Origin of the sequence: Enterobacter sp. 2VL, assembly GCF_005503595.1 — a bacterium.
Taxonomy (GTDB): domain Bacteria; phylum Pseudomonadota; class Gammaproteobacteria; order Enterobacterales; family Enterobacteriaceae; genus Enterobacter; species Enterobacter cancerogenus.
This window is the reverse complement of record NZ_SCNE01000003.1, coordinates 519,045-560,177: the sequence shown is the minus strand read 5'-3', so window position 1 is coordinate 560,177 and position 41,133 is coordinate 519,045. Positions and strand designations below refer to the sequence as shown.

Below are 41,133 nucleotides of genomic sequence, written 5' to 3'. Positions count from 1 at the left end.
TTTAGCGCGGTGGTCCCACCTGACCCCATGCCGAACTCAGAAGTGAAACGCCGTAGCGCCGATGGTAGTGTGGGGTCTCCCCATGTGAGAGTAGGGAACTGCCAGGCATCAAACAAGTGAAGAGGCCATCCGGAAGGATGGCCTTTTTGCGTTTTTGTATCCCAAAAACCTCAACACCTTTTCTTCATTGCCGTCTAAAATTGTTAAAAAGACTTTAACAATGGTGCCGCTTTGACCCGTCCATTTGATTATCAGCAAGATTTTGCCAACATTAATTTTCGCGAACGTCCCGAACTGTACCAGGTTGGCCGGGGTGAACAGGGCGTTTTGATGGTCGAGCCTTATAAAAGCGAAATCCTTCCTCACTGGCGCTACAAAAATGCTGAAGTGGCGGCGCGTTCTGCAAAAGAGATATATGCCCTGTTTGAAGAATACCGCCAGCAGAACGACTTTGTTGGCATGGATATGGCTCGAAAATTCATTCAGATGGGCTATACGCGCGCCCGTCGATATGCCAACCATAAAGGCGGTAAAAAGTACGATGAGGAGCGTCAGGTCAAACCCCTCGAGCACGATCCGGTAAAAGCTGAAGCCGCTGCGGTATTCAAAGCGTGGTGGGATAAGATCCGTGAGGACGACGATTATTTGCAGAGGAAAAAAGCGCATCAACGTAAGTGGGGATAATTACTACGTTCGCTAATAATTCAATATCTGATCAACTTCACAAAACGTAATGAAACATATTGGAAACATTTCTTTTACCTAACGGTTCGTTTTAAATCCGGTTTTACTGTGGGTGGGCACTGGCCCGCAATGTGAGACAGGGGATTTAAAATGACAGAAACCGTAGCAAGTACAGATACGGAAAACACAAACTTAACGGCGAAAGATACCCGCCGTCGGGTTTGGGCAATTGTTGGGGCTTCATCGGGGAACCTGGTAGAGTGGTTCGATTTTTACGTTTATTCATTTTGCTCTCTCTACTTCGCGCATATCTTTTTTCCATCCGGTAATACCACCACACAGCTTCTGCAAACCGCAGGCGTCTTTGCCGCCGGGTTTTTGATGCGTCCAATTGGCGGGTGGTTGTTCGGCCGTATTGCCGACAGGAAAGGGCGTAAAACCTCAATGCTCATATCGGTCTGCATGATGTGCGTGGGTTCGCTGGTCATTGCCTGCCTGCCCGGTTATGACGTAATCGGCACCTGGGCACCCGCGTTGCTCCTGCTGGCACGTTTGTTCCAGGGACTTTCTGTTGGCGGCGAGTACGGCACCAGCGCGACATACATGAGTGAAGTCGCTGTTGAAGGGCGCAAAGGGTTCTATGCTTCATTCCAGTATGTCACGCTAATCGGCGGGCAACTGCTTGCTCTGCTCGTTGTGGTGATGCTTCAACATATTCTCAGCGATGCAGATCTACGCGCCTGGGGCTGGCGCATCCCGTTTGCGATGGGGGCCGCTCTGGCGGTTGTGGCTCTCTGGCTGCGCCGCCAGTTGGATGAAACCTCTCAACAAGAGGTCAGGGCATTGAAAGAGGCCGGCTCCCTCAAAGGGCTGTGGCGTAACCGTAAAGCCTTTTTAATGGTGCTCGGTTTTACCGCCGCGGGGTCGTTGAGCTTCTACACCTTCACCACCTATATGCAAAAGTATCTGGTCAATACCTCCGGCATGCACGCTAACGTGGCAAGTGTGGTCATGACAGTCGCCCTGCTGGTCTTTATGCTTATTCAGCCTGCTATCGGTGCGCTATCCGATAAGATAGGCCGCCGAACCTCAATGCTCATTTTTGGCAGTTTACTGACGCTCGGTACCGTCCCGCTATTAAGCGCGCTGCAGCATACCTCCTCACCTTATGCTGCTTTTGGACTGATCATGATTGCACTGGTCATCGTCAGTTTTTACACGTCAATCAGCGGGATATTGAAAGCAGAGATGTTCCCCGCCCAGGTCAGGGCGCTCGGGGTAGGGCTGTCGTATGCGGTGGCTAACGCGCTATTTGGTGGGTCAGCGGAGTACGTCGCGCTGTCGCTTAAATCGTGGGGCAGTGAGACAACGTTCTTCTGGTATGTCACCGTAATGGGAGCGTTAGCCTTTATCGTCTCCCTGATGCTGCATCGCAAGGGTAAGGGTATTCGCCTTTAATAATGGGCCATCTGCCATACCGCGTAGCCGGTTGTTGCACCGGCTACGTCCCAGGCAAAATCTTTCCAGCTCCAGCCGGTTCCCGCCGGACGACAGTCCCAAAGCTCTTTAGATGCGCCAAGGCTGACGGAGAACATCAATCCGATGGCTGCACTGCGATCCCGGCTGTAACCCTGGTGCTGCGCGACTTCATTACCCGCAGCGGACAACATCGCAGAAGCAATAAAGTGTTGAGCTTTGTCCTGGCCTGTCCAGCTGTCGTTCGCCATATGGCTACATCCGGTCAGGCAAAGGGAGATAAGCAGGAGAAGGATACGCATCAACAGGCTCCATAAAAAAGCCCTGTCGATGACAGGGCCGGAATATTACAGAATACGGCTGATAAGGCGGTCGATACGGATCCGACGTAAGCGACGAATCAGCTTGCGAACTTTTACCGGGTAATCCGCAATGCTCTGCAGATCGCGGTAATGGCGCACAACGGTCGTATGCGTGCGGATCAGTTCCAGCTCGCGTTCACGCTTCGCCGCCAGTTCGTGCTGCGGATCGTGGATCAGAATGGCGTTTTCCAGATCCAGCCGCCAGGCGCGAGGGTTGAGGTTGTTGCCGGTCAGCAGCATCCACTCATCGTCCACCCACATGCCTTTGAGATGATAGCTATTGTCTTCATCTTTCCACAGGCGCACAACCAGTTGGTCTGTGTTTACATAGTACTGTAAACGGCTCAGGAAGCGACGCAGGTTGATCTCATAGAGATAAGGCAGTGCGCCGATGATCTTGAAGGGCTGATCTTCCGGAATAAAGAAGTCGTTAGCCGTTTTATCCCCAACGATAATTTCCACTTTCTTGCCATCACGCAGCAGCTGAATGATATTCCGCACCAGCACGGCAGGCAGGTTAAAGTAGGGCGTGCAGATCGTAAGCTTTTGCTCTGCACACGGCATCAGATGGAAGATAGTCTTGTTCAGCAGGCTGGATTTGCCCAAACCGACCAGTGGCGTAACGGAGAGCTCTTCGTTATTGGCGTCACCCTGGAAGTGATAGACCGCGTCGCGCAGCTCCTGGCGGAAGGAACGCACGTCGTTTTTAATTTCCGGGCTTTTAGGGCGCTGCGGATCATCAAGACGGTTTACGCCGCGGCCATGCACAAGGTATTTATCAACCCAGTTGAACATGATGTCCGCCATCTGCGGATTGCGGATAAGATGATAGCGGTCGTAACGGTACTTATCGAGCTGATGAAGATAGACATCATTCAGACTGGCGCCGCTGTACAGCACGCTGTCATCAATGATAAATCCTTTGAAATGCAGCACGCCCAGCGCTTCGCGGGTATTCACCGGCACGCCGTAAACAGGCACATCGACGCCAGGATTTTCCTGCGCCGTGCGGCAGTACCAGTCAGCATTGGTGTTTGACGCCGCAGCGCCAATGCGCCCGCGCTGGCCACGATGCCAGTCGACGAGTACGCGAACGTCCAGTTCCGGACGCTGACGTTTCGCTTCATAGAGCGCGTTCAGAATAGCGCGCCCACCTTCATCTTGTTCCAGATACAGTGCCACGATACAGATACGTCGCGTCGCACTGGCAATCTTTTCCAGAAGCGTCTCCCGAAAATCAGCGGGAGCATAAAAGAATTCGACATCATCAACTGACTGAGAAATCTTCGGTAGTTGAGCAAGGTGTTGTTGATGTTTATTACGCTTAAATTTTGACAACATCACAGTGCGTTTCTTCTCTGTTCATTGAAGGGTTGTATGTATCATGCAAACAACATAAGCGGGCAATGATACCACCAGTACCGTCCAAAGTGGGCAACATTTCCAGTAGCTTACTCTTGTTTACCCACGGATATTAGGCTGAGCGAAAGGGAAACAATGCCTTCATCCAGCTGGATATCAACATCAAAACCGAGTTTGCGCGCGAGTGTCACCATGCCGCGATTGTTTGGCATAGTAATGCCGTTCAGGCGTAACAATCCATGATCGCGCGTATAGCTGATAAGCTTTTCAAGCAGCCGTCTTCCCAGTCCCAGCCCCTTCAGATCGGAACGCACCAGGACGGCAAACTCTGCATCCACATTGTCCGGATCAGAGATCGCACGCGTGACGCCGAGGATCTCATCCCCGCTGTCAGTCCGGCGAACCGCCACAAACGCCATTTCTCGATCGTAGTCGATCTGCGTCATATTGGCTAAATCATCGTGGGTAAATTCATTGATTTCGCTAAAGTAGCGATAGTAAAGATCCTCTTTGGTCACCTGCGAAATGAAGACCCGCAACTGGGGTTCATCTTCCGGCAGGATAGGGCGAAACAGCGCCCGTTCTCCATTCTTCATCTCGACCCACTCTTCAAGATGCAGAGGATAAGGGCGAATGGCGAGGCGGCTTTCACTGTCTCCGTCAAAAGGCGCAATATCCAGCGTGACGTCAAGCGCGGTAAATTCATTTCCGGAGGCGAGCAGGGGATGAATATCCAGCCGCTGGATCTCCGCACAATCAACGATCAGGTTAGAGACCTGCACCAGAAACTGGCTTAAACCGGCAATATCAAGCGGGCGCAGGGCGCTTCGGCCACGGATTTTTTTACTCTTAATCGCCTGAATGATCAGGTAGCGCGCCAGGTTCATGTTGAGCGGCGGCAGTGCCACCACGGCCTGTTCCTCCGGTCGCCATTCAACGCCACCCTCACCCAGCATGATGAGCGGGCCAAAGACCGGGTCGTGCTCGACCACAACCCGCAGTTCCTGCGCGCCCGCCCGGTTAGCCATGCTTTGGACCAGCAGGCCGTGGATCCGTGCCTGAGGCCAGGCCATTTTGACGCGATCGAAAATAGCATCCGCCGCCTGCTGCACTTCTGCCGCAGTTCGCAGATACAGCATTACCCCCTGAACATCTGACTTATGCGGAATATCGGGCGAGCGAAGCTTGAGGGCAACCGGATAGCCGAGTTGCTCGGCAATATGGACCGCCTCGGCGCTGTCGCTGGCAATCCAGGTGGGGAGCGTCTGAATACCGTAACTGCCAAGAATAGGCTGCACTTCGTGGGTATCCAGGGACGTTGCGCCTTCCGCGATAGCCTGGTGCAGCAGTCGATGGACATCCACCGCGTTAGCCGTCAGATTGCCAGGCAGGGCGGGCGTTTCACGGAGCTGCTTCTGATTACGGCGATATTCAACCATATGCATAAACGCGGTAATGGTGCCTTCCGGAGTACGGTACGTGGGTAATCCGGCCTCGCTGAACAACCGTCGCGCCTCCTGAGACGAAAATTCGCCGCACCAGTTTGTCAGTAGCGTGACGTATTTTCCGCGAGGATGACGTTTTACCGCCTCAATGAGTGCTCGCGCGCTGTCGCTACCTGGCGCTGCCGCACTGGGAGAGTGGATAATCATCAGGGCGTCAAAGTCCTGGCTATCCAGCAGAATGGAAAGTGCGGTGATGTATCGCTCGCTGCTGGCATCGTCGCGTAAATCGAGTGGATTGCCCGGGGTAACGCTGGCCGGCAGAGCGTCTCGCAGGCGCTTAAGCGTCTCGTCTCCGAGCGTCGCCAGCTTTCCATTGCGCAGCCATAGTTCATCCAGCGCCAGCGCCGCGGGAGCTGCGCCGTTACTGACGATCATCAGTTTCTCACCGCGCAGCGGACGCATGTGGCTTAAGGTCTCAACGGCGGAAAAGAGCTCATGGGTATCCTGTACACGCAACAACCCAGCACGCTGGATCGCCGCGTCCCAGGCGGGATCCATGCCCGAATGGGAATGAAGTAACCGTTGTGCGGCGGGGCTGCGTCCGCTTTTGATCACCAGAATCGGTTTGTTACGTGACGCGCTTCGGGCCGCTGAGACAAAACGACGGGCATCGCTGAGATGTTCAAGGTAGAGCAGAATTGCGCTGGTTTTGCTGTCACGCGCCAGGAAGTCCAGCAGCTCGTCAACGTCAATATCGAGGCTGTCACCCAACGCAATAAAGTAAGAAAACCCCATTTCCCGCTGCTGCGCCCAGTCCAGAATCGTGTTCGATACGGCAGCAGACTGCGAAATAAACGCCAGTTTACCTTTGCGAATCGGCACCGGCGAGAAGCTGGCGTTCAGACCCTGCCAGGGGGCAAGGAGGCCCAGACTGTTCGGGCCAAGGATCCGCATCTGAAAGCGTCCGGCACAGGCCAGTAGCTCGGCCTGCTGTTCAGGAGGAGACGAGAGAATAATGCAGGTTTTACACCCCTTTTGCCCAAGCGACTCCAGTAATTCCAGATTACGCTTAGCATGGGTACAGAGGACGGCGAGGTCGGGTATGAATGGCAGACTGGGCACATCGGGCCACGCCAGCACGCCCAGAACCGCCTTATAAGCGGGCGTGACGGGCAGAACAGGGCCACTGAAACCACCGGCCAGGAGATTGCGCATCATCAGATAACCTGCGCGATCCGGTTTCATCGAGGCGCCAATAACGGCAATGGACTTTGGACGTAATAGCGCTTCTAACCCTCGCTGGCTCATGCAACTCTCCTGTGAATGCAAGCGACCTGATGATTTTAAACGCTTTCTGACTCTGCTGCTGTGACGCTGCCCTTATGAATGGTTTTTCCCGCCAGATAGCGTTCGCGAAAACAGGAGAAATGGTTGCCCAGCGCGGTGGCGGCAGCGGTATCCCCGGCCAAATCCAGCAGCGCGATGGCCACTTCTGCGGTGCAGTATTGCCCGTCAGCGTGCGCTTCCCGCAGGCGATAGGCCGAGACGCGTGATAAATCAACGGAGATCACCGGTAAGGCATCCAGATACGGGCTTTTACGAAACATTTTTCGGGCTTCGGTCCAGGTGCCATCCAGCATGATAAACAGCGGCGGTTTGCCTGACGGCGGTGCAGAGAGAACTTCACGCTGTTCTCCGGCATAGGAGGCCGGAAAAACCACCATCGGCTGATAGTCAGGATGGGTGACCAGGTCCAGCAGTGCCTGTGGCGGCTCCGTTCGCGACCATTGGAACGCGGCGGTATCGGGCAGGATATCGGCGATCAGACGCCCGGTATTGCTGGGCTTCATGGGTTCGGTATCGAACATCATCAGGCAAAAGCGGCTTTCGGCGGGGCAGGGAGCCAGCGTGTCGCACAGGCAGACCTTGAGCGGAAGCAGGCAGCGCTGGCAGCGGCGAATGCGATTGCCTCGGGCAAGAAAAGGGCGAGTGGCGCGGGCGAGTCGTTCGGCGCGCAGTTGCAGGACAGCGTTATCAGTCATGGGCGAAACACAGGAAAAACGCTATTTTCGCAGAGGAGGGAGCGGGGCACAAGATGTGCCCCCGGGGAATGTTAGAGTGACTCGTTCAACCAGCTTTCAAAAGGTGCTTTAGGAACCGCACCGTTCAGCATGTCAATCACTTCACCATTTTTAAAGATCATGATGGTAGGGATGCTGCGAATGCGAAAACGGGCGCTTAACTCACGTTCCGCTTCGGTGTTCACCTTCACAAAACGCATTTTACCGCTACGTTCCTCCGCCACGTCTTCAAATACCGGCGCGAAGTTACGGCACGGACCACACCACGGTGCCCAAAAATCGACAACCACAGGGAGATCGTCCTTGAGGAGTTTGTCCAGCGTAGCACCCGTCGCGTTAATGACATCGCCATCAAACAGTTCGTGACCACAGCGTCCGCATTTAGCGGCATCGTCAATACGATCGTCCGGAATGCGATTCAGGGCCTGACAGTTGGCACATACGGTATTCATAACTAACCTCTGATACAGCGGCAGAATGCCGAGAATGTTTCTTATATGTTACATATTATCAATGAGCCTGTTTGAAACGACAATGCGTTTTATTCAATGAGAACAATAGTCACAGGCTTTTGTACGAAATTATGGCTATGAGCTTGCACATCGGGTAATCTGCGCGCTTCGCGCAGCGCTGGTGGAGAAAAGCATGAACGACGAAATGAAAAACAAAAGCGGCAAGGTCAAAGTGATGTATGTCCGCAGTGATGATGACTCAGATAAACGCACCCAAAATCCGCGTACCGGAAAAGGGGGCGGGCGTCCGGCGTCTTCTCGTGCAGACGGTGGCCGTCGCCCCGCCCGCGATGACAGAAATAACCGCGGCGATGACCGCAAACGTGACGATCGCAAACGCGATGACCGTCCACGCAGCGATCGTCCACGTAATGACCGCCCTCGCGACGATCGTCCGCGTGATGAATATTCGCGTGATAATGCCTCACCGTGGCGTACCGTGTCGCGCGCGCCTGGCGAAGAGACGCCAGAGAAAGCCGATCACGGCGGGATCAGCGGCAAAAGCTTTATCGATCCGGAAGTTCTGCGCCGCCAGCGTGCAGAAGAGACCCGCGTCTATGGCGAAAACGCCTGTCAGGCCCTGTTCCAGAGCCGCCCTGAGTGCATCGTCCGCGCCTGGTTCATCCAGAGCGTGACCCCACGCTTCAAAGAAGCGTTACGCTGGATGGCGGCAAACCGTAAGGCCTACCATGTGGTGGATGATGCCGAGCTGACGAAAGCATCCGGTACGGAACACCACGGTGGCGTCTGCTTCCTGATCAAAAAACGTAACGGTACTACCGTGCAGCAGTGGGTTAGCCAGGCTGAAGCGGATGACTGCGTGCTGGCGCTGGAAGATGTGGGCAACCCGCACAATCTGGGCGCGATGATGCGCAGCTGCGCGCACTTCGGCGTGAAGGGTGTCCTGCTGCAGGATGCTGCCCTGCTGGAATCCGGCGCGGCGATCCGTACCGCTGAAGGCGGAGCGGAACATGTTCAGCCGATCACCGGCGACAGCGTTCTGGACGCAATTGAGCAGTTCCGCAAAGCGGGCTACTCCATCGTGACCACTTCCAGCCATGCCGCTACGCCGCTGTTTAAAGCAACGCTGCCGCGTAAAATGGTGCTGGTGTTAGGTCAGGAGCGTGATGGCCTGTCTGATGCAGCGCTGTCCAGCGCCGATCTCAGTGTCTCCATCGACGGTACGGGTAATGTTGAAAGCCTCAACGTGTCCGTCGCGACCGGCGTATTGCTGGCCGAATGGTGGCGTCAGAATAAGGCATAAGCCTCTAATGTGCCGGGCCTGACCCGGCACATTCAATGTTTATTCACCCTCAGCCGGCAACACAGGCATCCAGTCAATCGGCGTTTCGCCACGTTTCTCCAGCCATTCATTCGCCAGAACAAAGTGATTACTGCCAAAGAAACCGCGATGGGCAGAGAGCGGTGACGGGTGCGGCGCTTTAAGAACGTGATGACGCTGCCTGTCGATGATCGCCCCTTTCTTCTGCGCATGCGATCCCCAGAGTAAAAATACGACCCCTTCGCGATGCTCGTTAATCAGGCTTATCACCTTATCCGTAAAGGTTTCCCACCCCAGGCTGGCATGGGAATGCGCCTGCCCGGCACGCACCGTGAGCACGGTGTTCAACAGCAGTACGCCCTGGCGCGCCCAGCTTTCCAGGTAGCCGTGATTTGGCCGGGTAAACCCGGGTACCGTCGCTTCGAGCTCTTTATACATATTCAACAGGGAAGGGGGTATGGCAACGCCAGGACGCACGGAAAACGCCAGGCCATGCGCCTGCCCTGGCCCATGGTAGGGGTCCTGACCCAGAATCACCACTTTGACGTCGCCCAGTTCGGTATAGCGAAACGCGTTGAAAACATCCTTTTGCGGCGGATAGATCGTCTGCCCCGCCTGCCGCTCTGCGGCAACCGTGCTGAGCGTATTGATAAAATAGGGCTGCTGTTTCTCTTCGGCCAGCACATCGTGCCACGTTAACGGGGTCGTCATCTCGCTCTCCTGCGAATTTTCATCTGTGCCTAGCTTAACTGCTAAATCCCGGTGAGCAAAATTTCGGGCCGGAAAATCACGCTAACCCTTTAAATTTTATTTGAAAGTCTATGCCATGGTTTGAAATGGTAAGGTTCAAAATTGATCTAAAACAATAAAATCAAACCACACTCTTTATGTGGTTGGTGTTTTTGTTGATTTAAATCAATAAATCTCACGGGGGTGAATGATATATATACACACAAGCAACAATGGTTTTACCAATTGGCCGCGTGAGGCCGACACCAGTTAATGTAGCCTAAGGGAGGCATCACATGATTACGGGTATCCAGATTACTAAAGCTGCAAATGACGACCTGCTGAACTCTTTCTGGCTGCTGGACAGCGAAAAAAATGAAGCACGCTGTGTAGTAGCAAAAGCCGGTTTTGCTGAAGATGAAATCGTTCCGGTGAACAAGCTGGGCGAAATCGAATACCGTGAAATTCCGATGGAAGTGCAACCGGAAGTGCGCGTGGAAGGCGGTCAGCACCTGAACGTCAACGTTCTGCGTCGCGAAACGCTGATGGATGCCGTTGAGCATCCGGAAAAATACCCACAGCTGACCATCCGTGTGTCTGGCTATGCGGTACGTTTCAACTCTCTGACGCCAGAACAGCAGCGCGACGTTATTGCGCGTACCTTTACTGAAAGTCTGTAAGGTTCTCAGCCACGGGGGTGGCATAAAAAAGCCGGGGATTTCCCCGGCTTTTTTTTATTCTTCAGTTTTCGTCTCAGGCGCAGCTGAGCTTGGCTTGCGACGTTTACCTACGTTTTTGGTGTCGCGGTGGCGCTGCTTCACGCGCGGCTTCTCTTTTTCTTTCTCTTTTCTCTCGGCACGCTTCGCGAGTGCTTTTTTAGACGGTTTACCCGTCATTTTTTCACTCGGGGCACGTGTGGTTGGACGCAATCCGTCAATCACCCGCGATTTCAGCGGTTCGTCGACGTAGCGGCCAATTTTCTGCAACAGCAGATGGTCGTGTGCTTCAACCAGAGAAATAGCAATACCTTTACGGCCCGCACGTCCGGTACGACCGATACGGTGCAGATAGGTATCACCGCTGCGCGGCATATCAAAGTTGATGACATGGCTGACATCCGGAATGTCGATCCCGCGCGCAGCGACGTCGGTGGCTACCAGCACGTTCACGCGGCCCTCGGTCAGGCGCTTAATCCCTTCGGTACGCTTAACCTGCGCCATCTCGCCTTCGAGATAACAGTTGTTGATCCCGGCGTTACGCAGGATCTCTGCCAGCTCATGCACACGCTCGCGTTTACGCACAAACACGATGGTACGGGTCGCATCTTCCTGCTTCAGCAGTTGCTTGAGCAGTTCAATTTTGTGCTCAAGATTATCCGCACGGTAATACCACTGGTGGATCTTTTTGCGCTCGCGCGTGGACGGCGTAGCAGACACTTCTACCGGGTCTTCCAGCAGACGTTCTGCGAAATCTTTGATGGCGTCCCCTTCGAGGGTCGCAGAGAACAGCATCGTCTGGTTACGCCAGCGCGTTTCACCTGCAATGTGCTCGATATCCTGGGCAAAGCCCATGTCCAGCATACGGTCAGCTTCGTCGAGGATCAGGGTTTCAACCGCGCGGCAGTCGAAGTTCTCTTCTTTAATGTATTGCAGCAGGCGGCCCGTCGTTGCAACGACGATGTCCTGGTTCTCGCTGAACACTTCGGCGTGGTTCATATACGCAACGCCGCCGGTGATCGTGGCAATGTCCAGATGGGTATTAGCCGCAAGCTCACGCGCGTGGTCGGCAACCTGCATCGCCAGTTCTCGGGTTGGCGTCAGGATCAAAATACGCGGTGGGCCAGATTTTTTACGCGGGAAATCGAGCAGATGCTGCAACACAGGCAGCAAATAGGCTGCTGTTTTCCCCGTGCCGGTTGGCGCAGAACCGAGCACATCGCGGCCTTCAAGCGCAGGCGGAATGGCCGCGGCCTGAATGGCGGTCGGGCGTGTAAAGCCTTTACTCTCAAGTGCATTGAGCAGGCTTTCATCGAGTTCAAGTTCGGAAAAAGTCGTTACAGTCATGTTCTACCTCTGTGTGGGGCGCTGATTATAGACGTTACGGCTGTAATCTTCATCTGTTTGTATGGATATCGCTTTTCGGCCACATCGCTTTCCCCTATGCTACTCCAGTTTCGTTCAGAAGGTTGCCCCAACATGTCTCAACTCAAAGCGCAATTGCGCCGCGATGGTTTCACATTTAAACAGTTCTTTGTTGCTCACGACCGCTGCGCGATGAAAGTCGGCACTGATGCTATTTTACTGGGGGCCTGGGCACCCGTCGCCGAGGCGACGCGTATTCTGGATATCGGAACCGGGAGCGGGCTTCTGGCATTAATGCTGGCACAGCGTACCAAAAATCACGTCACGATTGATGCCGTCGAGCTGGACGCGCAGGCGGCAGGCCAGGCGAGTGAAAATGCAGCCGAATCACCCTGGGCGGAGCGCATTAACGTCAAGTGTGCTGATATACTTGCCTGGGCACCAGAGCAGACGGCGCGTTACGATCTTATCGTCAGCAACCCGCCCTATTTTGAACCCGGCGTGGAATGCGGTACACCGGAACGTGAACAGGCCCGCTACACCGGCTCGCTTGATCATAAGGCGCTGCTAACCAGTGCCGCAGAGTTGATCGCGGAAGAGGGTTTTTTCTGCGTCGTACTGCCGGAAAGTACCGGCAACACTTTTATTGAGATAGCGCAGCAGATAGGATGGAAACTCCGTTTGCGGACTGATATTTCCGATACCGAAGGGCGTTTGCCGCACCGCGTGCTGCTGGCGCTCTCCCCGAAAGAAGGGGAGTGCTTTACTGACCGGATGGTGATTCGCGGGCCAGACCAGCGCTATTCCGAAGATTACACTGCCCTGACCCAGGCTTTTTATCTTTTTATGTGAGTATGTGGCGACAGGATCGACGGGCCGGATGTCGGTAAAGCATCAGGATAGTCCAGGGTATAGTGCAGGCCACGGCTCTCTTTACGCATCATCGCGCAGCGAACGATCAGCTCGGCCACCTGAACCAGGTTGCGCAGCTCCAGCAGATTATTGGATACGCGGAAGTTGGCGTAGTATTCATCTATCTCTTGCTGCAGCATCGTGATGCGGCGTAACGCACGCTCAAGGCGCTTAGTCGTTCGCACAATCCCCACGTAGTCCCACATGAAGAGTCTCAGCTCATGCCAGTTATGCTGGATGACGACCAGCTCATCCGGATTCTCCACCCGACTTTCGTCCCAGGCTGGCAAGTTCTCCGTCTGGCGGGCATACGGCATGCGTTTGGTGATATCTTCCGCAGCAGACCATCCATAGACAAGACACTCCAGTAGCGAGTTGGACGCCATCCGGTTAGCGCCATGCAGCCCGGTGTAACTCACCTCACCGATGGCATATAACCCATCCACATCGGTACGCCCGTGGTCGTCAACCATCACACCGCCACAGGTATAGTGGGCAGCGGGAACGACAGGAACCGGATCGCGGGTCAAATCTATACCCAGACCCCGCAGTTTTTCGTCGATTGTCGGAAAGTGGTGGCGAATAAATTCAGGCGGCTTATGGCTGATATCTAGATACATGCAATCGACGCCAAGGCGCTTCATTTCATGATCGATAGCACGGGCGACAATGTCGCGCGGGGCGAGTTCGCCTCTGTCATCAAAGTCCGGCATAAAGCGCGAGCCGTCCGGGCGCTTCAGGTAAGCGCCTTCGCCGCGCAGGGCTTCCGTCAGCAGGAAGTTGCGCGCCTGAGGGTGGTACAGGGCTGTAGGATGGAACTGATTAAATTCAAGATTCGCCACGCGGCAGCCGGCCCGCCATGCCATCGCGATGCCATCGCCTGAAGAAATGTCCGGATTCGTCGTGTACTGATAGACCTTAGACGCCCCGCCCGTTGCCAGCACAACCGCTTTGGCGCGGCAGGTTTCAACTTTCTCTTTATTGCGATTCCATACCCAGGCACCGACCACGCGCCGCGTACCGGGCAGGCCAATTTTATCGGAGATTATTAGATCCACTGCATTACTGCGCTCAAGGATCTGGATATTGGGATGGCTCAGGGCCTTACTCACCAGCGTGGTTTCGACCGCTTTACCGGTGGCATCGGCAGCATGAAGGATGCGGCGATGGCTGTGCCCACCCTCGCGGGTCAGATGATAGCTCTGTTCACCATTGGGTTGAACTTCGGTATCAAATAACACGCCCTGGTCTATCAGCCACTGCACGCAGTTTCGGGCGTTGCTTGCGACAAACTCAGCGGCGTGGGTGTCCACGATCCCGGCACCGGCAATCAGGGTATCTTCTACGTGGGAGGCGATGCTGTCGGTTTCATCAAACACGGCGGCGATGCCACCCTGTGCGTAGAAGGTCGATCCTTCGCTCATCGGCCCCTTACTGAGTACGATCACCCGCTGATGCTCGGCCAGACGCAGCGCAAGGGACAGTCCCGCAGCACCGCTGCCGATAATCAGTACATCACAATGGAGTTCTGGCGTAGTGTTCATGTTGTGTTGTTTAATTTACTAAACAGAGTTAGGCCAGAATAGCACCCGATTGCGAGATATCGCACGTTTTTTTTAATCACTGTTACAATGGCTAAACGTGTGACAAGGCGTAAACGGGAGGTAAATGAAAGAAAATATTTTGCGAAGCAGATCGTTAGCGTCAGATTATGTGATGAAATAAAACCCGTGTTGCGTTACTCTTCAGCGGTAAAGTGGCGCATTCTTGACAGAAAGTGCGTATGTATCGTGAACCGACTTATAATGAGAGAAAATGAACGGTCGACGACACGATGAACAAAAACAAAAGCGTGACGGAACTTATTGAAGAACAAACGCTCTAAGTCGGTGCTTGCTCAAAGTGCGATGTTTTAGAGTGGCGTTTCGATAACGCGTGGAATTTTGGTTTGGGGAGACATTACCTCGGATGAGCGAGCAGTTAACGGACCAGGTCCTGGTTGAACGGGTCCAGAAGGGAGATCAGAAAGCCTTTAACCTCCTGGTAGTGCGCTACCAGCATAAGGTGGCGAGTCTGGTATCCCGCTATGTACCCTCAGGTGACGTGCCTGATGTGGTGCAAGAGTCTTTTATTAAGGCCTATCGTGCGCTGGATTCGTTCCGGGGGGATAGTGCTTTTTATACCTGGCTGTACCGTATTGCGGTCAACACAGCCAAGAACTATCTGGTCGCTCAGGGCCGTCGTCCACCTTCAAGTGATGTGGACGCAATCGACGCCGAAAATTTCGAAAGTGGCGGCGCATTGAAAGAAATTTCGAACCCTGAGAACTTAATGTTGTCAGAAGAACTGAGACAAATCGTTTTTCGCACAATCGAGTCACTCCCGGAAGATTTACGCATGGCTATTACCCTGCGGGAGCTTGATGGTCTGAGCTATGAAGAGATAGCCGCTATCATGGATTGTCCGGTTGGCACGGTACGCTCTCGTATTTTCCGTGCGCGAGAAGCTATTGATAATAAAGTTCAACCGCTTATCAGGCGTTGACGATAGCGGGATACTGGAAAAGGTATTAGGCATGCAGAAAGAAAAACTTTCCGCTTTAATGGATGGTGAAACGCTGGACAGTGAGTTGCTCAACGAGCTTTCTCACTCCTCCGAGATGCAACAGACCTGGGAGAGTTATCACCTCATCCGTGATGCGCTTCGCGGTGACACCAGCGAGGTTCTCCATTTCGATATCTCAGCCCGCGTGATGGCGGCCATTGAGAATGAGCCTGTCCATCAGACCACTCCGCTGATCCCTGAAGCGCAGCCAGCACCGCACCAGTGGCAGAAAATGCCGTTCTGGCACAAGGTGCGACCGTGGGCCAGTCAACTCACCCAAATGGGCGTGGCGGCTTGCGTATCGCTTGCAGTTATCGTTGGTGTCCAGCACTATAACACGCAGTCTGAAGCCAGCCAGCAGCCTGAAGCGCCAGTGTTTAATACGCTGCCGATGATGGGCAAAGCCAGCCCGGTAAGTCTGGGTGTTCCTGCAGATGCCTCCGCCAGCGGCGGACAGCAAGTGCAGGTTCAGGAGCAGCGTCGTCGCATTAATGCGATGTTGCAGGACTATGAGCTGCAGCGTCGACTGCACTCAGAGCAGCTTCAGTTTGAGCAGGCACAAACTCAGCAGGCCGCTGTGCAGGTGCCTGGAAACCAAACTTTAGGAACGCAATCGCAGTAATGAAGCAACTTTGGTTCGCCATGTCTCTGATGGCGGGTAGCCTGTTCTTCTCTGCCAACGCCTCGGCTGATGTTTCATCCGGGGCGTTGTTGCAGCAAATGAATCTGGCCAGCCAGTCACTCAACTATGAGTTGGCATTTATCAGCATTAATAAGCAGGGCGTCGAATCGTTACGTTATCGCCATGCACGTCTTGATAATCAGCCTCTCGCTCAGCTTTTACAGATGGATGGCCCACGGCGTGAAGTGGTTCAGCGGGGGAACGAAATCAGCTATTTCGAACCCGGGCTTGAGCCGTTTACCCTGAATGGCGACTATATCGTCGATTCTCTGCCGTCCCTTATCTATACCGATTTTAAGCGACTTGCCCCTTACTATGATTTTATCTCGGTAGGACGCACGCGAATTGCAGACCGCCTGTGTGAAGTGATCCGCGTGGTCGCTCGCGACGGTACGCGCTACAGCTATATCGTTTGGATCGATGCGGAAACCCACTTGCCGATGCGCGTTGACCTGCTCGACCGCGATGGTGAAACGCTGGAACAGTTCCGCGTGATCTCCTTTAGCGTTAACAGCCAGGTCGGAAACAGCATGCAGAACCTGGCCAAGGCCAGCCTGCCGCCGCTGCTTTCTGTCCCTGCGGGTGATTCCGTCAATTTCAGCTGGGTGCCTTCCTGGATCCCGCAAGGGTTTAGTGAAGTGTCCAGCAGTCGTCGTCAGTTGCCGACCATTGAAACGCCCGTTGAGTCACGGCTCTACTCTGACGGTTTGTTCAGCTTCTCGGTAAACATTAACCGTGCCACGGCTAACAGTTCTGAACAGATGCTCCGTACCGGCCGCCGGACGGTGAGCACGACGGTTCGTGAAAATGCTGAAATTACTATCGTCGGGGAATTGCCGCCGCAAACCGCGAAGCGCATTTCCGACAGCATCAAATTCAAGGCTACGCAATGATTAAAGAGTGGGCTACCGTCGTCTCATGGAAAGATGGCATCGCACTGGTTAGCTGCGATGTGAAAGCATCCTGCAACAGCTGCGCATCCAGAGCGGGTTGCGGAAGTCGGGTGCTAAATAAACTCGGCCCTCAGACCTCGCACACCCTCTCCGTGCCGAGTGAACATCCTCTGATGGCAGGGCAGAAAGTCGAACTGGGAATTGCCGAAGGCAGCCTGCTGGGTTCCGCAATGCTGGTTTACCTTTCTCCGCTGGTGGGGCTGTTTGTCATGGGCGGTGTTTTCCAGATGCTTTTCGGTACCGATATTGCCGCCATGTGCGGGGCTGCATTGGGCGGTGTGGGTGGTTTCTGGCTTGCCAAAGGCATCTCGCCTAAGCTTGCCGCCCGCGAAGAGTGGCAGCCTGTTATTCTCAGCGTAGCGCTGGCGCCTGACCAGCTTCGTGTTGAAACGCTCTCTTCTGAGGCCCGGTAATCTGCCGGGCTTTATCATTATTTACATCCCAAAAAAGAAAACGCCGTTTCTTCGCGCTATGCTTGGCTCTAAGTGCATTTCCAGGTGACGGGGATGTAGTGTAGAATGCTGCGTTTTCGCACTGAAAAACGTCAGGCTAAGAACAGCGGCCTCCAGGAATTCGTAAGGCATAATTATTTAACTATATGAAGAACATACGTAACTTTTCGATCATTGCTCACATTGACCACGGTAAGTCGACGCTGTCTGACCGTATTATCCAGATTTGCGGTGGCCTGTCTGATCGTGAAATGGCAGCCCAGGTACTGGACTCCATGGACCTGGAACGCGAACGCGGTATCACCATTAAAGCGCAAAGCGTGACGCTCGACTATAAAGCGTCTGATGGTGAAACCTATCAACTTAACTTTATCGACACACCGGGCCACGTTGACTTCTCTTATGAAGTTTCCCGCTCGCTGGCGGCCTGTGAAGGTGCGCTGCTGGTGGTCGATGCCGGGCAGGGCGTAGAAGCCCAGACGCTGGCAAACTGCTACACCGCGATGGAGATGGATCTGGAGGTTGTGCCGGTCCTGAACAAAATCGACCTGCCGGCAGCCGATCCTGAGCGCGTGGCAGAAGAGATTGAAGATATCGTTGGTATTGATGCCACCGATGCTGTGCGCTGCTCGGCGAAAACCGGCGTGGGCGTTCCTGATGTGCTTGAACGTCTGGTACGCGATATTCCGGCCCCTGAAGGCGATCCGGATGCCCCTCTGCAGGCGCTGATCATCGACTCCTGGTTTGATAACTATCTCGGCGTCGTCTCGCTGGTGCGTATTAAAAACGGCACCATGCGTAAAGGCGATAAAATCAAGGTTATCAGTACCGGCCAGGTCTATAACGCCGACCGTCTGGGGATCTTTACGCCAAAACAGGTTGATCGTACCGAGCTGAAATGCGGCGAGGTTGGCTGGCTGGTTTGCGCCATCAAAGACATCCTCGGTGCGCCAGTGGGCGATACCCTGACGGGCGCACGTAACCCGGCGGACAAAGCGTTGCCTGGTTTCAAAAAGGTGAAGCCGCAGGTTTACGCGGGTCTGTTCCCGGTCAGCTCTGACGACTATGAAAACTTCCGCGACGCGCTCGGCAAACTGAGCCTCAACGATGCCTCCCTGTTCTACGAGCCAGAAAGCTCAACCGCGCTGGGCTTCGGCTTCCGCTGTGGCTTCCTTGGCCTGCTGCACATGGAGATCATCCAGGAACGTCTGGAGCGTGAATACGATCTGGATCTGATCACCACCGCCCCGACGGTAGTGTACGAAGTTGAAACGACGTCGAAAGACGTTATCTATGTCGACAGCCCGTCCAAGCTTCCGCCGCTGAACAACATTCATGAACTGCGCGAGCCTATCGCAGAGTGTCACATGCTGCTGCCACAGGAGTTCCTGGGCAACGTGATCACCCTGTGCATCGAGAAGCGTGGCGTGCAAACCAACATGGTTTACCACGGTAACCAGGTGGCGCTGACCTATGAAATTCCAATGGCGGAAGTGGTGCTCGACTTCTTCGACCGTCTGAAGTCTACCTCCCGTGGCTATGCGTCGCTGGATTACAACTTCAAACGCTTCCAGGCGTCCAACATGGTCCGTGTTGACGTGCTGATCAACGGCGAGCGTGTCGACGCCCTGGCGCTGATCACCCATAACGACAACGCGCCGTATCGTGGACGTGAGCTGGTCGAGAAGATGAAAGAGCTGATCCCGCGTCAGCAGTTCGACATCGCGATTCAGGCGGCCATCGGTAACCACATTATCGCCCGTTCTACCGTGAAGCAGCTGCGTAAAAACGTTCTGGCGAAATGCTACGGCGGCGACGTCAGCCGTAAGAAAAAGCTGTTGCAGAAACAGAAAGACGGTAAGAAGCGTATGAAGCAGGTCGGTAACGTTGAGCTGCCGCAGGAAGCATTCCTTGCCATCCTTCACGTTGGTAAAGACGGCAAATAACCCTAAGGAGTTGGCATGGCGAACATGTTTGCCCTGATTCTGGTCATCGCGACCCTGGTGACAGGTCTGTTGTGGTGTCTGGATAAGTTTATTTTCGCCCCAAAACGCCGTGAACGTCAGGCTGCCGCGCAGGCAGCCACTGGCGATCAGCTGGACGCGAAGACCCTGAAAAAAGTCGGCCCAAAACCGGGCTGGCTGGAAACAGGGGCCTCGGTCTTCCCGGTGCTGGCGATTGTGCTGGTGGTTCGTTCGTTCATTTACGAGCCGTTCCAGATCCCGTCAGGCTCAATGATGCCTACGCTGCTGATTGGTGATTTCATTCTGGTCGAGAAGTTTGCCTACGGAATTAAAGATCCTATCTACCAGAAAACGCTTATTGAGACCGGCCACCCGAAACGTGGCGACATCGTGGTCTTTAAATATCCGGAAGATCCGCGCCTGGACTACATCAAGCGCGCTGTCGGCCTGCCGGGTGATAAAGTGACCTACGATCCGGTTGCGAAGGAAGTGACCGTACAGCCAGGCTGCAGCTCCGGTACCGCGTGTGAAAATGCGCTGCCAATCACTTACTCCAACGTGGAGCCAAGCGATTTTGTGCAGACGTTTGCCCGTCGTAACGGCGGCGAAGCGACCAGCGGTTTCTTCCAGGTACCGAAGGGCGAAACCAAAGAAAATGGCATTCGTCTGGTCGAGCGTAAAGAGACGCTGGGCGACGTAACGCACCGAATTCTGACCGTGCCAATCGCGCAGGATCAGGTGGGGATGTATTACCGTCAGCCAGGCCAGCAGCTGGCAACCTGGATCGTTCCACCGGGGCACTACTTCATGATGGGTGATAACCGCGATAACTCTGCGGACAGCCGTTACTGGGGCTTTGTGCCGGAAGCGAATCTGGTCGGTAAAGCTACCGCCATCTGGATGAGTTTTGAGAAGCAGGAAGGGGAATGGCCAACCGGCGTTCGCCTGAACCGTATTGGCGGAATCCATTAATTCTCATTAAATGAACACGTAGCCGCGTTATTTCGCGGCTACGTGAATTATTTCAGTGATAAATCTCTATGAACTAACGACATCCCCTGTCGTTGTGTATAGAATATTCCCCCGAAGTTTAAGGTTGGCCCTGCAAGGGTGCCACGGCACACGAAACCGCGTTGGTCTTCTCAGGTCGGTTTCGTGTGCTGCATTTTTGACGCATTCATTTATTGGTATCGCATGAACCCCATCGTAATTAATCGGCTTCAACGGAAGCTGGGCTACACTTTTATTCATCAGGAGTTGTTGCAACAGGCATTAACCCATCGAAGTGCCAGCAGCAAACATAATGAGCGTCTCGAGTTTTTAGGCGACTCTATTTTAAGTTTTGTGATTGCCAATGCGCTTTATCATCGTTTCCCACGTGTGGACGAAGGTGATATGAGCCGCATGCGCGCCACGCTGGTGCGGGGTAACACCCTGGCGGAAATCGCACGCGAATTTGAGCTGGGTGAGTGTCTGCGTCTGGGGCCGGGTGAACTGAAAAGCGGCGGCTTCCGTCGAGAGTCTATTCTCGCCGATACCGTCGAAGCACTGATCGGCGGCGTGTTCCTGGACAGCGATATCCAGACCGTAGAAAAAATGATCCTTAACTGGTATCAAACCCGTCTGGATGAAATCAGTCCGGGCGATAAACAAAAAGATCCGAAAACGCGTCTGCAGGAATATCTGCAGGGTCGCCACCTTCCGCTGCCGTCCTATCTGGTTGTGCAGGTGCGTGGCGAAGCGCACGATCAAGAATTTACCATCCATTGCCAGGTCAGTGGCCTGAGTGAACCGGTGGTTGGCACAGGTTCTAGCCGTCGTAAGGCTGAACAGGCTGCCGCCGAACAGGCGTTAAAAATGCTGGAGCTGGAATGAGCGAAGAAAAAACCTATTGCGGATTTATTGCCATCGTCGGACGTCCGAACGTCGGCAAATCCACCCTGTTGAATAATCTGCTTGGGCAGAAAATTTCAATCACCTCTCGCAAGGCGCAGACGACCCGTCACCGCATTGTGGGCATCCATACTGAAGGCGCGTATCAGGCGATTTACGTCGATACCCCGGGTCTGCATATGGAAGAGAAACGCGCCATCAACCGCCTGATGAACAAGGCGGCAAGCAGCTCGATTGGCGATGTTGAGCTGGTGATTTTCGTGGTCGAAGGTACCCGCTGGACGCCGGACGACGAAATGGTGCTCAACAAGCTGCGTGATGGTAAAACGCCGGTGATCCTTGCCGTCAATAAAGTTGACAACGTGCAGGAAAAAGCCGACCTGCTGCCGCACCTGCAGTGGCTGGGCAGCCAGATGAACTTCCTTGATATCGTACCGCTGTCTGCAGAGACCGGTCTGAACGTGGATACCATCGCGGGCATCGTGCGCAAACATCTGCCGGAAGCGATCCATCACTTCCCGGAAGATTACATTACCGATCGCTCACAGCGCTTTATGGCCTCTGAAATCATCCGCGAAAAGCTGATGCGTTTCCTCGGCGCGGAACTGCCTTACTCGGTGACCGTGGAGATCGAACGTTTCCAGACCAACGAGCGTGGCGGCTATGACATCAACGGCCTGATCCTCGTTGAGCGTGAAGGGCAGAAGAAGATGGTTATTGGCAACAAAGGGGCCAAGATCAAAACCATTGGCATTGAAGCCCGTAAGGATATGATGGAGATGTTTGAAGCGCCGGTTCACCTGGAGCTGTGGGTGAAAGTGAAATCTGGCTGGGCCGATGATGAGCGCGCGCTGCGCAGCCTCGGTTACGGCGAAGACCAGTAACGCAAGACGACGAACAGTATGGAAGGTTGGCAGCGTGCCTTCGTTCTCCATAGTCGTCCCTGGAGCGAAACCAGCCTGATGCTGGACGTCTTCACGGAAGAGTCGGGTCGCGTGCGCCTTGTGGCTAAAGGCGCACGTTCCAAACGTTCTAACCTGAAAGGTGCCTTACAGCCTTTCACGCCGCTGCTGGTCCGCTTTGGCGGGCGCGGTGAAGTCAAAACCCTGCGCAATGCTGAAGCCGTCTCTCTGGCGCTTCCCCTTTCTGGTATCACGCTTTACAGCGGTCTGTATGTCAACGAGCTTATCTCGCGCGTTCTTGAACATGAGACTCGCTTCTCTGAACTTTTCTTTGATTACCTGCACTGTATCCAGGCCTTAGCTGGCGCAACCGGCACGCCGGAACCTGCGCTGCGCCGTTTTGAGCTGGCGCTGCTTGGGCATCTGGGTTACGGCGTCGATTTTCTGCATTGTGCGGGCAGTGGTGAGGAGGTGGAAGACACCATGACCTACCGCTATCGCGAGGAAAAAGGCTTTATTGCCAGCATCGTGGTCGATAACAGCACCTTTACCGGGCGGCACCTGCGGGCGCTGTATGAGCGGGAGTTCCCGGATGCGGATACCCTGCGTGCGGCAAAACGCTTTACCCGAATTGCACTCAAGCCGTATCTTGGTGGCAAGCCCTTAAAGAGCCGCGAATTATTCAGGCAGTTTTTGCCGAAACGTTAACGTTTTACCCCTCACCCCAGCCCTCTCCCGAAGGGTGAGGGGAAAGGAAATGAACCAAAATACCGAGGATTGTCATGGCTGAATTACTGTTAGGCGTCAACATCGATCACATTGCCACGCTGCGTAATGCGCGCGGGACGGCGTATCCCGATCCGGTTCAGGCGGCGTTTATCGCCGAACAGGCTGGCGCCGACGGTATTACCGTTCACCTGCGTGAAGATCGCCGCCACATCACCGACCGTGACGTGCGCATTCTGCGTCAAACGCTGGATACCCGCATGAATCTGGAGATGGCCGTCACCGAGGAGATGCTGGCGATTGCCTGCGAAACGAAGCCGCATTTCTGCTGCCTGGTGCCGGAAAAGCGTCAGGAAGTGACCACCGAAGGCGGTCTCGACGTGGCGGGCCAGCCTGAGAAAATGCGTGATGCCTGCAAACGTCTGGCAGATGCCGGTATTCTGGTTTCCCTGTTTATCGATGCCGATGACGCGCAGATCAAAGCGGCGGCTGATGCAGGCGCGCCGTATATCGAAATTCATACCGGCTGTTATGCCGATGCCAAAAACGATGCCGAGCAGGCGAAAGAGCTTGAGCGCATCGCGAAAGCCGCCACCTATGCGGCAAGCCTCGGCCTGAAGGTCAATGCCGGTCACGGGCTGACCTACCACAACGTAAAAGCCATCGCCGCGCTGCCGGAAATGCACGAGCTGAATATCGGACACGCCATTATTGGCCGTGCGGTGATGAGCGGCCTGAAAGACGCCGTGGCGGAAATGAAGCGCCTGATGCTGGAAGCACGCCAGTAATGGCCATTCTGGGCTTAGGCACCGATATCGTAGAAATCGCCCGCATAGAAGCGGTGATCGCCCGTAGCGGCGATCGCCTGGCAAGACGCGTGCTGAGCGACAACGAATGGGCCATCTGGGAAGCGCACCAGCAGCCGGTGCGTTTTCTGGCGAAGCGCTTTGCGGTGAAAGAGGCGGCGGCGAAAGCCTTCGGAACCGGCATTCGTAACGGGCTGGCGTTTAATCAGTTCGAAGTTTTCAATGATGAACTGGGGAAACCGCGCCTGCGCTTATGGGGCGAGGCGCAAAAGCTGGCGGAAAAACTCGGCGTAGCGCATATGCACGTCACGCTGGCCGATGAACGCCACTACGCCTGCGCGACGGTCATCATCGAAAGTTAAAGTTTGTCCGCGTGGTGCATCAGGACAAACTTGTCCCACAGTTGCTCTTCGCTCTCAGCGTGTGCCGGATCTTTAAGAATGGTATTGGGGATAGGGCATACCTTCTGACAGGTCGGCGTCTCGTAGTGGCCGATGCATTCGGTGCAGCGGTCGCTGTTAATCTCATAAATGCTCTCACCCATCGAAATGGCCTCGTTCGGGCATTCGGGTTCGCACATATCGCAATTGATGCATTTTTTGGTGATTAACAGCGCCATCGGGAAATTCTCAGAAACAACACAAACAGGGCGGGCATTATACGCTCATTCTCTGTTCAAACCAGTTTTTTTACCAGCGCCTCGCTGTGGCGGATCCGCTCCGGCGCATGCTCAAGATCCTGCTGTACGAGAGCCATAAACAGCAGATCCGTCAGCATCATCTGGGCACTGGTGGAGGAGATGGCTGCGCTGCGCGTGGCCTGTTCTTCGGCGATGGTATACAGACAGCGGGTCGCACGCTGTTGCAGCGCGTTAGGGGTGAAACCGGTGATGGCCAAAATTTTACCACCCACGCGCAGCGTTTCATCCGTCGCCATATTGATCTCCCGGCGTTCGCCGGAATAGGAGATCGCCAGCAGCACGTCTTCAGGATCCATTGCCTGGACCGTCGCCAGCAGGGCATGCATATCCTGCTCAACAATGGCGTTAAGACCGATTTTTGTCAGCTTCCAGCCAAAGTTACGCGCCACAAGCCCGGACGCGCCAATCCCGGTCAAAATAATGCGCCGTGCGTTACGCAGCATCGCGACGCTATCCAGCAGCTTCTCTTCGGTGTTGACGTCGAGCGTCGCATGCATGGCCGCGACCTTCTCTTTGATCAGCTTTTCGCCCACCAGGCGCATCGGATCGTCGCCGCGGATCTGGTTATGCACCGGCATCGACTGCGGGTTCGGATTACTGACCAGCGCTTCGCTGAGCGCCAGTTTCAGCGCCGGGAAGCCTTTAAAACCAATCTTCTGGGCAAATTTCACCACGCTGGACTGGCTTACCCCCGCCTCGCTCGCCAGCTGCTGCGAGCTGAGATGGCGCGCCCGATCGGGCTGGGACAGCAGAAAGTCCGCGAGCTTCTTATCGCTCTGGGCAAAGCCCGCGTAACGCTGGCGAATGCGAATTAAACAGTTCATACGATCTCCTGGCGAAAATGTGATTGCCTGCGCAAATACGGATTTTGCTCGCCTGAATGAATTTTATATTCCATTATAGTGTGATTATTATGAATTAAAAATTCTTGAGGTACAAAAAATGAATCTTGGCTCACTTGTTTCTGAAACGCGCAACCCGCAAACAATGGATCTGGATGCGCTCTCCACGCTGGAACTGGTTAACCGTTTTAATCAGCAGGATACGCTGGTCGCGCTGGCGGTGAAAGAGACATTACCAGAGGTCGCGAAGGCGGTCGATGCGGCAGCGGCCGCGCTGAAAGCCGGTGGACGCATTATCTACATGGGCGCAGGCACCAGCGGACGTCTCGGCGTGCTGGACGCGTCTGAATGCCCGCCGACCTTTGGCGTACCGCATGGTCTGGTGGTGGGGTTGATCGCCGGTGGTCCTGGCGCGCTGCTTAAGGCGGTAGAAGGGGCGGAAGACAGCAAACAGCTGGGCGAGGATGACCTGAAGGCGCTGAACCTGACCGCACAGGATCTGGTGGTGGGCCTGGCAGCCTCGGGGCGCACGCCGTACGTCATTGGCGGCCTCGAGTACGCCAGGCAGACCGGGTGCACCACGGTGGCAATCTCCTGCAACCCCGGCTCCCCGATTGCGCAGGTGGCAGATATCGCTATCTCGCCGGTCGTCGGGCCTGAAGCGCTTACCGGCTCCACGCGGCTAAAGTCCGGAACCGCACAAAAACTGGTACTGAATATGATCTCTACCGGCGCGATGGTGAAATTTGGCAAGGTTTACCAGAACCTGATGGTGGATATGAAGGCCACTAACGTCAAGCTGGTGGACAGAGCGTGTCGCATGGTGGTGGAAGCCACAGGGACAAGCCGCGAGGAGGCGGAGAAGGTACTCAAGCAGACGGACTACGACGTGAAACCGGCCATCCTGATGATATTAAGCGGGCTGGATGCAGCCGCTGCACGAGCCAGCCTTGAAAGGCATCAAGGCTTCCTGCGGGCGGCATTAGAAAACGTATAAGAGGCGTGTATGGAAAAAACAGCAGCGCTCGCCAGCGACATCCTGAAGGGAATCGGTGGGGAAAAAAATATACAGCGTCTGGAAAACTGCATGACGCGCGTGCGCGTCGAGGTGCATGACGATGAACAGCTCGACATTGTGCGTCTTAAGCAGCTTCCTGGCGTCAGCGGCTACGTCAAGCAAGGGCAACAGCATCAGCTGATCGTCGGACCGGGCAAAGCGGCACAGGTGGTTGATGCCATGCGTGCGCAAATGGGCGGTGAGGCGACAGCGACAGTTAACGATGCCGAGCGTACCAAAGCGCAGGCGAAAGCCAAATACAAAGCCCCGATGAGCGATGCGCTGCGCCAGCTGGCAAACGTCTTTATTCCCCTGATCCCGGCGTTTATTGCCTCCGGCTTAATCACGGGGATCATTAATATCCTCAAGCGTCCGGACATCGTGGGTGATTTTGCCACCCACTATCCGAACCTGCTGGGCATTCTGGGGATCTTCGGCAGCGCCGTGTTTGCCATCATGAGCATTCTGGTGGGGGTCAACACTGCGAAGGTGTTTGGCGGCTCGATGGCCATGGGCGGCGTGATGGCGGGCATTTTGTCCAGCCCGCAGCTGGCGCAGATCACGCTGTTTGGTGAGGCGCTTCAGCCTGGCCGGGGCGGCGTCATTGCCGTGCTGCTGGTGGTCATCCTGATGTGCTGGATTGAAAAAAGACTGCGCGCCCTGCTGCCGGGCTCGCTTGAGCTTATCCTCAATCCGCTGCTGACTACGCTTATCGCAGGCGGAATCGCCATCGTTGCGCTGCAGCCGCTGGGGGGATGGATCTCCGAGGCGATTGCGCACGGTGCCTCTCTGGCTATCGATCGCGGCGGCTTGCTGGTCGGCGCGGTGTTGTCGGGGACGTTCCTGCCGCTGGTACTGACCGGTCTGCATCAGGGGCTGGTACCGATCCACGTTGAACTGGTACAGGCGCACGGGTATAACGCGTTGCTGCCAATTCTCTCTATGGCCGGGGTGGGTCAGGTGGGCGCGGCCCTCGCGGTACTGATGAAAACCCGCAATACGCGGCTGAAAAAAGTGATTAAAGGCGCGATGCCAGTCGGATTACTCGGCATCGGTGAGCCATTAATTTTCGGCGTGACGCTGCCGTTGGGTAAGCCCTTTCTTGCCGCCTGTCTGGGCGGTGCGGTAGGTGGGGCGCTGATTAGCTACTGGAAAGTGGCGACCGTGATTACCTTCGGGCTGTCGGGTTTACCGCTGGCATTAACGATCGTCACCGGAAAAGTCATGCTCTATCTGTTAGGCTATTTGGTAACGGTAATTGCAGGTTTCCTGTTTACCTGGCTATTAGGATTCAACGACCCAGAGGAGTAAGGTTTGGCAAATCACGAGCGTCGCGTTGTCTTTTTCGACCTGGACGGAACGCTGCACCAGCAGGATATGTTCGGCACGTTTATGCGCTACCTGCTGCGGCGTCAGCCTGTGAATGCGCTGCTCGTCTTACCGCTCTTACCCGTCATTGGCATTGCGCTGCTGGTGAAAGGCCGTGCCGCGCGATGGCCAATGAGCCTGCTGCTGTGGGGCTGCACGTTCGGCCACAGCGATGCGCGGCTTAAACAGCTTGAACAGGATTTTGTGCACTGGTTTCGCGGTCATGTGACCGCGTTTCCCGTAGTTCAGGAAAGGCTCACTCAGTATCTCGATGCCAATGACGCCGACATCTGGTTGATTACCGGCTCGCCGCAGCCGCTGGTTGAGCAGGTTTACGTTGATACCCCGTGGCTACCGCGCGTCAATCTCATCGCCACGCAGATCTCAAGAGGCTATGGTGGCTGGGTGCTCACCCTGCGCTGCCTCGGGCACGAAAAAGTCGTCCAGCTTGAAAAGCGCATCGGTACGCCGCTGCGTCTTTACAGCGGCTACAGCGACAGCAAACAGGACAACCCGCTTCTCTACTTTTGCCAGCACCGCTGGCGCGTCACGCCGTCAGGTGAACTCCAGCAACTCGAATAGTCTTCTTGAGAGTGGGTGTGTATAATGCCGCCCGCTTTTAGACAGGAGTATTAACCGTTGTCCAACCCTGAACGCGATCATGAATACTGGATGCGCCACGCGCTTACGCTGGCCCAACGTGCCTGGGAAGAGGGCGAAGTCCCCGTGGGGGCCGTGCTGGTCCATAATAATCAGGTCATTGGGGAAGGGTGGAATCGGCCAATTGGCCGCCACGATCCGACCGCGCACGCCGAGATTATGGCGTTACGTCAGGGCGGACTGGTGATGCAAAACTATCGCCTGCTTGATACCACGCTGTACGTTACGCTCGAGCCCTGTGTCATGTGCTCAGGGGCGATGGTCCACAGCCGCATCGGCACGCTGGTTTTTGGTGCCCGGGATGAAAAAACCGGGGCGGCAGGCTCGCTGATGGATGTTCTCGGCCACCCGGGGATGAACCACCAGGTGAAGATTATCGGTGGGGTACTTGCACCAGAATGTTCGGGTCTATTGAGTGACTTCTTTCGAATGCGTCGGCAGCAGAAAAAGCAGCAAAAGGCAGAATTGACGCGGTCGGACGATTAAGCTCGTCCGGCGCGACAATCGGGTAGCTTTGCGCCAGCTGCTGCGCTTCGGCAGCCTCTTTTTCTTTTTCCAGCAGATAACCCACCAGGCTTATCTGATATTTACGAATATTCTCCACATAGGCGTAGGCTTCATGCCCGCGCGCGTAGCCGTAGGTCAGCTTGTTATACCACGGCTTCTGGCTTAAGAGCGGCAAGCGCTGCTTAACGTCAGACCAGCTGTCCGGATTACCCTTTGTTTTCGCCGTCAGCGCACGGGCATCCAGCATGTGCGCGTACCCCATGTTATAGGCCGCCAGCGCAAACCAGATACGTTCCTCTTCCGGAACCGATTCAGGCACTTTCCCCATCATATCCTGCAGATAACGCGCGCCACCGCTGATACTCTGCTCGGCATCGGTGCGGTCAGTCAGGCCAAGACTCTGCGCCGTGTTTTTGGTCAGCATCATCAGGCCACGCACGCCGGTAGGGGAGGTCGCCTGCGTATCCCAGTGTGATTCCTGATACGAAATAGCCGCCAGTAATTTCCAGTCAATTTCCTGGGCATACTTCTCAAACAGCGGCTGCAGGTCAGGCAGAACGCTATCGACGGCGCGTAAGAAACTGCGGGTGTCGACGTAATCGAAATCATCACCGTGGCCGAGATACTTCTCTTCCAGACGGGCCAGCGTGCCGTCTTCATTGATGGTGTTGTAGAAATCCAGCATGGCCGCTGAGAGGGTCTGGTCGTTATCAAGCTGGGTAAACCAGGTCACCGGTTGTTCGTCCGTGACGTCCAGCGCGACGGCAATTTCGGGGTGAACGCGCTGAAACAGGCTGATCGCCACCGAGTCGGCAATGGTGTACGGAATTTTTTTATCCTTCACCTGCTCCAGCAGCGCGTTGGTGCCGAGCTTAGGGTCAACCGTCCAGCTGAGATCCGGGTATTTCGTCTCTTTTAACGCGCGTAAATCGTCAATCACCACATGGCCAGGGGCGATGGTCAGCTGCTGCTCGCCGATCCCGGCAAGCGAGCGCGGGCGCAGGCTGCCGACGCGGTAAACCAGCTGTTGGGAAACGGAGTAGTAGGTCGGGCCAGGCTGATAGCTCTTGCTGCGCTCGCTGTTGTACACCAGTCCGGCGGCGAGTATGTCCGCCTCGTTATGATCGAGATCGTCAAACAGCTGGTTGATGTTCTGACGCACGGTCACCTTCAGCTTCACGCCGAGGTAGTTGGCGAACTGCTGCGCCAGCTCATAGTCCAGGCCGATGGTTTTGCCGTTGATGTCGCTGTAGATAAGCGGCGAAGAAAGTGTACTGACGCGCAGTTCCCCCCGCTCCTGAATGGCGGCGATGCGGTTTTCGGCTTTACCGAACCAGGGGATTGAAGGCCAGAGGGCCACTGCCAGCAGCAACGTCACAATGCCGATGAGCAGATAATTAATCTTTAATTTTTTCAATTAGTTAATTCTCTGCGACGCCGGTTGCCTCAGTATGCTGTAGCCATAGTAAGAATAAGGATTGCCATTGGATGAGCGGCATTTTGCGTAAACCCGCGCCAGTTGGCAACCCATTAGAGAAAGAGGCCACATCTATTGTTAAACGTAAACGCTGATTTTATTTCGACGCAAACGGTTTCGTCGGCGCTCAGGATTCTCTATAATGACGCCCGTTTTCCCCCTTGCGCACACTGAAAGCGCCCCGGCGCTTCGAAGACGAGAGACTTATGATGGAAATTCTGCGTGGTTCGCCTGCACTGTCTGCCTTCCGTATCAACAAACTGCTGGCACGCTTTCAGGCAGCCAACCTTCCGGTAAGCAATATTTACGCTGAGTATGTCCATTTTGCTGATCTGAACGCCCCCCTGAACACAGAAGAGCGCGAGCAGCTGGAACGCCTGCTCAAGTATGGTCCAAGCCTGAGTAGCCACACGCCAACCGGCACACTGATCCTTGCAACCCCGCGTCCGGGCACCATCTCCCCCTGGTCTTCTAAAGCCACCGACATCGCTCACAACTGCGGTCTGAACCAGATTAACCGTCTGGAACGCGGTGTGGCGTACTATGTTGAAGCCTCTACCCTGACTGCGGAACAGTGGCAGACCGTAGCCGCTGAACTGCACGATCGCATGATGGAGAGCGTATTTACCTCTCTGGACGACGCGCAGAAGCTGTTCTCCCATCACCAGCCTGCGCCAGTGCAGAGCGTGGATCTGCTGGGGCAGGGCCGTCAGGCGCTGATTGACGCCAACCTGCGTCTCGGCCTGGCGCTGGCGGAAGACGAAATCGACTACCTGCACGATGCCTTTGTGAAGTTGAACCGCAACCCGAACGACATCGAGCTGTATATGTTCGCGCAGGCCAACTCTGAGCACTGCCGCCACAAGATTTTCAACGCCGACTGGATTATTGACGGCGAACAGCAGCCGAAGTCGCTGTTCAAAATGATTAAAAACACCATGGAGCACACCCCTGACCACGTACTGTCTGCCTATAAAGACAATGCCGCGGTGATGGAAGGCTCTGAGGTGGGCCGCTTCTTCGCCGATCGCGAAGCAGGGCGCTACGATTTCCATCAGGAACCTGCGCATATCCTGATGAAGGTAGAAACGCACAACCACCCGACGGCGATCTCTCCGTGGCCGGGCGCGGCAACGGGGTCCGGCGGTGAAATCCGTGACGAAGGCGCAACGGGCCGCGGTGCAAAACCGAAGGCGGGTCTGGTGGGCTTCTCGGTCTCTAACCTGCGTATTCCGGGCTTTGAACAGCCGTGGGAAGAAGACTTCGGCAAGCCGGAGCGCATCGTGACCGCGCTGGATATCATGACCGAAGGTCCGCTGGGCGGCGCGGCGTTTAACAACGAGTTTGGTCGTCCCGCGCTGAACGGCTATTTCCGTACCTATGAAGAGAAAGTGGACAGCCACAACGGCGAAGAGCTGCGCGGCTACCACAAGCCGATCATGCTGGCAGGCGGGATCGGCAACATTCGCGCCGATCACGTTCAGAAAGGTGAGATCGTGGTGGGCGCGAAGCTGATCGTCCTCGGCGGCCCGTCAATGAACATCGGTCTGGGCGGCGGAGCTGCTTCGTCAATGGCCTCCGGCCAGTCTGACGCCGATCTCGATTTCGCCTCCGTGCAGCGTGATAACCCTGAAATGGAGCGCCGCTGTCAGGAAGTGATCGACCGCTGCTGGCAGTTGGGCGACGCTAACCCGATCCTCTTTATTCACGACGTGGGCGCAGGCGGTCTGTCTAACGCCATGCCGGAGCTGGTGAGCGACGGTGGACGCGGCGGGCGCTTTAACCTGCGCGACATTCTGAACGATGAGCCAGGCATGAGCCCGCTGGAAATCTGGTGTAACGAATCCCAGGAGCGCTACGTGCTGGCCGTTGCTGCCGACCAGCTGCCGCTGTTTGACGAGCTGTGCCGCCGCGAGCGCGCCCCGTATGCCGTCATCGGTGAAGCGACGGAAGAACAGCACCTGAGCCTGAACGACACCCACTTCGATAATCAGCCTATCGATCTGCCGCTGGACGTGCTGCTCGGCAAAACGCCAAAAATGACCCGCGATGTCCAGACCCGTAAAGCCGCGGGTAAGGCGCTGGATCGTCAGGCAATCACCGTGGCTGACGCGGTCAACCGCGTGCTGCACCTGCCTGCCGTCGCGGAGAAGACGTTCCTGGTGACCATTGGCGACCGTACCGTCACCGGTATGGTGGCGCGTGACCAGATGGTTGGCCCGTGGCAGATCCCAGTGGCGAACTGTGCCGTAACCACCGCGAGCCTCGATAGCTACTACGGCGAAGCGATGGCGCTGGGTGAACGTACGCCGGTGGCGCTGCTGGACTTCGCCGCCTCTGCCCGTCTGGCGGTCGGTGAAGCGCTGACCAACATCGCCGCGACGCAGATCGGTGATATCAAACGGATCAAACTCTCCGCGAACTGGATGGCCGCAGCCGGCCACCCGGGAGAAGATGCTGGCCTGTACGAAGCCGTGAAAGCGGTGGGTGAGGAGCTGTGTCCTGCGCTTGGCCTGACCATTCCGGTGGGTAAAGACTCTATGTCGATGAAAACCCGCTGGCAGGAAGGCAACGAGCAGCGCGAGATGACCTCCCCGCTGTCGCTGGTGATTACCGCCTTTGCCCGCGTGGAGGACGTGCGTCATACCGTGACGCCACAGCTCTCTACCGAAGACAACGCCCTGCTGCTGATTGACCTCGGCAAAGGGCAGAATGCGCTCGGTGCGACCGCGCTGGCGCAGGTGTATCGTCAGCTCGGCGACAAGCCGGCAGACGTGCGCGATGTCGCTCAGTTAAAAGGCTTCTACGACGCGATTCAGGCGCTGGTGGCGCAGCGTAAGCTGCTGGCCTACCACGACCGCTCTGATGGCGGCCTGCTGGTCACCCTGGCCGAGATGGCCTTCACCGGCCACTGCGGCGTTGAGGCGAACATCGCCTCGCTGGGGGATGACCGTCTGGCGGCGCTGTTCAATGAAGAGCTGGGCGCGGTGATTCAGGTGCGTGCGGCAGATCGCGACGCGGTTGACGCTGTCCTGGCACAGCACGGTCTGGCTGACTGCGTGCATTATCTGGGTAAAGCCGTTCAGGGTGACCGCTTCGTGATTGAAGCAGACGGCCACGCGGTGTTCAGCGAAAGCCGTACCACGCTGCGTATGTGGTGGGCTGAAACCACCTGGCAAATGCAGCGCCTGCGCGACAACCCGGAATGTGCCGATCAGGAACACGAGGCCAAGGCTAACGACAACGATCCTGGCCTCAACGTGAAGCTCTCCTTCGACATCAACGACGACATTGCGGCACCGTACATTGCCACCGGCGCGCGTCCAAAAGTGGCGGTACTGCGCGAGCAGGGCGTTAACTCCCACGTTGAGATGGCGGCCGCCTTCCACCGTGCGGGCTTTGATGCCATTGACGTTCACATGAGCGACCTGCTGGCAGGGCGTACCGGTCTGGATGATTTCCATGCGCTGGTGGCGTGCGGCGGTTTCTCCTACGGCGATGTGCTGGGCGCGGGTGAGGGCTGGGCGAAATCGATCCTGTTCAACAGCCGCGTGCGCGATGAGTTCGAGACCTTCTTCCACCGTCCGCAGACGCTGGCGCTGGGCGTGTGTAACGGCTGCCAGATGATGTCTAACCTGCGCGAGCTTATCCCGGGCAGTGAAGCCTGGCCGCGCTTCGTGCGTAACCGCTCTGACCGCTTCGAAGCGCGTTTCAGCCTGGTGGAAGTAACGCAAAGCCCGTCACTTCTGCTGCAGGGAATGGTCGGGTCACAGATGCCCATTGCGGTTTCTCACGGCGAAGGTCAGGTCGAAGTGCGTGATGCCGCGCACCTGGCGCAGCTTGAAAGCAAAGGCCTGGTGGCGCTGCGCTTTGTCGATAACCTCGGTAAGGTAACCGAAACGTACCCGGCTAACCCGAACGGTTCGGCAAACGGGATCACCGCTGTGACCAGCGAAAGCGGTCGGGCGACGATTATGATGCCGCACCCTGAGCGCGTGTTCCGTACCGTGAGCAACTCCTGGCACCCGGAAAACTGGGGCGAGGACAGCCCGTGGATGCGTATCTTCCGCAACGCACGTAAGCAGTTGGGGTAAGTTTCCCGCGCAGAATAAAGCCTCCGTCAGGGGGCTTTTTTTTGGTGTCGGGAAATCGAGACAAACCCCTATACTGGTTGTCGCCAGTTGGCGACACTTAACGTGTTGATTTTTATAGTGGTAACCAGGTTGCGGTTAAGGTGTTGCTAATTAGCGACACTTGGCTGCAAAATCGTTCACGTCATAATGAATTCAGTTAACACATAAAAACGTTAAATATCATCAAGATAAATTATTTATTTGCAAGTTGGCACAGCTGTTGCATAATAATAGTCAGTGGCTCATTCACCCTCTTATGTCAGCCCCTTCGGGACGTGCTACATAAACTTCGAATGACGCACAAAAAGGTGCCTGCCGTCCAACTACTGATCATAGCGATGCTTTATCAGGACAGGGCGAAACGTCGAGTTAGGCACCGCCTCATTTCATGACAAAGCCGGGTTTTTACCCGGCTTTGTTGTATCTGACGGTCAGTCTCAGTTACGCTCTCATCAAACCCACATTAAGAGAGTAATGTGTTGAAACGCTGGCCCGCTTTCCCCCGTTCCCTGCGACAGCTCGTTATGATGGCGTTCTTGCTGATCCTGCTGCCACTGCTGGTGCTGGCATGGCAGGCGTGGCAAAGCCTGAATGCCCTGAGCGCGCAGGCGGCATTAACCAACCGCACCACGCTCATTGACGCCAGGCGCAGTGAGGCAATGACCAACGCCGCGCTGGAGATGGAGCGCAGCTATCGCCAGTATTGCGTTCTCGACGACAGCACGCTGGAGAAGGTCTATCAGAACCAGCGTAAGCGCTACAGCGAAATGCTGGACGCCCATGCGGGCGTACTGCCGGATGATAAGCTCTACCAGGCATTGCGCCAGGATTTGAACAGCCTTGCCCAGCTCCAGTGTAAAAACAGTGGCCCGGATGAAGCCGCCGCGGCGCGTCTTGAAGCCTTTGCCAACGCCAATACCGAAATGGTGCAGACCACGCGAACGGTGATTTTCTCGCGCGGACAGCAGTTGCAGCAGGAGATTGCCGAGCGCGGGCAGTTCTTTGGCTGGCAGGCGTTAATACTCTTTCTCGTTAGCCTCGCGCTGGTGGTGTTGTTCACGCGCATGATCATCGGCCCGGTGAAGGGCATCCAGCGGATGATTAACCGGCTGGGGGAGGGGAAGTCCCTTGGTGACACGGTGGCCTTTAAAGGGCCGCGCGAGCTGCGCTCCGTAGGGCAGCGCATCATCTGGCTTTCGGAGCGCCTGGCGTGGCTCGAATCTCAGCGCCATCAGTTTTTGCGCCACATCTCCCATGAGCTTAAAACCCCGCTTGCCAGCATGCGCGAAGGCACAGAACTGCTGGCGGATGAGGTGGCAGGGCCGTTGACCTCTGAGCAGAAAGAGATTGTCGAGATACTGGACGCCAGCAGCCGCAATTTGCAAAAGCTTATTGAGCAACTGCTGGACTATAACCGCAAGCTGGCGGATGGTGTGGTGGTGCTGGAGAAGGTTGAGATTGAGCCGCTGGTGGATATGGTGATCTCTGCCCATAGCCTGCCCGCAAGGGCTAAAATGATGCATACCGCTGTGGCGCTCGACGAGCCGGCTTGTCTGGCCGAACCGATGCTGCTGATGAGCGTGCTGGATAATCTTTATTCCAATGCGGTGCACTATGGTACTGAATCCGGTAACATTTATATCAGAAGCTATACGAACGGTTCTCGGGTGTTTATTGACGTAGCGAATACGGGCACCCCGATCCCGGATGACGAAAAAACAATGATATTTGAACCCTTCTTTCAGGGCAGTCATCAGCGGAAAGGTGCGGTAAAAGGAAGCGGTCTGGGGCTGAGTATTGCCCGCGACTGCATAAGACGTATGCAGGGTGAACTGAAGATCGTTAGCGATGCGCGATCGGACGTTTGCTTCCGTATTGAACTGCCTCTTGAGCCGGAAAAATCAATGAAATGAATCTAAGTCTGGTGAGTATGTCACACGTCTTTTTCCGCGCAATGCGCGCGGCGTTTTCCAGCAAACCATTACGCCTGGCCCTGCCATGTCTCTTACTGGCAGGCTGTGTCACCCATGCACCTAAGAGTGCCATCAGTGAAAAACAAGACGATAAATGGCCCGTCAACCAGCTGGCGAATTTCCTGACCACCCCGTGTGAGGGCATCTGGCAGTTATCGGGGCACGACGTCGAAACCAACCCGTTATTCTGGCTGCGGGGGATCGACTGCGCGCAGCGTCTGGCGCCTGTAGACGCGCGTGCGCAGGCGGCCCTGTGGGGCGCAGAGACCTGGCAGGACAACTTTAAGCGCGCGATCCTGCTGGCAGATGCCAAAATCACGCCGGTTGAGCGCCGCGCGAATACCACGCGCCTCGATGCTCAGGCGATGAGTATTCCCTCTCAGGTGCGCCCGGTGTACCAGCTGTGGCGTGACGGACAGGCCCTGCAGCTGCAGCTCTCTGAGGAGCGCTCGCGCTACAGCAGGTTGCAACAAGCGACGGATGCCGAGTTAGATACCCTTCGCCAGCAGCAGGACGCGTTACGCGCGCAGCTCGATACAACGACCCGCAAGCTGGAAAATCTGACCGACATTGAAAGGCAACTCTCAACGCGTAAGCCGACGGGCAGCTACCTGCCTGATGGCTCTAAAGGTAATCAACCTTCCGCGGTGCCTGAGGATCAGGAGAGCGACACGCCCAAACAAGAGGATGTGAGTCATGACAAGCCGTAAACCTGCCCATCTCCTGCTGGTGGATGACGATCCCGGGCTGTTAAAACTGCTGGGGATGCGTCTGGTCAGTGAAGGCTACACCGTGGTGACTGCCGAAAGCGGCCAGGAAGGGCTAAAAGTCCTCTCCCGCGAGAAGATCGATCTGGTCATCAGCGATTTACGGATGGACGAGATGGACGGCATGCAGCTGTTTGCCGAGATCCAGAAGCAGCAGCCGGGAATGCCGGTGATAATCCTTACCGCGCACGGCTCGATTCCGGACGCCGTGGCCGCAACGCAGCAGGGGGTGTTCAGCTTCCTGACCAAACCGGTGGATAAAGACGCGCTGTATAAGGCCATCGACAGCGCGCTTGAACATGCCGCGCCTTCCGGTGATGAAACCTGGCGTGAATCCATCGTTACGCGCAGCCCTGTTATGCTGCGCCTGCTCGAACAGGCGCGGATGGTGGCGCAATCTGACGTCAGCGTTCTGATTAACGGCCAGAGCGGAACCGGGAAGGAGATCCTGGCGCAGGCGATCCACAACGCCAGTCCGCGCAGCAAAAATGCCTTTATTGCCATTAACTGCGGCGCGCTGCCGGAGCAACTGCTGGAATCCGAACTCTTTGGTCACGCGCGCGGTGCCTTTACCGGCGCGGTCAGCAGCCGGGAAGGGCTCTTCCAGGCGGCGGAAGGCGGCACGCTGTTTCTTGATGAGATTGGCGATATGCCCGCGCCGCTGCAGGTTAAACTGCTGCGTGTGCTGCAGGAACGCAAAGTTCGCCCGCTCGGCAGCAACCGGGATATCGACATCAACGTGCGCATCATCTCTGCAACCCACCGTGATTTGCCGAAGGTGATGGCGCGCAACGAGTTTCGCGAAGATCTCTATTACCGCCTGAACGTCGTGAACCTGAAAATTCCGGCGCTGGCCGAGCGAGCGGAAGATATCCCGCTGCTGGCGAACCATCTGCTGCGCCAGTCCGCCGATCGTCATAAACCTTTTGTGCGGGCCTTTTCCACCGATGCGATGAAACGTCTGATGACCGCAAGCTGGCCGGGCAACGTCCGTCAGCTGGTAAACGTCATTGAGCAGTGCGTGGCGTTGACGTCGTCGCCGGTCATTAGCGATGCGCTGGTAGGGCAGGCGCTGGAAGGGGAAAACACGGCGCTGCCCACCTTCGCGGAAGCGCGCAATCAGTTCGAACTCAATTATCTGCGTAAGCTTTTGCAAATCACTAAGGGCAACGTGACCCACGCGGCGCGCATGGCCGGACGCAACCGTACCGAGTTCTACAAGCTGCTGTCACGCCACGAGCTGGAAGCGAACGATTTTAAAGAGTAGTACCGCAAAATCCGAACGAATATGATACTGTGAGCAATCGATTACGAGGCAGCTTACAGGCAAGAGTTTAAGGACCCACCATGAAAAAAATTGATGCGATTATTAAACCTTTCAAACTGGATGATGTACGTGAAGCGCTGGCAGAAGTAGGCATCACCGGGATGACAGTGACGGAAGTGAAAGGTTTTGGTCGTCAAAAAGGTCACACCGAGCTGTACCGTGGCGCAGAGTACATGGTGGACTTTCTGCCGAAAGTAAAAATTGAAATCGTGGTCAGCGACGACATCGTGGACACCTGCGTGGATACCATTATCCGCACGGCCCAGACGGGTAAAATCGGCGACGGGAAAATCTTCGTCTTCGACGTGGCGCGCGTGATCCGTATTCGTACCGGTGAAGAAGACGACGCGGCGATTTAACATTGTTAACGGTTATGTAGGCCGGGTAAGGCGCAGCCGCCATCCGGCGAAAAAAAAGCCCCTCGTATGAGGGGCTTTTTGCGTTACAGCACCTTATGCGGCCCGAAACATTCGTAATGAATGTTGTCTTTATTGACGCCCAGGTCAACCAGCTGCTTCGCTGCATACTGCATAAACGCTACCGGTCCACACACGTAGAACTGCATTTCCGGCGCGCTAAACGCCCCTTCATGCTGGCTCAAATTCATCAGACCTTCGCTGTCGAAACGTGCTGCCGCGCGGTCCGCATCCGTTGGCAGACGATACCAGGTGTGCGCCGTAAAGTGCGGCAGACCTGCTGCCAGCGCTGTAACTTCATCCGCAAAAGCATGCACATCACCGTTTTCTGCAGCGTGGAACCAGTTCACCTGCGCGCTGTGGTGAGATTTTGCAAGAGTATCCAGCATCGCCAGCATTGGCGTTTGACCCACACCCGCAGAGATCAGCGTAACCGGTACATTTGACTCAACGGCCATAAAGAAATCACCCGCCGGTGCGGCCAGATGCACCACGTCGCCCACTTTCGCTTCGTTATGCAGCCAGCTTGATACCTGGCCACCCTCTTCGCGTTTCACCGCAATACGGTAGCCTTTGCCGTTCGGCTTACGGGTAAGAGAGTACTGGCGGATCTCCTGATGCGGGAAACCGTCTGGCTTCAGCCACACGCCGAGATACTGGCCCGGCTGGTAATCTGCCACCGGCTGCCCGTCGACCGGCTCGAATTCAAAGCTGGTAATCAGCGCGCTGCGCGGCGTTTTTTCGACGATGCGGAACGCACGGGTGCCTTCCCAGCCGCCGTTTTTACTGGCGTTTTCGCTGTAGATCTCTGCTTCACGGTTGATAAACACGCCTGCCAGCACGCCGTAGGCTTTGCCCCAGGCGTCAAGCACCTCCTCGCCTGGGCTGAACATCTCGTCCAGCGTTGCCAGCAGATGAGCGCCAACAATGTTGTACTGCTCGGGTTTGATCTGGAAGCTGGTATGTTTCTGCGCGATTTTCTCTACCGCAGGCAGCAGGGCCGGCAGGTTTTCAATATTGCTGGCATAGGCGGCGATGGCGTTAAACAACGCTTCACGCTGATCGCCGTTGCGCTGGTTGCTCATGTTAAAAATTTCTTTGAGCTCCGGATTATGCGCGAACATGCGATCGTAGAAGTGGGCGGTAAGTTTAGGGCCGGTTTCGACCAGCAGGGGAATAGTAGCCTTAACGGTAGCGATGGTTTGAGCGTCTAACATAGCAACTTCCTTCATATGTTACTTTAATGATGTATTTTATATGCATCTTATAAAAATAACCCTGTAATGTAAATGGTTCTTTGCATAGTGAAAAATATGCATCACAAAGCTGAAAAGAAATCCGCTGAAACGGACGACCGCTTTATTGCTCAAACCCTTGCGTGGCGCGCAGGAAAACGTTTGCGTAAAATCGTTTGTCAAGACCTGTTATCGAAGAACTATTCGGTTATACTGTTGCGCGTCGTCCAACAGGACTGCCTTTTCAGGCCAAAAATTTACTTGTTAGCTGAGTCAGGAGATGCGGATGTTAAAGCGTGAAATGAACATTGCCGATTATGATGCCGAACTGTGGCAGGCTATGGAGCAGGAAAAAGTACGTCAGGAAGAGCACATCGAACTGATCGCCTCCGAGAACTACACCAGCCCGCGCGTCATGCAGGCGCAGGGTTCTCAGCTGACCAACAAATATGCTGAAGGTTATCCGGGCAAGCGCTATTACGGCGGTTGCGAGTACGTTGATATCGTTGAGCAGCTGGCGATTGACCGCGCAAAAGAGCTGTTTGGCGCTGACTACGCAAACGTCCAGCCACACTCCGGCTCTCAGGCTAACTTTGCGGTCTATACCGCGCTGCTGCAGCCGGGCGATACCGTTCTGGGTATGAACCTGGCGCAGGGCGGCCACCTGACTCACGGCTCCCCGGTTAACTTCTCTGGGAAACTGTACAACATCATTCCTTACGGTATTGATGAGTCCGGTAAAATTGACTACGAAGACATGGCG

At 55.6% G+C, this 41,133-nt stretch carries 38 protein-coding genes and 1 rRNA gene (1 of these 39 cut by a window edge); 27 read left to right on the top strand and 12 right to left on the bottom strand.

What is annotated here, in order from left to right; all coding sequences use genetic code 11:
- From rrf to FFS28_RS10810, 3 genes are all read left to right on the top strand, one after another.
- Positions 1–107 (top strand): 5S ribosomal RNA (gene rrf, locus FFS28_RS10820); the annotation flags it as partial.
- A gap of 124 nt (positions 108–231) precedes the next feature.
- Positions 232–684, top strand: a complete 453-nt coding sequence (locus tag FFS28_RS10815; RefSeq protein ID WP_137849528.1) for a DUF4385 domain-containing protein — start codon at positions 232–234, stop codon at positions 682–684.
- A 150-nt stretch (positions 685–834) separates the two neighbouring features.
- Positions 835–2,142, top strand: a complete 1,308-nt coding sequence (locus FFS28_RS10810) for an MFS transporter (protein WP_137849527.1) — start codon at positions 835–837, stop codon at positions 2,140–2,142.
- On the opposite strand, the gene FFS28_RS10805 is transcribed toward FFS28_RS10810, so the two are convergent.
- The 5 genes from FFS28_RS10805 to trxC form a co-directional block, all read right to left on the bottom strand.
- Positions 2,139–2,462, bottom strand: a complete 324-nt coding sequence (locus FFS28_RS10805) for a YfiM family lipoprotein (RefSeq protein WP_137849526.1) — start codon at positions 2,460–2,462, stop codon at positions 2,139–2,141. The two genes, FFS28_RS10810 and FFS28_RS10805, sit on opposite strands and share 4 nt — an antisense overlap.
- A 45-nt stretch (positions 2,463–2,507) precedes the next feature.
- Positions 2,508–3,863, bottom strand: coding sequence for a CDP-diacylglycerol--serine O-phosphatidyltransferase (gene pssA / locus FFS28_RS10800; protein WP_006176740.1), 1,356 nt, complete (start codon positions 3,861–3,863; stop codon positions 2,508–2,510).
- Positions 3,864–3,973: 110 nt separating this feature from the next.
- Entirely contained in the window at positions 3,974–6,637 is a 2,664-nt protein-coding gene (locus FFS28_RS10795; protein ID WP_137849525.1) for a bifunctional acetate--CoA ligase family protein/GNAT family N-acetyltransferase, read from the bottom strand.
- 35 nt (positions 6,638–6,672) lie between these two features.
- Complete coding sequence (gene tapT, locus FFS28_RS10790) at positions 6,673–7,371, bottom strand: tRNA-uridine aminocarboxypropyltransferase (RefSeq protein ID WP_137849524.1); 699 nt, start codon at positions 7,369–7,371, stop codon at positions 6,673–6,675.
- A 71-nt stretch (positions 7,372–7,442) separates the two neighbouring features.
- Positions 7,443–7,862 carry a thioredoxin TrxC gene (gene trxC / locus FFS28_RS10785; protein ID WP_006176737.1) on the bottom strand — a complete coding sequence of 140 codons (420 nt, stop codon included), beginning with the start codon at positions 7,860–7,862 and terminating at the stop codon, positions 7,443–7,445.
- A gap of 193 nt (positions 7,863–8,055) precedes the next feature.
- On the opposite strand from trxC, the gene FFS28_RS10780 reads away from it, so the two are divergent.
- Entirely contained in the window at positions 8,056–9,186 is a 1,131-nt protein-coding gene (locus FFS28_RS10780; protein ID WP_137849523.1) for a tRNA/rRNA methyltransferase, read from the top strand.
- Between the two features lie 39 nt (positions 9,187–9,225).
- On the opposite strand, the gene ung is transcribed toward FFS28_RS10780, so the two are convergent.
- Positions 9,226–9,915 (bottom strand): uracil-DNA glycosylase, encoded by a 690-nt coding sequence (gene ung, locus FFS28_RS10775; RefSeq protein ID WP_137849522.1) that lies wholly within the window; start codon positions 9,913–9,915, stop codon positions 9,226–9,228.
- A 314-nt stretch (positions 9,916–10,229) separates the two neighbouring features.
- On the opposite strand from ung, the gene grcA reads away from it, so the two are divergent.
- Complete coding sequence (gene grcA / locus FFS28_RS10770; protein ID WP_006176733.1) at positions 10,230–10,613, top strand: autonomous glycyl radical cofactor GrcA; 384 nt, start codon at positions 10,230–10,232, stop codon at positions 10,611–10,613.
- A gap of 54 nt (positions 10,614–10,667) precedes the next feature.
- On the opposite strand, the gene srmB is transcribed toward grcA, so the two are convergent.
- Complete coding sequence (srmB, locus tag FFS28_RS10765) at positions 10,668–11,996, bottom strand: ATP-dependent RNA helicase SrmB (protein WP_137849521.1); 1,329 nt, start codon at positions 11,994–11,996, stop codon at positions 10,668–10,670.
- Between the two features lie 132 nt (positions 11,997–12,128).
- Here srmB and trmN point away from each other — a divergent pair, with 132 nt between their 5' ends.
- Positions 12,129–12,866 carry a tRNA(1)(Val) (adenine(37)-N(6))-methyltransferase TrmN gene (gene trmN / locus FFS28_RS10760; RefSeq protein ID WP_137849520.1) on the top strand — a complete coding sequence of 246 codons (738 nt, stop codon included), beginning with the start codon at positions 12,129–12,131 and terminating at the stop codon, positions 12,864–12,866.
- On the opposite strand, the gene nadB is transcribed toward trmN, so the two are convergent.
- Complete coding sequence (gene nadB, locus FFS28_RS10755) at positions 12,851–14,470, bottom strand: L-aspartate oxidase (RefSeq protein WP_137849519.1); 1,620 nt, start codon at positions 14,468–14,470, stop codon at positions 12,851–12,853. The two genes, trmN and nadB, sit on opposite strands and share 16 nt — an antisense overlap.
- A gap of 424 nt (positions 14,471–14,894) precedes the next feature.
- Between nadB and rpoE the strand changes: the two genes are divergently transcribed.
- The 11 genes from rpoE to acpS all read left to right on the top strand — a co-directional run bounded on the left by rpoE (position 14,895) and on the right by acpS (position 24,270).
- The gene (rpoE, locus tag FFS28_RS10740) at positions 14,895–15,470 is read left to right on the top strand and encodes an RNA polymerase sigma factor RpoE (protein ID WP_006176728.1); all 576 of its coding nucleotides are present in this window, start codon (positions 14,895–14,897) and stop codon (positions 15,468–15,470) included.
- Positions 15,471–15,501: 31 nt separating this feature from the next.
- Positions 15,502–16,152, top strand: a complete 651-nt coding sequence (gene rseA, locus FFS28_RS10735; RefSeq protein WP_006176727.1) for an anti-sigma-E factor RseA — start codon at positions 15,502–15,504, stop codon at positions 16,150–16,152.
- On the top strand, positions 16,152–17,105 hold the full coding sequence (rseB, locus tag FFS28_RS10730; protein ID WP_088207931.1) for a sigma-E factor regulatory protein RseB: 954 nt from the start codon (positions 16,152–16,154) through the stop codon (positions 17,103–17,105). The genes rseA and rseB overlap by 1 nt, the downstream gene beginning before the upstream one ends.
- Positions 17,102–17,578 (top strand): SoxR-reducing system protein RseC, encoded by a 477-nt coding sequence (rseC, locus tag FFS28_RS10725; RefSeq protein WP_137849517.1) that lies wholly within the window; start codon positions 17,102–17,104, stop codon positions 17,576–17,578. The genes rseB and rseC overlap by 4 nt, the downstream gene beginning before the upstream one ends.
- A 185-nt stretch (positions 17,579–17,763) precedes the next feature.
- Positions 17,764–19,563 carry a translation elongation factor 4 gene (gene lepA / locus FFS28_RS10720; protein WP_137849516.1) on the top strand — a complete coding sequence of 600 codons (1,800 nt, stop codon included), beginning with the start codon at positions 17,764–17,766 and terminating at the stop codon, positions 19,561–19,563.
- A gap of 15 nt (positions 19,564–19,578) precedes the next feature.
- Positions 19,579–20,553: a signal peptidase I gene (gene lepB / locus FFS28_RS10715; protein WP_006176723.1), complete on the top strand. Its 975-nt coding sequence runs from the start codon at positions 19,579–19,581 to the stop codon at positions 20,551–20,553.
- A 222-nt stretch (positions 20,554–20,775) separates the two neighbouring features.
- Positions 20,776–21,456: a ribonuclease III gene (gene rnc, locus FFS28_RS10710; RefSeq protein WP_042320629.1), complete on the top strand. Its 681-nt coding sequence runs from the start codon at positions 20,776–20,778 to the stop codon at positions 21,454–21,456.
- Positions 21,453–22,358: a GTPase Era gene (gene era, locus FFS28_RS10705; protein WP_006176722.1), complete on the top strand. Its 906-nt coding sequence runs from the start codon at positions 21,453–21,455 to the stop codon at positions 22,356–22,358. The genes rnc and era overlap by 4 nt, the downstream gene beginning before the upstream one ends.
- Positions 22,359–22,376: 18 nt before the next feature.
- On the top strand, positions 22,377–23,084 hold the full coding sequence (gene recO, locus FFS28_RS10700; RefSeq protein WP_137849515.1) for a DNA repair protein RecO: 708 nt from the start codon (positions 22,377–22,379) through the stop codon (positions 23,082–23,084).
- A gap of 74 nt (positions 23,085–23,158) precedes the next feature.
- Positions 23,159–23,890: a pyridoxine 5'-phosphate synthase gene (pdxJ, locus tag FFS28_RS10695; RefSeq protein WP_006176719.1), complete on the top strand. Its 732-nt coding sequence runs from the start codon at positions 23,159–23,161 to the stop codon at positions 23,888–23,890.
- Positions 23,890–24,270, top strand: coding sequence for a holo-ACP synthase (gene acpS / locus FFS28_RS10690; RefSeq protein WP_088207934.1), 381 nt, complete (start codon positions 23,890–23,892; stop codon positions 24,268–24,270). Before pdxJ ends, acpS begins: the two co-directional genes overlap by 1 nt.
- Here acpS and FFS28_RS10685 read toward each other — a convergent pair.
- The gene (locus FFS28_RS10685) at positions 24,267–24,527 is read right to left on the bottom strand and encodes a YfhL family 4Fe-4S dicluster ferredoxin (RefSeq protein WP_006176717.1); all 261 of its coding nucleotides are present in this window, start codon (positions 24,525–24,527) and stop codon (positions 24,267–24,269) included. The two genes, acpS and FFS28_RS10685, sit on opposite strands and share 4 nt — an antisense overlap.
- Positions 24,528–24,583: 56 nt before the next feature.
- Positions 24,584–25,432: a MurR/RpiR family transcriptional regulator gene (locus tag FFS28_RS10680; RefSeq protein WP_006176716.1), complete on the bottom strand. Its 849-nt coding sequence runs from the start codon at positions 25,430–25,432 to the stop codon at positions 24,584–24,586.
- Between the two features lie 118 nt (positions 25,433–25,550).
- Between FFS28_RS10680 and murQ the strand changes: the two genes are divergently transcribed.
- From murQ to tadA, 4 genes are read left to right on the top strand one after another with little or no spacing between them, the layout of a single operon-like run.
- Entirely contained in the window at positions 25,551–26,447 is an 897-nt protein-coding gene (gene murQ, locus FFS28_RS10675) for an N-acetylmuramic acid 6-phosphate etherase (protein WP_102890369.1), read from the top strand.
- Between the two features lie 9 nt (positions 26,448–26,456).
- Positions 26,457–27,818, top strand: a complete 1,362-nt coding sequence (locus FFS28_RS10670; RefSeq protein ID WP_137849514.1) for a PTS transporter subunit EIIC — start codon at positions 26,457–26,459, stop codon at positions 27,816–27,818.
- Positions 27,819–27,821: 3 nt separating this feature from the next.
- Entirely contained in the window at positions 27,822–28,457 is a 636-nt protein-coding gene (gene yfhb / locus FFS28_RS10665) for a phosphatidylglycerophosphatase C (RefSeq protein ID WP_006176712.1), read from the top strand.
- A gap of 57 nt (positions 28,458–28,514) precedes the next feature.
- Positions 28,515–29,021: a tRNA adenosine(34) deaminase TadA gene (gene tadA / locus FFS28_RS10660; protein WP_006176711.1), complete on the top strand. Its 507-nt coding sequence runs from the start codon at positions 28,515–28,517 to the stop codon at positions 29,019–29,021.
- Here tadA and mltF read toward each other — a convergent pair.
- Positions 28,909–30,459: a membrane-bound lytic murein transglycosylase MltF gene (gene mltF / locus FFS28_RS10655; protein WP_058610321.1), complete on the bottom strand. Its 1,551-nt coding sequence runs from the start codon at positions 30,457–30,459 to the stop codon at positions 28,909–28,911. The two genes, tadA and mltF, sit on opposite strands and share 113 nt — an antisense overlap.
- Before the next feature lie 266 nt (positions 30,460–30,725).
- Between mltF and purL the strand changes: the two genes are divergently transcribed.
- The 5 genes from purL to glnB all read left to right on the top strand — a co-directional run bounded on the left by purL (position 30,726) and on the right by glnB (position 39,078).
- Positions 30,726–34,613, top strand: coding sequence for a phosphoribosylformylglycinamidine synthase (gene purL, locus FFS28_RS10650; protein WP_137849513.1), 3,888 nt, complete (start codon positions 30,726–30,728; stop codon positions 34,611–34,613).
- Positions 34,614–35,131: 518 nt separating this feature from the next.
- Positions 35,132–36,565 carry a two component system sensor histidine kinase QseE/GlrK gene (gene qseE / locus FFS28_RS10645; protein WP_171007403.1) on the top strand — a complete coding sequence of 478 codons (1,434 nt, stop codon included), beginning with the start codon at positions 35,132–35,134 and terminating at the stop codon, positions 36,563–36,565.
- A complete protein-coding gene (gene qseG, locus FFS28_RS10640; RefSeq protein ID WP_006176706.1) occupies positions 36,562–37,335 on the top strand; it encodes a two-component system QseEF-associated lipoprotein QseG in 774 nt (257 codons plus the stop codon). The genes qseE and qseG overlap by 4 nt, the downstream gene beginning before the upstream one ends.
- Positions 37,322–38,659, top strand: coding sequence for a two-component system response regulator GlrR (glrR, locus tag FFS28_RS10635; RefSeq protein WP_006176705.1), 1,338 nt, complete (start codon positions 37,322–37,324; stop codon positions 38,657–38,659). Before qseG ends, glrR begins: the two co-directional genes overlap by 14 nt.
- An 80-nt stretch (positions 38,660–38,739) precedes the next feature.
- Positions 38,740–39,078, top strand: coding sequence for a nitrogen regulatory protein P-II (gene glnB / locus FFS28_RS10630; RefSeq protein WP_003860685.1), 339 nt, complete (start codon positions 38,740–38,742; stop codon positions 39,076–39,078).
- A gap of 83 nt (positions 39,079–39,161) precedes the next feature.
- Here glnB and hmpA read toward each other — a convergent pair whose 3' ends face one another.
- A complete protein-coding gene (hmpA, locus tag FFS28_RS10625) occupies positions 39,162–40,352 on the bottom strand; it encodes an NO-inducible flavohemoprotein (RefSeq protein ID WP_137849512.1) in 1,191 nt (396 codons plus the stop codon).
- A 304-nt stretch (positions 40,353–40,656) separates the two neighbouring features.
- Here hmpA and glyA point away from each other — a divergent pair, with 304 nt between their 5' ends.
- Positions 40,657–41,133, top strand: the 5' end (the start) of a protein-coding gene (glyA, locus tag FFS28_RS10620) for a serine hydroxymethyltransferase (protein WP_045783563.1). Its footprint extends 777 nt past the window's final position; the window shows 477 of its 1,254 coding nt (coding positions 1–477); its start codon is at positions 40,657–40,659; the stop codon falls past the right edge of the window.

Excerpts from the sequence above, each read along its gene's own strand:
- lepA (WP_137849516.1), top strand. The coding sequence starts at position 17,764 with ATGAAGAACATACGTAACTTTTCGATCATTGCTCACATTGACCACGGT.
- trxC (WP_006176737.1), bottom strand. The coding sequence starts at position 7,862 with ATGAATACCGTATGTGCCAACTGTCAGGCCCTGAATCGCATTCCGGAC.
- FFS28_RS10805 (WP_137849526.1), bottom strand. The coding sequence starts at position 2,462 with ATGCGTATCCTTCTCCTGCTTATCTCCCTTTGCCTGACCGGATGTAGC.
- lepB (WP_006176723.1), top strand. The coding sequence starts at position 19,579 with ATGGCGAACATGTTTGCCCTGATTCTGGTCATCGCGACCCTGGTGACA.
- FFS28_RS10810 (WP_137849527.1), top strand. The coding sequence starts at position 835 with ATGACAGAAACCGTAGCAAGTACAGATACGGAAAACACAAACTTAACG.
- purL (WP_137849513.1), top strand. The coding sequence starts at position 30,726 with ATGATGGAAATTCTGCGTGGTTCGCCTGCACTGTCTGCCTTCCGTATC.
- FFS28_RS10685 (WP_006176717.1), bottom strand. The coding sequence starts at position 24,527 with ATGGCGCTGTTAATCACCAAAAAATGCATCAATTGCGATATGTGCGAA.
- rseC (WP_137849517.1), top strand. The coding sequence starts at position 17,102 with ATGATTAAAGAGTGGGCTACCGTCGTCTCATGGAAAGATGGCATCGCA.
- FFS28_RS10780 (WP_137849523.1), top strand. The coding sequence starts at position 8,056 with ATGAACGACGAAATGAAAAACAAAAGCGGCAAGGTCAAAGTGATGTAT.
- era (WP_006176722.1), top strand. The coding sequence starts at position 21,453 with ATGAGCGAAGAAAAAACCTATTGCGGATTTATTGCCATCGTCGGACGT.
- acpS (WP_088207934.1), top strand. The coding sequence starts at position 23,890 with ATGGCCATTCTGGGCTTAGGCACCGATATCGTAGAAATCGCCCGCATA.
- ung (WP_137849522.1), bottom strand. The coding sequence starts at position 9,915 with ATGACGACCCCGTTAACGTGGCACGATGTGCTGGCCGAAGAGAAACAG.
- glnB (WP_003860685.1), top strand. The coding sequence starts at position 38,740 with ATGAAAAAAATTGATGCGATTATTAAACCTTTCAAACTGGATGATGTA.
- qseG (WP_006176706.1), top strand. The coding sequence starts at position 36,562 with ATGAATCTAAGTCTGGTGAGTATGTCACACGTCTTTTTCCGCGCAATG.
- rseB (WP_088207931.1), top strand. The coding sequence starts at position 16,152 with ATGAAGCAACTTTGGTTCGCCATGTCTCTGATGGCGGGTAGCCTGTTC.
- recO (WP_137849515.1), top strand. The coding sequence starts at position 22,377 with ATGGAAGGTTGGCAGCGTGCCTTCGTTCTCCATAGTCGTCCCTGGAGC.
- FFS28_RS10795 (WP_137849525.1), bottom strand. The coding sequence starts at position 6,637 with ATGAGCCAGCGAGGGTTAGAAGCGCTATTACGTCCAAAGTCCATTGCC.
- srmB (WP_137849521.1), bottom strand. The coding sequence starts at position 11,996 with ATGACTGTAACGACTTTTTCCGAACTTGAACTCGATGAAAGCCTGCTC.
- hmpA (WP_137849512.1), bottom strand. The coding sequence starts at position 40,352 with ATGTTAGACGCTCAAACCATCGCTACCGTTAAGGCTACTATTCCCCTG.
- pdxJ (WP_006176719.1), top strand. The coding sequence starts at position 23,159 with ATGGCTGAATTACTGTTAGGCGTCAACATCGATCACATTGCCACGCTG.
- FFS28_RS10680 (WP_006176716.1), bottom strand. The coding sequence starts at position 25,432 with ATGAACTGTTTAATTCGCATTCGCCAGCGTTACGCGGGCTTTGCCCAG.
- rpoE (WP_006176728.1), top strand. The coding sequence starts at position 14,895 with ATGAGCGAGCAGTTAACGGACCAGGTCCTGGTTGAACGGGTCCAGAAG.
- glrR (WP_006176705.1), top strand. The coding sequence starts at position 37,322 with ATGACAAGCCGTAAACCTGCCCATCTCCTGCTGGTGGATGACGATCCC.
- rnc (WP_042320629.1), top strand. The coding sequence starts at position 20,776 with ATGAACCCCATCGTAATTAATCGGCTTCAACGGAAGCTGGGCTACACT.
- nadB (WP_137849519.1), bottom strand. The coding sequence starts at position 14,470 with ATGAACACTACGCCAGAACTCCATTGTGATGTACTGATTATCGGCAGC.
- trmN (WP_137849520.1), top strand. The coding sequence starts at position 12,129 with ATGTCTCAACTCAAAGCGCAATTGCGCCGCGATGGTTTCACATTTAAA.
- FFS28_RS10670 (WP_137849514.1), top strand. The coding sequence starts at position 26,457 with ATGGAAAAAACAGCAGCGCTCGCCAGCGACATCCTGAAGGGAATCGGT.
- rseA (WP_006176727.1), top strand. The coding sequence starts at position 15,502 with ATGCAGAAAGAAAAACTTTCCGCTTTAATGGATGGTGAAACGCTGGAC.
- tapT (WP_137849524.1), bottom strand. The coding sequence starts at position 7,371 with ATGACTGATAACGCTGTCCTGCAACTGCGCGCCGAACGACTCGCCCGC.
- murQ (WP_102890369.1), top strand. The coding sequence starts at position 25,551 with ATGAATCTTGGCTCACTTGTTTCTGAAACGCGCAACCCGCAAACAATG.
- pssA (WP_006176740.1), bottom strand. The coding sequence starts at position 3,863 with ATGTTGTCAAAATTTAAGCGTAATAAACATCAACAACACCTTGCTCAA.
- grcA (WP_006176733.1), top strand. The coding sequence starts at position 10,230 with ATGATTACGGGTATCCAGATTACTAAAGCTGCAAATGACGACCTGCTG.